The organism is Pseudoalteromonas rubra (assembly GCF_004212645.1).
GTDB classification, from domain to species: domain Bacteria; phylum Pseudomonadota; class Gammaproteobacteria; order Enterobacterales; family Alteromonadaceae; genus Pseudoalteromonas; species Pseudoalteromonas rubra_G.
In genome coordinates this window covers 1-57671 of sequence record NZ_PPUZ01000006.1, presented here as the reverse complement: position 1 = coordinate 57671, position 57671 = coordinate 1, and the positions used below count along the sequence as shown (strand labels likewise).

Below are 57671 nucleotides of genomic sequence, written 5' to 3'. Positions count from 1 at the left end.
TTATTATCGCAACCCAACTACACGTCCTCAGGTCTATGGCGGTGTGATCCGTAACGTCAATGGTGAACCAACCAGACGTCATCCAACTGATGAAGCACAGCAAGCAGCGTGGGATGCGGCAACGCCAACGGTACTGGTGGGCTCATTAGACGGCTACGACCAACAAATCAACTGTCCCGTTGTTGAGCTTCAGTCAAATGGTCTGCCAGATCAAGCTGCTCTGGACTCACTTGCAGCAGCAAACTGCTTTGCTTTCAACAATATTTTACCAGCCGGTTTCACGCCTTTCTTTGGTGGTAACATCACAGATACGTCACTCACCATAGGCACTAAAGGCGAGTTTACGGATGGCTTTATGAAAGGCGCGTATTATGATTTCAGTGGCTCAGTGGGCCGCAACGAATCACGCTACTTCATTACCAACACGGTTAATGCTTCTATGGGTCCTGATACTCCAATGGAGTTCAGCCCGGGTAAATACATCCAGCTTGAAAAGAACTTTAATGCCGACTTCTCGAAGGGCTATGACTTTGACCTGGCCTACGATGTCAACGTAGCGGGTGGTCTTGAGTGGAAAGAAGAAACATTCGAAGTTATTCCAGGCGACGAAGCGTCCTTTATCGCAGGCCCGCTTACACAGCAGGGCTTTGGTATCGGCTCAAACGGTTTCCCTGGTTTTAAACCATCACAAGGGGGCGAGTTCTCACGTCGCAGCTACGCAGCTTATATTGATATTGAAACGCCATTTACCGAAGAGTTCCTGATGGGTTGGGCGCTGCGTTACGAAGACTATGACACCTTCGGCTCAACAACCAACTACAAAGTAACCTGGCAATATCATGCGACAGAAGATCTGGCGCTACGTGGTTCACTCAGTACTGGTTTCCGCGCCCCGACGGTTGGTCAGGCAAATGTGAGTAACGTTCAGACTAACCTGAGCAGCGGTGTGCTGGTTGACTCGGCACTGTTACCGCCTACTAACCCAGTTTCACAGCTACTGGGTGGTAGCGAGCTGCAGCCGGAAGAATCACAAAGTTATACCTTGGGTGCGGTCTATCAGTCGGGTGACTTGTTCCTGACTATCGACTACTACAACATTGAGGTGGAAGACCGCCTGAGCCAGTCAAACAAAATTGATTTAACACTGGAACAAAAGGCGGCACTGAAAGCCGATGGCGTGCCAAATGTAGACAGCCTGGCGCAGGTATCTTTCTTCACCAACGACTTTGATACGACAACTCAGGGTGTCGACATCGTTGCTAACTACTCGATGGACCTGTTAGGCGGTTTTGCTACCTTTAGTGCAGCCTATAACTGGAATGAAACAGAGGTTGATAAGTTCTCTGCTATTACCGGTGACTTTAAAGTAGCGCGTCTGGAAAAAGACTTACCACAGCACCGCGCAACTTACACCTGGACGCAGCAGTGGGAAGACTTCTCAGGCTTCCTGCGTTACAACTACTACGGAGAATATCAGGGCGTGCACGTAGATTATGACGCAACAGCGATTATGGCCGATCCGTCATTCACGTTTGACGCTGAGCTGACTTACTTTGCCACTGAAAACATCAGCCTGACTGTTGGTGCGAATAACATCTTCGACCAGGATGCAGAGAAAGTTGTCGACTTCCTGGAAGACGGCGCCACAGAGCTTACTCCCTCAAATACCTGGGGTGGTATCTACTACGAGACGTCTCCATATGGGATCAACGGCGGCTTCTACTATGTAAAAGCAACCTATACATTCTAACGATTTACTGTAACCCAGAAACAAAGGGGGAAGTAGCTATAGCTATTTCCCCTTTTTATTTCTATCATGTATAAAAACTGCTTTAAAACCATATGCTACTGCTAGAAAGAGCCTCAGAATTACTCGAAGAAAATCGGCTACGTGAAGCCGAGTTTATGTTCAAGCAAGTCCTTAAACAGAACCCCAAAAACGGCAAAGCCCTGTTTGGCCTTGGCAGGATCTGTATGCGCCTTGAACAGTATGACAACGCTATTTATTATCTCAAACGCGCCTGTGAGCATCTTCCTAAAATGCTCGATCCCCTCTATGCGCTGGCGGATGCGTTTGTCGCCGTTGGCTCTCCTGTTGATGCCAAAACCGTACTTGAATACACGCTCAGTGTTGCCCGGCATAATGCTCAGGCCCACTATCATTTAGGTCAGTTTTACCTCGACTACGGCTTTATTGATAACGCGCGCAATGTGTTTGAAGCTGGCCTTGCCTGCCCACATTCGGGTATTACTGTGTTTATGATCCATGAATTGATCAAGCTTACCGAAGGCGACAAACTCAATGAGTATCTGGCGTTACTCGATACACTTGATGCCGACCTGGAAAATCCAAGGCTGCACATTGTTACTCATTATGCCAAAGCAAACGCCCACGAGAAGCTGGCAAATATAGACGCCGCTTTTAGTCATTATCAGCAGGCAAATACTGCTCAGCATGCGCTCTGTGATTTCCACACCTCAGCCATGCAACCCTTTTTCGACTATTTAAAAAGTAGCTTTAACGCAGCGTATTTTGCTAAGCCCGCAGACAAGGTCAAAGCCACCTTTACACCCGTGTTTATCGTTGGTTTGCCCCGCACAGGCTCTACCTTGCTGGAGCAAATGCTGATCCAACATTCTCAGGTGGGCTCTATGGGCGAAAGCACCGTGATCAGCGACGATATTGTGCCCTACCTGAGCATGCGCAACGAAGCACCATTCCCGGATTGTACCAAAACACTCAGTACCTCTATGCTGGATCATTGCCGTAACTTATACGTCGATGAAATAAAACGGCATCGCGTTGCTGAAGAAGCAGTGATCAACAAGCTGCCAGCTAATTTCCAAAATATTGGCCTTATCTACAAAATGTTCCCCGATGCGCGCTTTATCCATATGACCCGGGAATTTTTGCCTAACGCCTGGTCAGTATATAGCAACCATTTTGCCGAAGATGAGCCCTATTTTTGCTCTTTGCAGGAATACCAGCTCTACAGCGACATGACAGACGATGTAATGGCACACTTTAAAGCCATGTTGCCACGTAATATCCATACAATGAGCTACGAAAAGCTACTAGAAGAACCCGAGCGGGAGATCCGCAAGGCACTCAACTTTATGTACCAAAAATACGAGCCGGAGTGTATGGAATTTTATAAGAGCCATAAAGTGGTCTCTACCTTAAGCAAAGCACAGGTGCGTAAACCACTGAATACTGCCCCGCTGGTGAACTGGAAAAAATTTGAGGCGCAGATCACCAAAGAGCTGGCTTTGCCCAACTCACACTGACGGGGCTTGTCCGAACCGCTCGAACCAGGCCAGCAAGTCAGAAAACTGGTCTTGCCTTGCCGCACTGTGCGTTAACATATTGATGTGGTCATAATCATGCTGATGTCCATAGCGTCTGCCATAGACGACAATTTCCTGGATGCCGGTACCCGACTCAGCCATAAACTTTTTGATATCAATCGGCTGTGCCAGTGCTTTGTCTTTGACTCCGGCGATATGTAAGGTGGGTGGCAAGGCTCGGTCTTTCAGCGCCGCGGCGTAATCGAAGCCATCATCGCTGTCTACCCACGGCAGGCGCTTTGCCCATTGAACACTCTGCGCATGAGACTTACGCGTTTCATTGTCTGAGCCCCACTTTAGCCGCCGGGCAGGCAGGTAACCATGCTTTTTAACCTGCCAGAACGCAAGTGTATACCAGATGAGGTTGGCTTTTAGCAGCTTCTCAGGATGGCGATTATAAAGGCTGCGTTTTGTACCAAAGTATACACAGGCACTGACGTGCTCTATTTCTTGGGGAAACCTGGCAAAAACACTGTTTAACAACACGCCACCCCATGAATGCGCCACCCAAAACTGAGGCCGTTTACCCGTTTTAGCCGTTATGTACTGCAAAATAGCGGGAATATCTTCAACAATCGATTCCGTTTGGCCATGTGTATCTCCTTTACTGATAGCTGGTTTACTGTCCCCTCTGCCACGTAAATCGGCCACAAAGCATTGATACCCCTGACTGGCTAAAAAAGGCGCTAACCCTTTGTTGCTCTGGGTGTAAAAGATTTTGCCATTTTCAACCGCCCCATGTATGAACAGCACAGCCGGACCTGATTGTTGCTCATGGTAAATATGACGCAGGTGAAGCTGGTGGCCTTCACCAACCGGCACATAGAGAGAGTTTTGCTTGATCATGTCAAAGTATAGAGTCATTTTTTAAACTCATCGTACCAGCCAGTCATAGCCATCGCAAGTTTGCCCACCCCGTCAATAATGATAAAGGCACAGCGCAAAGCGAATAATTTAGATATAATGGCGTATCAATGAAGTAAGTAAATAGTCATCCGATGCATCCCAGAAACAAACACCTACAGGGCTATGACTTTGCCCAACTTTGTCAGGCAAACCCGGCCTTAAAGCAGCACTTACATAAAAACCCTCATGGTCATGACACCATAGACTTTAGCGACCGAAATGCGGTCGTGGCTCTGAATCAGGCACTTCTTGCCAGCGACTACGGCGTGCAGTTCTGGCAACTGCCGGAGCCATTTTTATGCCCGCCAGTACCCGGGCGCGCCGACTATATTCACGCCCTGGCGGACTTGCTTGCCGAGGACAATCAGGGCGAAATCCCCACCGGCAAGCAGATCCGCTGCCTCGACATAGGAACCGGTGCCAACCTGATCTACCCGCTGATAGGTCAGGCTGAATATGGCTGGCAGTTTACCGGCTCAGATATTAATCCCATGGCTGTGTCCGTGGCGCAAACGCTGGCTAAAGCCAATGGGCTGGGGATCAAAATCAGGCAACAAAAGGATCAGCACGCCATTTTCAGTGGCATCATAGGGGCAAAAGACAGTTATCACCTGACTATGTGTAACCCGCCGTTCCACGAAAGTGCAGAGGCTGCACAAGCCGGCACAGCACGAAAGTGGCGCAACCTGGGCAAGTCACAACGACCCGAGAAGTTGAATTTTGGTGGTCATGCCCCGGAGCTCTGGTGCCCGGGTGGTGAGCTAGCCTTCATCAAATCTATGATTGACGAAAGCCAGGACTTTGCTGAACAAGTTGGCTGGTTTACCTCACTGGTCTCTAAAAAAGATAACCTGCCCGCGTTGCAACAAGCCCTGCAAAAGGTCAAAGCGCGTGATATCAAAGTGATTGATATGCAACAGGGCCAAAAGACCAGCCGTTTTATCGCCTGGCGCTTTTAGCTAATTTAAAGGGTGCACACAGGCAGAGTTCAGAGTTTATTGAGCTCTGCTTTATAGTGTTTTCTGCATACCGAAACATAGCGGTCGTTACCCCCAATTTCGACCTGCGCACCGTCTGCAATCGCGCGCCCTGTTACATCCAGTCTTAATACATGGTTGGCCTTGCGACCACAGTGACAAACCGTTTTCAGCTCAATCAGCTTGTCTGCCCAGGCCAGCAGATACTGTGCGCCTTCGAACAGTTCGCCGCGAAAATCGGTTCTGAGCCCGTAACACAGTACCGGGATCCCCAACAAATCGACTACATCGGTTAACTGCGAAACCTGCTGCTTGCTTAGAAACTGACTCTCATCGACCAGAATACAATCCAGAGATTGCTTGTCATGACACTGATTAATCAGACTTAACAAGTCAGTTGTGCTCTCATACGTATGCGCATCGGCTTCAAGCCCGATCCGCGATGCTACTTTGCCAACCCCGGCACGATCATCCAGCGCAGCGGTGAGAATAAACGGGTTCATGCCCCGTTCGCGATAATTAAATGCAGATTGCAACAAAGTGGTAGATTTACCCGCGTTCATTGCTGAATAATAAAAATATAATTGCGCCATGTGCTGATCAGCCGCTAAAAAAATTCGCGATAGTCTACCCAAACTAAGTCGAATAAGCCAGCCTAGTCAAATACCTGCCAGGGTGCCTGCACGGGAAGCCTGCTACTGTCCTGAGCATCTCCCGGATAGCTTTGCCGGTTAATGTAAGCAATATAAATATGGTGCAGCTCAGTGGTACTTAAAGAAGACCACAAGGCCTGTGCGGTGGGGGCATGCAAAGCTCTGAACTGTTTAGAAAATGTCAGATAACCAAAACTGATATCCAGCGGCGGATATACCGCTTTGAGCTGCTTGCGATAGGGAAATGCAGCGACCGCTTTACCGTCTACCTGACATAACCCAAAGGTGCCATGGACTTTGCCCTTAAGGACCAGCTCAAAGGCATCGCTCTGAGAGTCGGTGTTCAGGATAGTGTATTTGTCGTGGCCTACCGAGTCGGCCACCGAATAGCCTCTTGGCACCGCCAGATTGATAGGGTAAACCTGCTCGGCAATGGCGTTTTGTAACTGCTCCATACCCACCAGGCACGTACCCAGTCGACTGATAGAGCTCAGCGTATCGGGTGAGCCATCCTCATTCAGCGGGTAAGCAAGAAAATCCTGGCGCGACGGTCGGTAGCTGGCTATCACGGCATCCACACGATTGCGTTTGATTTCATAAAGGCAACGCTGCCAGGGTTTACGTACAAACTGAAACTGCACGTCGTCGACCTGAGTTTCGAGCTGCCTTAAAATTTCGATGGTTGCCCCGGGATTTTCCTGTGGCACATCCAGTCCGTTACCCAGGAAAAAAGGGGGAATATGCTTGTCTTCGTAACACAGTCTGACAGACACTTTTGCGGCCGCCTGGCAGCAGACCAGCAAAAACATCAAAGAGATAAGAGTAAATCGCATTAAAACAGACTTTTAGTCGGGCTTTACCTTATTATATAACCCACCCGCAGGCTTGGCTATGACGAGCCGACATTAGTGGGTAATTTTTATCCCTTCATGGGCTAACAGCCAGGACTTTCTTGCCAACCCACCTGCGTAGCCTGTCAGCTTGCCGTTTGCACCAATTATGCGATGACAAGGGACGATAATGCTGATTGGATTTCGACCATTGGCAGAGCCAACCGCCCGCACAGCCTTCGGGTTATTGAGCATATTTGCCATCCAGCCGTAGGTGTTCGTCTCACCAAACGGAATTTGACACAATAACTGCCACACCGCTTGCTGAAAAGGTGTCCCCTGCGTGTCCAGTGCCAGATCAAAACTCGTCCGTTGTCCGTCAAAGTACTCCGTCAATTGCGCGCAGGCACTTTGCAGATGTGCATTGCTCCCCTCTGGATGCTGAGATTTCGGCGCAACACCCACATAACTTAGCCCTTTATCGCTTGCCTGTATGGTTATATCGCCAACAGGGCTTGCCAAAACAGTTTGAATTTTCATAATTTACTCCTTTGCGTGGGTGCTTGTCTATGTCAATTGTTGCCATAAGTGAAAGGTCAGATAGCTTCTGAATGGGGCGCAGCCTGCTTCATCTATCTGCCCCACCTTATCAACCGCCTTTTGTACGCCCAAATCACCACCCAGATAAATATCCGGTGCACTCAGGCCGCGCATTTTTGCGTAATCGACAGTCCAGGGGCCTATGCCTTTGATTGCCAGCCAGGATTCTGGGGCGCAATCCGGCGCATCCACATAATGTTGTGCCAGTGCGATGATAGCCTGTTTGCGACGCTCCGGCATTTTAAAAAACGCCAGCTCGGATGCCGCTATCGCTGCGGGACCGGGCAACTGATAGGTGCCATCTTGCAGTGGCTCACCCAGTGCTTCAACCAGCTGGATCATCAGGTTCTTAGCCGCCACCACACTGATTTGCTGCCCCAGTATGGCACGTATGCCGGCCTCAAACGGCGTCCAGATCCCAGGCAATCTGAGCCCCTCTTGCAGCACTATCCCATCGCAATGCTGCTGTAAATGCGCGTTGATAAACACAGCGTCGGCATCCAGGTCTAAAATGCGGCGAATATTGCTCACCACCAGAGGCAGACCTTTTAGATCATTCATTTCAATCAATACTCTGAAGCGGTTCTGCTCGCCCTCAAAGTACGCGCTAAAGCGCCCATGATACGCGCCCAGCGTAAAATTACGACCGTAACTGCTGTCGTCTAACCATTCCAGTCCCCTGACCAGGCGGTGTGCTAGAAATTCCCTAAGCAATTGCCAGTTGTAGGGCGGGCGAAACGCCATCATCAACTCAATCTGGCGATTGGCCTCAGCCCCGCGCCGTAAACTGGATGGCGTTATCTGATATAGTCGGCTGAATGCGTCGTTAAAACGGCGCTGGGAGTTAAATCCACAGGCATAGGCAACCTCAGTTACCGGCAAGGCCGTTTGCTGCAACAATTGCTTGGCCAGATCGCACTGTTTAAACAAAGCATATTGTTTAGGCGCTATGCCATAATACTGCTGAAATAATTTTCCCAGATAACGAGCAGTGATCCCCAGTTTTTCGGCCAGCTGCTCAACACTTGCACCGCTTAGGAAGCCATTGTCTATCATGCGCTTTGCCCGAACCGCTGTGGTTTGCGTGCCCATCCAGGCATAGCTGCCCGGAGCGCTATCTGGCCGACAACGAATACAGGGCCTGAACCCAGCCTGAGCGGCCGAATGCCCGTGCTGATAATAAACTACGTTGTGTTCTTTTGCCGCCGGTGCAGGGCAAATTGGACGACAGTAAATACCGGTGCTTTTCACCGCCACATAAAATAACCCATCAAACCGCGCATCTCTGCTTTTTCGTGCCTTTTCGCAAACTTCTGAGGAAAACATACTTTACTCTTGTGTGTGACCCGAACCCAGTATAAACCAAACAGGCCCGGATACTGGCCATATTCGGAACCCAATACACAGAGTTCAGCTGATGTCACAGCCATTATGCGTGTATTAGCGCTCAATTTATAGTGATGACCCGGTTCAATATAATATCTTGGTCTCACTTGCCCGTAAGATCAGAACCGCAACTCCCCTATTGCATCTGATTGCTATTTAAAGTCCAAAAACTGAACTGAAATGAGAATAATAATCACTTGTTAATGTATTGATTTATATAGATTTTTTATTGACACATAAAATTAAATACGTACACTGGCGTCAATTTAGAAAGAATTGAGGTGACACTTATGCAAGGCAAGCAACAGGTAATTGATGCATTTAACGCACTACTGGCCAATGAGCTGGCAGCGATTGATCAGTACTTTATTCACTCCCGCATGTATGACGATTGGGGACTGAACAAACTTTATGAGCGTCTTAACCACGAGATGGAAGAAGAAACCACACACGCAGACTGGCTCATCAAGCGTATCTTGTTCCTTGAAGGTGTCCCTAACATGACTAAACGCCGCGACCTGCTTATCGGCAGCGATGTTAAGTCGATGATGGAAAACGACCTTAAGCTAGAGCTGGAAGTGGTTGAAAGCGTTAAGCACGCAATCAAAATCTGCGAACAAGAACAAGACTACCAGTCACGCGCGGTACTCGAAAAACTACTGTTTGATACCGAAGAAGATCATGTTTACTGGTTGGAACAGCAAATCGGCTTGATCGATAAAATCGGCATCCAAAACTATCTGCAATCTCAGTTGGCATAAGGGATCATTATGAAAGGCGATAAAGCTGTTATAAGTGCACTGAACACCGTTCTGGCAAACGAGTTGGTGGGTATTAACCAATACTTTCTGCACGCCCGTATGTTTAAGGATTTTGGTTTTACAATGCTTGACAAAGCAGACTATAAAACGTCTATCCAGAAAATGAAAAATGCTGACCGCCTGATTGAGCGCATTTTGTTTCTGGAAGGCCTGCCTAACTTGCAGGATCTGGGCAGACTCAAAATTGGTGAAAACTGCGAGGAAATGATTGCTGCCAATATGGCATTCGAACAGGCATCTTTAGGAGACCTGGTTGACGCCATCGCTTTGTGCGAAGAAAAGCAGGACTATATCAGTCGCGAAGCGCTGGACAATATCCTCAACGAGCAGGAAGAACAAATTGACTGGCTGGAAACCCAGCAACACCTTATCAAGGTGACTGGCATCGAAAACTATTTGCAGACTCAGATGTGATACTAAAAAAGGGCTGAAAAGCCCTTTTTTTTGAGAATGTGTATTTAATGAAGTAAGGGCTTAAGCAACCTGCTCTGTGACATCAACAATGTCGATAAGCTTTTCATTCAGTATTTTCTTCGCACAGTTACAGCACTTGCCGCACTGCGAACCTACACCCAGCTCTTTGCTCAAATCACGCATAGACCTTGCGCCATCATCAATAGACTCGGCGATTTTTTTATCCGTAACACCGTGGCAAATGCAGATATACATAACTGAAAACCATTCTCAATAACCTTAACTGCAGATAAGTTTAATCTAAACAAAAATGGTTATCAACAACAAAAACAGAAATAATGAGAATAATTCGTAGTTGCATTGCTTGGGCTTTTCTAACACCTTCCAGTTCAATGGCTTAGGTTTTTGCCCCGGTTAGCTATTTTTTACCTAAAAATTAGTCATTGGGTACATTTTTTCCAAATCTAGTTCAGAGCGGCTTATAAATTGATATAATTAGCGTAATCTGAGCAATGCATGCCTCAGCAGCTATGACTGCACAAAGCGTCAAAGGACTGTTCTCTGTTGTGCACCCGGGAACGTGAGAATGAACTACTGGCTACAAGCAGCGTTATTGTCTTTATTATTAATGTGCCATCACCTGGTGGTTGCAGATCCCTATTATGCAAATCAGATCAGTCGTCTCTCAACGCAGGAAGGACTTTCTCAGTCAAGCGTGACAGGCCTGGTGCAGGATAACCAAGGGTATATCTGGATTGCCACTCATCAGGGACTCAACCGGTATGACGGCAATCAGTTCAGCCCCTTTGTGGGCCAGACGCAGTTTTTAGGCAGCGACATCGTGCTGATCAAGCTACTGGAGGACAACCAACTCTTTATCTCAACCGCGCAGTCAGGTGCCTTTTTACTCAACACCTACACTTTTGTACTCGAGAAATTGTTTGATCAGGGGAGGCGCCAGGGCATAGCCCCCGACGCCGCAGTCAATGCTGTCGCCCAGTTCAAGCATAATTACGTGATTGCGATTGAGAACGTGTTATACACCGTCAACGCACAGACGCTCGCCTCAAAACGCCTTGCCACCCTCCCCCAAACGGCTTATATCCGCACCTTACTGGTGTGGCATAATACTTTGCTCATAGGTACTGAGTCAGGGCTGTTCCAACTTGAAAACGATCAGCTGTTGCCCATTGACCATTTAGGGGCAACCAGTCGTTCTGCGCTCAATAACAATGTAAAAATGCTAAAGCAAGACTCAGCGCTTGGGCTACTTGTCGGGACAGTTGAAGGGTTGTTTGTTATCCCAAGTGACGGCAGTCAGCTACAAAGCGAGCAGGCTTATCAACTTGTTCCACAGCTCAACATATGGGCACATGAACATGGCACTTATGGAGAATACCTGGCCACAGATACGGGTTTATACCTGCTTGAGCGCCGTAATCACAGCACCACTCAACTAATCTCGTTCACCGAAAGCCGTTACTTAACGCCGCAAAATACCATTCCCGTGATGTTGTTAGACAAACACGAGAACCTGTGGCTCGGGTCCAATAATAATGGCGTATTTGTCTGGCCAACATCTGCGTATCGGTTCAAGCTACTCGCTTCTCACGATGATAACTTCAACAATAATATCTGGGCAGTGCATCAAAGCAATGATGGCACACTCTGGCTTGGCAGCGATGACGGACTACACCGCTTTTCTGCAGACCAACAACCAACACTGCAACAGAGTTATTTTCGCGACCCAAACCACAAACCGGCTTACGGCAGTCACGCAGTTTATCGCATCTATAGCTCGCCTTATCTGGCCGACAATATCCTCCTGCTCGACACCAGAGCCGGGTTGCAGCAGTTTGATACATCGACAGGGCAAGCCTCACCAATCATGATATCCAACACAAGCGTTGCGATGACGGACGACGACCATCTGGTCGGGTCGTTAATGCTAGACCAGCGCACTTTGTTGTTTCACACCCATCATAATATTTTCCTGTATGACCTGGCTTTGCAAACCGTAACCACACTGAGCGAGCTGGAAGCGCAGCTAGATGACCTGCAAAGCCTGTTGTTTTTACCTCCCAGACCAGAAAAGCCAGAAGAGCTGCTACTGAGCACAACCACAGCCTTGCTCAGCTACGATCGGCGCAGTCACCAGCTAACACCCGTGTGGCAAGCCGAACAAGCGCCCGACAGTGTCTACCCACTCGTTAATGACTGGATGCAGGACTCACAGGGAAGGCTCTGGCTGGCAACCAACACCATGGGATTGATAGCGCTTGAAACGAGTAACCTGCAAAGCAGTATACACATCAGCGAAAATCAGGGGCTGGCGACTAACACTTTGTACCAACTTGAACGCGATCTGCACAATAAGCTTTGGATCAGCAGCCAAAATGGGCTCTATGCACTGGATTTGGACACATTACACCTCGACCATTTTGACCATCGCAACGGACTGGTCACTAATGAGTTTAACCTGGGGGCAAGCCAGGTCTTGCATTCGGGCGATATACTGTTTGGCACGCCCAATGGCGCGGTGAAGTTTAACCCCAGTGCCTTTACGCTGCCACCTGAGCGCAACCCCCTCGCGTTTTCTAATCTACAACTGATGTCACGACCTATGCTGGCGTCCCCAGCGCAATTGCAGTATGGGACTCTGCAGTTTGAATATGACGATATGGGATTTCGCTTTGAGTTCAGTCAGTTCAATATTTTCAATGAACGGCGTAACTTTGTGCATGCACACCTGTCCGGACCGAGTTCCGTTGAAATCGAGCATGTCCGCAACAACTATCTGTTTTTCAATACATTAAAACCCGGGAACTATACCCTGACATTGTCAGAGCTCATACCCGGCAGTCATGAAAAACGCGCCCAGAGCCAGCTGCATTTTGAAGTCAAACATGCCTGGTGGAATACGCAACTTGCCATGGTCAGCTATGTGTTGTTCGCCAGTGGGTTACTACTGTTTATCTACCGCAAACACCAGAGTAAACAACTCGCGCTACGCCGGACCTACGAGCAGTTGGCACATGCCAAAGCCCAGACCGACTTGGCACTGAAAAAAACACAAAGTGGGTTGTGGAGTATGGAGATCCCAACTCAGCAAATCACCCTGCTAGGCAATGCCCAGGATGCCAGTCATAGTAAACAACTCAGTCTTGCCGCCTTTTTTGATAAAGTGCATCCACAGGATCAGGAGATGGTACGGCGTCAGTGGGCGCGCTTTTTAGCCGCCCCCGACAGCCAGCTTTCTATTACTTATCGTATTCATTCGAAACAACGCGGCTGGCTCTGGTATCACGATATTGCCAAAGTCAGCGAGTGGGACGCTCAAGGTAGACCACTCAAAGCATCCGGTATCTACAGCAATGTAACTGAGCAAAAAGCCAATCAGCTGAATGCCGCTATGTTCGCTCAGGCCTTATCTCAAATTCAGGACTGGTTACTGATTTTAGACAAAAACCTGCAACTATTGTCGGTCAATCAGAGTCTGGCTGGGGCTTTAGGGCTGAGCAGTAAAGCCCCTCAACAGCAGCTGACTCTGACTAAACTGAAAAAGCTCTTAGGACGACAACAGCTGACTCAGTTGCTTAGTGCGCTAAGACAGATCCAGCCCAAAGAGAATATTAAACAGGAAATTGATATCACATTTGATGCACAGCGACAGAGCACGGTTCAGCTGAGCATCAATGCCGTTGCGGATGATGGGGGTGACATCGAGTTTCTGGTAATTGTTGGCTCAGATCTGTCGCAACAAAAGCAGGCCCAAAGTGAGTTGCGTTACCTCGCCAACTTCGACGCACTGACCGACTTACCCAACCGCAACCTGATGCTTCAGCATATTGAGTTCGCAATTTATAACGCTTCGAAGCATAACGCAGGGTGCGCGTTGTTATTCATCGATCTCGATAAATTTAAGCCAATCAATGATGCTTATGGTCACTATGCGGGCGACCAGCTCCTGATAGCAGTAACGCAACGGATCAGCAGTGTACTCAGTGAACACTGCATATTGGGCCGACAGAGTGGCGATGAATTTATTGTGCTGGTAAAAACCTTTGCAGACATCGCACAGATCACCGAGCTGGCTCAGCACCTGATCAACTCCTTGTGCGCGAAATACGAGGTGTATGGTATCTCTATGAGTATTTCAGCGAGTGTCGGGGTGGCTATTTACCCTTTTGACGCACAAACAGCCGAAGCCTTATTACGTAACGCCGATATCGCCATGCTAAGCGCCAAGCAAAGCGGCAGAAACAGCTTCAAGTTCTTCACCAGTGAGATGAACGCACACCTAAGCAGAAAACTCAGTCTCGAAGCGGCACTCAAAGAAGCCGTTGCAGATAATCAGCTCTACAACCACTATCAACCGATTGTAAACACCACCAATCATACGCTCACTGGCGTGGAACTGCTCATGCGCTGGCAACTGGAATCAACCCCGGTTTCACCTGCCGAGTTTATTCCTATTGCAGAAGAAGTGGGCTTAATTGAGCAAATGACAACTCAAGCATTGCGTCGTGCACTCAAAGAGCTGGCGCCATTTTTCCGCCAGCAGGCGTCGTTCTATTTATCGTTGAACCTGTCTCCGCAACATATTATGCGTGACAACCTTGCCACTTCACTGAACGATATTGTCGCGGAGTTTGGGCTCTGTAATCACCAGCTAAAGCTGGAAATCACCGAAAACAGCTTTCTGGCAGACAGGCACAAAGCCGGGAAAACACTGGCCGAGCTCAAAAAGTGTGGTTTTACCCTGCTATTAGATGATTTTGGCACCGGATACTCATCACTCACTTACCTGAGCCAGTTTCCCATCGACATTATCAAAATCGATCAGAGCTTTATTCGCACTTTGGAAACCCATCCGCATAACCGCTCAATTGTAAAGACCATCTATATGCTGGCACAGAATCTTCATATGGCGTGTATCGCCGAAGGGGTAGAAACCGCGCAGCAGGTGAGCTTCCTTCGGGATTTGGGCTGCGAATATATGCAGGGATATTATTTTTCTAAGCCTTTAAGCGCAAGCGGGCTGCTTGAACAATACCCGCCGGATGTCGCCGAAGTCGGCTAACGATCTTGCCACCGGTTCAGGCACTGGTAGAGCGCATCCGGCTCAATGGGTTTGGAAACAAAGTCATCCATCCCCACTTGCAGACACTTCACTTTGTCCTCGTTAAAGGCGTTCGCCGTAATGGCAACAATATAGGGTGAGCCATATAAATTGGGGTTTTGCCTGATCCGGCGCGTACAGTCAAAGCCATCCATATTTGGCATCTGACAATCCATCAGGATAAGCGGAAATCCGGCGCCTTCCAAAATCGCCAGAGCATCCAGGCCGTCATTGGCTTTGGTCAGGCTACATCCGGTATGCTCCATTAATTTGGCTGCAACAATTTGGTTAATTGGGTTGTCTTCAACCAGCAGTACGTTCACACCACTCAAGTCCGGTGCACTGATATGCTGTTTCTCCTCAACCTGAGCCTCACCCACCGGCGCTGGAATGACCACAGTGAAGGTGCTGCCTTTGCCCCAGGCACTGTCAAGATGAATAGAGCCGCCCATGGCTTCTGCCAGGCGCTTACAGATAGTCAAACCAAGCCCGGTGCCACCGTATTTACGGGTTGTCGATACATCTGCCTGAATAAACTCACCAAACAACAGCTTTTGCTTCTCCTGCGCAATACCCACGCCTGTGTCTGCTATGGCAATATGCAATGCTTCATCAACATAACTGGCAGTCAGCTTAATGCTGCCCTGCTCGGTAAACTTGCCGGCGTTGCTCAGCAGGTTGTTGATGATTTGCGTCACTCTCAGCTCATCCAGTTTAAGATAGTTCGGCACCGCGTCACTCACCTCATAACTGAATGCCACCCCCGCTTTGACACCGGTTTTACAAAACGAGGTAGTCAACAAACGCAACATTTTACGGCACTCAACATCGTGCCGGTCAAGCTCCAGTGCACCCGCTTCAATTTTCGAGTAATCGAGAATGTCATTGAGGATCAACAACAAATTATGCGCCGACTGGTAGATGATCTGCAACGACTCAGCTACTGACGAGTCATGGGTTTGACGCTGCATATCTGCGGTCATGCCAATAATGCCATTCAGCGGGGTGCGAATTTCATGACTCATATTGGCCAAAAACAAGCTCTTTGCCGAGCTGGCTTTATTGGCCCTGTCCAGCGCGTCGATCAGCTCTTCCGTTTTCTCCTGCACTTGCGTTTCCAACTGAGCATTAAAATTCTTAAGCTGGGCGTTAAGGGACTGATTTTCCTGATTCGCCTTTTGCAACTTTTTAAAGCTCATGGACAGCTTAAATGCCAGCTGAGTGAACTGCTGTTGCAGCGTGATCACTTCAAGAAATGTGGCTTCCTCGCGGGGTGACAAGTCGTCATTACGGCTGGCGGGGTCAAAGCCATTCAAACGGCTGCTCAAATCATGCATGGGATTGATCAGCATGCGGGTCAGCTTGCTAACCAGCACACTGCTCAGGGCGATTATGAACAAGGCGAGGAAAAAAGACTGCCCCCAGGCAGACGCAACCGCCAAATTGACGTACTTTCGCTCAATCAGGCTGATAACCTGCCAGCTAAACTCCTCTGAGCGCACGCTACGGCGGTAAAACACCTCTTCTGTTTTGCCGATATACAAATTCTGGTTGTCGTTTGTCAGCGCATTCAATGTTACATCATCCAATGCATCCAGGGTATTAAAGTCAGACTTCAGTGAGCTAAAGACCACTTTATTGTCGCTATCGAGGATCATCAGGTGCCCCATATGCGATAAAACACGGGGAATAAACTGCTCAAATGTATTAAAAAATACCGAACCTTCGACAATGCCGGCAAAGTCCCCTGCGTTGTAAATCGGTGCTGAAATGGCCACAATCGAGTCATCACCAAACCCTCTGCCTCTGAAAATACCCGACACAAAGCCATTGGGATAATAAGGCGCCTGGATAAAATACTGACGATCGGATACAGCCGGCACTTCGCCCGCTAAACTGGTCCTGAGTGTATCGGGATAAAAGTGGCTAACCAGACCGCTTGCATCGGCAGTAATCGCGGTACGAATATTCGGGTATGACTCAACCAGGCGGGTGATCGTCTGCTCTGGGTCCAGCCCGGCTTCGATATTGTGCGCTGCATCCGCCAGCGCCCGGCGATGATTACCTAAAAAGCCATCTATGCGCTGTGCGGTGGTGTTGGCCACATCACTCAGTTGTGCCCGCACCTCAAATTCAATTCGTTCGTAGTGGCTGTTGGTCAGCATAATGGTTGTGACCAGCACCACAAGAATAATAAGGTGACTGATCATGTAATTGAGGATGCGATAGAGCGGTTTGGCCTGCCACAGCTGTTTAAACAAGAACAACGACAGCAGGTCAACAATGACCAGACAAATGGCGGCATTGATGAAGTATTTGGCCAGTGCCGTCACTATTACCAACAGATTGAGATCAAGCGCAAACTTACCAAACAGGAAGAGCAGCGGGATCCCGAACAGTATCCAAAACGCCAGCCCCCGCATAAACAAGGGCTTATTGGGCCTGACACAAAATATCTGCAGCCAGGCTATTTCTAACAAAAACACCATCGAGGGCCAGCAATGGCCCCAGCGGTAAAATATGAAGGCTGCGCCTATCGCAACGCACAGCAAGGCATAGCGCCACCCCAGCGACATCAGCGCCAGAATAACAAACAGCTGCCCCAGCAGAAACTCGGAACTGTCCAGGAACCATAATGGCAGCAGGTTAGCAAAACCACCTAATAACCCCAGCAAAACCGCAATTGCTACTTTAGGTAATGCTATTATTTTCCCAAACAATACTCAGGCTCCTCTTGTTTCCAACACCCACCGAAACCGAACGCAGCAGGCATACGATGACGTTCCAGTGCGCCAGCCAGCGATGCGGGCGTTTACCCGCACCACACAAACCTATGCTGCCTGAGTCTCGCTGGCTGGTGATTTTTATTTTATTAATACTGTTAAAAAGTAAAGGAAAAACTGAGTTTTGCCAAGTTTAGTGATCAGGACAATCGTGGCTTTCTATTTGTAATACACATTGCTTGACGGCATAGGTCTTCATCAAGGCGCGCTCAACTTCCAAACGACATGCCTCATCATGCATTTCAATTGTGCAATGGTGTTTAAGTACAATGTGCGCCCCCACCGTTAACTGATTGTCCAGATTAGTCACCGTGACATTATGCACACTCTCAACATGCTCCGTCGAGAGGATCAACTGCTCCAGCTTATCGACCGCTGGCAACAACTGCGACTTTTCTGTCAGGCCCTTAATACAGGTATAAATAACCTTAATACCCGTGAACAAAACAAACACGGAAATCAGCATGCTCGAAATAATATCGATAACTTCCCAGTTGGTAAGGTGGATCAGTACGCCTGCCACAAAGGTAGAAATGGTAGAAAGTAAGTCAAAAAAGGAATGCAGAAAAACAGCGTACACATTAATGCTGTCTTTACGCCCTTTATACAACACCCAGGCCGACGCACCGTGAAACAAAAACCCAACGGCCGCGATGCTGGACATGGCAAAGGCGTTTACATTAAGGTCATGACCATCGCCGTGATGCCCAAGCCGCTCGCCACCTTCAAGCAAAATGATAGCGGCGATAGATAAATACAGTAACCCGTTGAACAGCCCGCCGGTATACTCGGCTTTCTTGTATCCGTCGTTGTAGGTTTTCGCTAACTTGATTGCAACAGCCGAAGCGATCAACGCAATGAGCAAAGAGCTGTTGTGTACAAATAAATGTCCGGCATCGGCCAGAACCGCCAGCGAGTTCGCGTAATACGCACCAACTACCTGAATAATCATAAAGGTACAGGTGAGTGCAAGTGCGATTAGAAGTCGATTTCGAGACGCTTGGTGTGTTGTCAGATCGGTCATTCGAGCAGTTTAATGCCTTATAAAATACAGCAAGGGAAATGATATACAGTCGCAATTGTACCCTGATTTCAACGACTGCGCATCAAAAATGTCAGCTGTAAACAATAAATCAGGCGCTTAGTCGCTTATTGTGCTCCCCATAACTTAAAACCGCCTGCTCAAATATCCGCACCTGCTCATGGCTAAACTGACACCGGGTATACCTGAGAATATCCAAAGACACTTCGCTGACTTTACAGCAATCCGGTGGCCGGGTTGGGCTAAACTCTGCATCATCGGGGAACACCACAATCCAGCGCACGCCAAACGGCGTATTTAACACACCAGCCAGTGTAGAAGCGCGTTGCGCCGCGGCTGTCAGAGGGTTTGCCAGATAGTGGGTTTTATTTTTATGCCGACTGGGCCAGACCTGGCTATCCATTTCAACAGCTATCAAGCCGCTTTGTTCAGCTACCACGACAACAAACACCCCGAACGGCGACAACACCACACAATCCACTGACAGCGCGTCGAGCTGGTTGGGGTATAAATGCCGGCTAATAATGGTGTAGTTTTTAGCATCCAGCGATGTAGCCAGGCTTTGATAGACCTGCCACTTTAGCCTGTCTGCTTGGGCTTTATCGGCGTCGCGTTTGCGTAATAACAGATAACGGCCAAGTGCCCACATCAGGTAAGCCACAAAGCACAGGGCAACCAGGTTGAGCGCACCAAACCCTGGATCGATATGCGTTACAACCTCATCCTCGGCCAACTCACTTGTTTGTTGCTCGGGCGCTGCACTGAGCAAATGCCTCTGCGAGTCTTTACCGGCTGCGTTGTCTGGGGTCGCCGCCGCGCCAGCCATGCCACTGCCGACAATCAATAAGCAAACCAAAATCCATCTAATCATGCCCTCACCTTCTTTAGCGTTGAGCCAGTGCGTTAAGTGTCCACGCCTCCAAAATACCATCACTACTTAATGTCACAAGCGTATGTCTGTCTGCTGCATACATGTCCACTATGGTTGCACCATCGTGAACAAAACTGATTTGCCAGGTGCCCAACTCTTCACCACTTTGCGTATTCCAGATACTTAAATGTGACTTAGATGAAGACGTTGCAAGCAGCTCGCTGCCTTTTATAAACAAAGCTTTGCGAAACACTTTAAAGCGCGACATATATTGTAACTCGCTGATACTTTGTCCGTCGGTCAGTGATGCTACCACCTGCTCGTTCAACGCATCCGAGGCAAATAAGGCTGAAAAATCGTCGCGCACAGCCACACTGGTTACCCGATGATCAAACTCTTTCATAAAAATAGGCTCAGCTGAGCCAAATTTCCACAATGCCAGTTTTCCGTCTTGTGCGCCGGTGACAAATAGCTCGCCTTTGTCATCCCAAAATACATGCTGAACAGGCCGCGAATGCGGGGCAAAACGGTTATTTATCTGAGTATGTAAATCGGCCATGTTAATTGTGCCGTCCGCCATGGCGACAATGGCTTTGTCATTTTTCGGGGAAATAGCCATGGCCGTGATCACCGCACCCGGTGTCACGCCGCCAAATGCCACTTTAGTCACCAGCTTACCTTTACTCAGTGACCAAAACGCCAGCTCTGTCTCGCTGGCAATCACCAGCATCTGCAAATCTTCAGACAGCGCGATATCTCGCACAAACTCGGGGGTCTTGTCCTGGGGCACAGTGAATTCTACTTGCTGATCAGCAACATTCCAGACCTGAATTTGTTTTTGATTATCAAAGGTGACAAGCTTAGTACCATCTTTTGAAAAGTGGCCAATCGCAATACCACTGTCATTCAGCCTGCCAATGTTGCCCTTACTAAGCTGGATCTCTTCATTACATGCACTCAACACCAGTACACACAGCAGGATCAGCCATCCCCTTAACCGCATAATTCTACTCACGACACCACTCAAACCGCCATTATACGTGTATTCTCTGAGAGTAAAAAGTACGCCTGTGCTTTCACCCTCTACGAGGTCAGACAGCCTACCCAAACCTGGCGTAAGCTTCTATTACATCTCAATAACACGTAACCTGACTAGTCGCAGCAAAAACTACACCAGCCTCAATCAGTGCTTAAGTAAGGTGCTGATCTGCCAGAACTCTATAAACCCGTCACTGCTGAGAGTCAGTAGCTGGCCTTGCGGATCGGTATGCATATCCACAATGGTGGCATCGCGACTGAGGGCCTTGATATAGTATGCGCCAATTTCCTGACCACTTTGTGCATCCCATAATGTCCACCAGGCTTTGGAAGAGCCCGTAGCCAGATAGCGTTGATCAGCACTAAAGGCTGCGGCTCTGAACCACCTGAAACGCTCCGGGTAACGTAGGGTCACATCATAGTCAGCGTCTGAATATATAGAGAAAATACGCTGCTCATTCAGAGCATCGGATGCAAACATGCTGGCTTCATCGGGACTTTGAACCACGCTGGTAATGCGCCTGTCAAATGTAAACCGTCGCTTGGTTGCCAGGGTGTGCGCATCGTACAACACGATTTGACCGTCGTGCCCGGCACTGATCACATTCTGACCTTGGGCGCTCATCGCGATATGCATGACTTTGCTGTCGTGCGCTTTCGCTCTTTTAACCAACTGATTATCCACGTCCAGCAAGTTAATCGTGCCATCGTTTAAGCCAACCAATAATAAATATGGCCGCTTGTATAAACGCAATGCCGATATTTTGGCAAGCTCTGAGGTGGGATGTACGGACACAGCCCCCAATTGCTTACCCAGCTCGATATCCCACAATTCAACCGATGAGCGATAGCCTATCGCCAATTGCTTGTTGTCTTCGCTGAGACTGAACGCCAGGATTTTGCCTTTTGCATTACGCGGTTGTGTGATTGGGTCGGCCTTGGTAAATACGCGGGCCGCAGTGGCAACATCGAAAACGGCGAGCTTATCGCCGGGGTTGTGCAGCACAACATAGCGGCCATCAGCCGAAAACTGCCCCGTTACTGCGCTATGCCCGAGGTTAATCAGTTGAGTGTCATGGTCCTCATACGCAGCATCACAGCCACTCAAACTAAGCACGGTCAGCACACCCAGGCTCACAAACAGATGTGTTGCAAATTGCGCCATCTGACACACCTCCCGTCTCTCTTGTAATCGGCTGTAATGTACAAATATCGCCCAATTGTATACCTTTTGACCTGCCTGCCGTGAACTGGTTCATCTGGCAGCGTCTCTTATTTCCCCTGGCAGCGCAGTCAGCTGCCAGTCTTTTGATCAGGCGCTATACTTGGTTTAAGGTGTCTGTTTAGGAGGTTCCTATGCCCAGCCCACCAAAACGTGCAGCCAAAGGTCATGTATCTGATCATGGCTCAGCATTAAATAAGGCGCTCAGCCCGGACAAGCGCAGGCAATTTGCCCAAAAAGCCAATCAGGCCTATGAAAAAAAACCCCCTGAAGGAACCAATATAAAGAAGGAGATAGCCAAAAACAAGGCAGAGCGGGAAGCCAAATCGGTTGTTTATAAACTCGAACTGGTGCTGTTTTTTATCGTACTGGGCGCCATTATCTTTCGGGTTGTATTTATGGATTGATAAGTCGGTCATGCCACCTGCGTGACATGACCGCCACCCTTAACTTTCCAGCAGCTGATAGAAGCGACTGGTTACCCCGTTGGTCCAGCCAAAGCCTTGCTGCACCAGGTACTCACCGCCGCCAGCGCGCACACCGGGCGCAACCACATTGTACTTTTCAAGCAAACAACCGTGCTGTGCAAAATCGCGCTCCAGCATCGCCAACCAGCGCCTGGCAACAGTGGTTGCCAGCTTCTGATAACCGTAATTAAGCAGGCCATTGACCGCAAACCATTGCAGCGGTGCCCAGCCATTTGGACTGTCCCACTGCTGATCCGTCTCGGTCAGCGTGGTAACAAGCCCGCCCGCTTTTAGAAAGTCTTGCTCCAGTCGCTGCACCATGGCGTCAGCTTGCAGTTGACTGGCCAGACCCAAAAACATAGGCACAACCCCGGCCAATGACATCACCTGGCTACGCGTTTGCAAAGCGGTATGATAGTCCATAAACCAGCCCTGCTCTTTATCCCACAAATAAGCCTGGATAAGACGCTTTCGCTGCTGAGCCAGTTGCAGAAAATGGGCGCTTTGCTGCGCCTGACCGAGCGCGGCATAACATTCACTGAGCTGCCACTCCAGTTGATGCAACAACGCATTGAGGTCGATTGGGATACGTTGCACCGTATTGATACTGCACAGTTGCTCAGGGTCATCCAGCCAGCGGCTGCTGAAATCCCAGCCCGACTCACAGGCCGCGCGAATATTCCGATAAAACGCAGCACGGTGCTCCCGCTCCAGCAAAGCCGCAGCTTCAATGTCCTCTTTATAAGATTCAGGTCTTGGCTGCGCGCTGTCGTCCCAAAAGCGGTTCATCACACCGCCGCAGGGCATACGCACTACCCGCCGACTTTCGCTCAGCGTGTCGTTGAGTTTGTCACTGTCTGCCATCCAAAACGCATGCTCGGTTTGCAACGCCTCGGTCACTTTTTGCAGCCAGGCCAGGTCCTGATGGTGCGTTTGCCACAGCAAAGATACCATTAACGCTGTCACCGGCGGCTGCGAGCGACTGGTATAATAACTGCGATTGCCGTTAGGTACATGACCAATGCGCGCTATCAGGCTGACAAAATTATCGAGCATATTCGACACTTGCTCGGTACGACCGGCATCCAACAGTCCCAGTGCGGTAAAATAACTGTCCCAGTAGTAAATCTCATTAAAGCGACCGCCGGGGACGGTATAGCTCGCTGGTAAATCCAGCAGTGACGAGGCATTGCCCGCCTGTGGCGCGCGCTCAAGACGCGTCCATAACTGGCTGATATAATCTTTCACTGACGTCGCATTCAGCGCCGCCAGTTCAGGTTGCGGCGCAAACTCAAAATGCTGTGCAACAAAAGCCGCCAGATCTTCGGGCATCTCGCGTTCGTACTGCGCACAGGCCAGCTCCCAGCTGACTTTTGGAATAGCATCAGCAAAGTGTTTGCTGTCGGAAAAAATGCCCTGCATTTGCACCGCTTTAAACAAGTTTGACTGTTCAAACTGCATCGAAAACTCCTAAAGTGCGCAAGCGCTGGCCTGTGCCTGAGCGCGTCGCTTAAACAAAAATAACGTAATGGCAATGCCGAACATGGGGATCAGAGACAGATAAAACGCCTGCTGTCCGCCAATGTATTCGAATACAAACCCGGTGATCAGCGAGCCTGTAGTACCGCCCAGGGCTGAAAAAACAACAATCAGGCCGGTCATTGGGGCGTGTAGACGCTCAGCCAGGCTGCTGAGCATCACTGAGTTAATCACCGGGTAAATGGGTGCCATCAGCAGGCCAATCAAAGGCATCACGTAGGCCGCAAGCGGCGCATCAAACAGGCTATTCACCGCACGTGGTTCAAGGTTTTCGGTCATGGGTAAGGTCAGCAGTACCAGGGCCGCCATACCAACCAGACACACATTCAGTAGGCTATACCAGTGAACACGCTTCAGTAACTGACCAGCCAGCAGTCGACCCACCGCCAGACTGGCAGCAAAAATACTGGTTAGCTGAACCGCAATATCCACTGGCAAATTTAAAACCTGGTTGTTAAATGTGGGCAGCCAGGTCCCGACACCCTGTTCAATCAGTACATACAAAAAGGCCGACAAGATAAACACCAGTACCAGCGGCTGATAAACCAGCTTCAGCATACCGAAAAACTCGTCTTTCAGCGGCAGCTCGTTACTGTGTTGTGGCTTTTTCATCGGTGCACTGATCACCAATAGGGCCGTCACCAGCGTCAGCGCCCCAAGCAGGTAGTAAACATTCAGCCAGGACAAAGAGTCGGCCTGCTCACCGATAAACGCTGCAAAGATCCAGTAGCCGCTGAGCACCCCAACCATAAACAAGCCTTCAATGGTGTTGAGTAAACTGGAATGCCCCTTTGCATCTTCTGTGACCTGACCTATCAACGCATATACTGTCACCTTGACGATAGCGAAGGCACAGCCCACACTGGCAAATAAGGCCTTCAATGCCCAGAAGGCGCCCAGCACAGGTGTGAGCAAACACATGAGTGCAACCACAAACAGCGCGCCAAGCAGCGCTAGCCGATAACCGATACGCGGAATAAACGAGGCAACAAGGAAAGACACAATGGCAATCGGTATGTCTTTAAAGCCTTCCAGGCTGGCAGCCTGAGCTTTTGACACGTCAAAGGAGTTGATCGCCTGCAATATCACAGTGCCGACACTGTTGAGCAAAATCGCAAACAAAAAGTAGCAGGCCGCCATGGCCAGCACGACTCTGGTGTGCTTCATAAGGGTACTCTGTAACCATTCAATAACAGTCAGTCTAGCCGCGACAATTTACTTTTGCAATCGTTTGCAATTCTAAAATTAAAAATTTGTACGGATTGTTTACAGACTCAGACGCAACAAAAAGAAGGCGCATATTATCTTTGTGGTGTTGATCACTCTGTGCAGCTTAGCTCGACTGGCGCTTGATCAGTTCCACATCCAGCTGCGTAGGCTGTGGCTTATCGCCATGCAACTGCGCCAATAGCTTGTCGACCAGTACTTGCCCGGCCAGGCGGGTATTCTGTTTGATGGTAGTCAGCGACGGCGAACTGATATCCGCCATTGCAATATCATCAAAACCGACGATGCGCACATCATTGGGAATGCTGACATAGCGCTCTTTGAGTGCTTTCATTGCACCCAGAGCAACCATATCACTACAGGCAAAAATACCGTCAAAACTCAGGCCTTCACTCAGCAACGTCTGATTAATAACCTCGTATGCGGCCTGGCTGGTTATGTCGATTTTCAGTAGCGAGGCTGTTGCATCGGGCGTTTTATCTACCTGTTCGCAAAAACCACGATAACGCTCCGCCAGCTCCGCGTGAGCCGGGTCGCCCATAAACAACACTCTGCGTGCCCCCTGATCCAGTAAATGCTGGGTGGCCATACAGCCAGCCCGGTAGTTATCGCTGCCAACAATGGGATAATCCCCTTCGGTTTTAGGGTCGCCCCACACCACCAAAGGCGTGCCTGCACTGGCCGAGCGCTCGATACGGGCCTGCTGTTTACCCTGACCGACCACAATCACCCCATCGGCACGGCGGCCATCGATAAAGTATCCGTGCCAGTCATCCCCGGCCATATAAGAGTTTGACAGCAGCAGCTCATAGCCCTGACGATTCACCGCCAGGTTAATGTCGCTCACCACTTTAAGTAAAAAAGGATCATCAATTGATTGCTCCGTCTCGGCGTCGAAGTTGATCAGCACCGCAATAACATTGGTTTTTTGTAACCTGAGACGGCTGGCCGCAGCATTAAGACTGAAGTTGTGTTTCTTCGCTAATGCCTGCAACTTATTGCGGGTTTCTTCTTTGATCAGCGGATTGTTATTCAGTGCCCTTGATGCAGTAGACGTCGACACGCCAGCCAATTTTGCCAAGTCCGCGAGTTTCATTTTTTTTGACTGCATCTTTACCGCACCACCAAAGAATTATTGTAACAAGTTGAATATATTAATTTTAAAGACAGTATTAATGCCTGTACACAGCATTATAGCGCAGCGTTTACTCACCTGTCTTACCTTTTCTGAACGCATTTAAGCACTCATCGGTCCAGTGTCTAGTTTGCCAAAGCATGTCAAAAAAGTTGCAAACACCCTATTGCAAACGTTTGCATAACGTTCTATTTTAAAATGACGCCGCGTGCAACCTTTGCTCTTTTGTGTTTTAAACACACCCAACTGAGCCTAACCGGCGGCGCATAACAATAGCAATGAGCACAGCCAAAGCTGTGTAGACACTGACAACACATATGACAACCAAGGGGGCAGTTCCTGTGAACCTAGGCAACAAATACTCTTTAATCGCATCCGCGGTGGCCGCAGCCATAACCGTATCGGGCGCTGCACAGGCGGAGCAACAAGCCGCAAAGCAAGACAAAAAAGTCGAAACCATCATTGTATCGGGTACTCCCGGTGGTGCCGGTATTCGTAAGCTGGACGCCAGTTTCGCAGTCACGAATGTCGATGCCGTACAAATTGAGCGCCTGGCGCCAAAAAGCACGGCGGATCTGCTTAAATCAGTTCCTGGGATCTGGGTTGAGAGCTCAGGTGGTGAGTCTGGCGCCAACGTATTTGTGCGCGGCTTTCCCGGCGGTGGCGATGCCCCATTTTTGACTGTCAGCCTGCAAGGTTCACCTATCTACCCGGCCCCGACTTTGTCGTTCCTGGAAAACTCGTCTATCTTCCGACTTGATGAAACGATAGCCCGCATGGAAGGTCTGCGTGGCGGACCAAACCCGGTTGTTTCAAACGGCCAGCCAGGTCTGACAACCAACTTCCACCTCAAACGTGGCTCAGAAGCCACCGAAGGCACAGTAAAATACACCACCTCTGATTACGGTTTACAGCGTATTGATGGTGTGCTCAGCGGTGAACTCAGCGACGATCTCTACTACATGATAGGTGGCTATGCAAAACGCTCTTCGGGGATCCGTGATGCAGGCTTTACCTCTGAAAAAGGCCATCAGTTCACCATTAACCTGACCAAAGAATTCGATAACGGCGAGTTCAATGTCTACACCCGTCAAACCGACGACACCGGCGCCTGGTACTTACCAACTCCGCTCAATGTTGAGGGCGTCGATGCTGGCTTTACCCAACTGGGCACCCTGAACCGTCAGGCCGTGATTCATGTTGCTGGTCAGGACAAAGAGATTGATCTCGGCGAAGGCCGCGGCTGGAAGGGTCATGTTTCCGGTGGTAGTCTGAAACTTGAGCTGGCCAATGGCTGGCAACTGATTGATCGTTTTAGCCTGACAAACGGCGACGCAAACACCTACGGTCTGGTGCCTGACGGTGCAGCAACAAAGTTAGCCAGCGTGGCTGATGACGGTAGCAGCGCAACAGGTGCAGTGACTGGCACTGTGTACGACGGCGATACCTGGGTACAAAACTATGGCCGTTGGGTTGTCCTCAAAGAAATTGAGGCATTCACCAATGACTTAGCCATCAGTAAAGAGTTCTCATCAGTGAACAGCGCCTTTGGTATTTACACGGCAACCACTTCAGCGAAAGACTGGTGGAGCCTTGGTAACTCTGCTTATCACGTACTTACCGCAGGCGGCGAAGCGCTCACTGGCATTGAATGTAACAGCAGCGCAGACGGTTGTGGTTTTAATTACGACATCAACAGTACTGGCGACGCAACCACTGTGGCGTTTTACATCACCCACAGCTACCGTGCCACCGACGCCCTCACGCTGGACTTAGGCCTGCGCAGCGAAAAGCACGAAGTAGACTACTCGGTTGATGAGGGACTGGACGGCACCATAGATAAGTTTGTTACCTATGATGAGCGCAAAACCTCCTGGACTCTGGGTGCCGACTTCAAACTGGATGACCAAAGCGGTGTGTTCGCGCGTATGAACAAAGGCTACAAAATGCCTTACTTCGACGATTTTCGCGACAACTACGGTGCCTATCAGGGTGGCGAGCGTCTGATCAAAGAAGTCACTCAAGCTGAGATTGGCTATAAATACATGGGCGAGAGCAGCGATGTATTCGCGACATTATTCGCCAATGAAGTTCAGGGCGACACTTTTGTGCGCAAACCAGGTGATCCCGCTGAGATCCTGACCAACGAAGCCATGGGTATTGAGGTCGACTATAACTTCAACCACAGCTCTGGTTTTAGTGTCAATATGAATGCCACCTGGCAGACAACCGAAATCACTGAAAGTCCGAACAATGCTGGCAACGAAGCCCAGCGTCAGCCAGGCTGGCAGGTACGCGTAACACCAAGCTACGAATTTGAACTGGGTGATATGTTTGCCACCGTTTACGGGACCATTTCAGCCGTTGATGACCGCTTTGGTAACAACGAAAACACTGTGGTACTGGATGGCTACGAGAAGTTCGATCTGGGCTTTACGCTGGAACCAACGGAGCAGGTAAAACTCATGGTATCGGTGGATAACCTGACCGATGAACAGGGGATCACCGAGGGCGACCCGCGTAATGCCGACGCACCAAACGGCCGTTACATTATGCCGCGCAGTGTTAAACTCAGCGTAAGCTACAGTTTTTAAAAATCACGCAGCCCAGGCACTATGCTTGGGCTTTTTCGTTTTTATCACTAAACTCATTAATACAATAATATGATGACTCTTTGCACTGTTTTACTGACAAATGGGGGAACTATCATGAATATTGAAGACGTCCGTCACGGCGAATGGGTTGAGTATCATAAACATCCGGTCGAGGTGCTCAGTATAGATAAACAACACAACATGGTGACGATTTACGATGCGCGTTCGCAAAGTAAGGTCGATGTGCACATTGACGAGCTAAAAGATGATCCTCAGTGTCACTGCGACTCATATTTGTATTTTTGAGGTATTTGGCCAGTGTTGTTAAAGCGCGTTCAGTAAAAGGCCGTCTGACAGCCGCCTTTTACTGGATCTTGTTAGCGCAGCGCGGCTTTTTAACTTAAAATTGTTTATTCTCAAAATGCATAAACAGCAAGTGCGATACACTCGACAGCATAATCAGTGCAATACCGACAAGCCCTAAAACGGACTGAGTCTGATTAAGAAAGAGATACCCTAAAATACTGGAAAACAGGATCTGTGCGTATTCAAGTGGCATTAACTTTGATAAGTCGCTTTTGTTAAACGCAAAAAACCTGGCTGCCAGTTTGATGATCAACAATGCACCATAAACCATAATCAATAACCAGCTACGCGTATCTAGTGGAATCCAGACAAAATACATAACGGGAAGTAAGAGCAATGCTGAGTACAAGGGTCCAAATACCATTTGAGGTATCACTTTTTCCGCATTGCCGATTCGTTTCAAATTCACATTGTAAATCACTAAAACGGTCACTGCGCACAAAGAGAATGCTAACCCGATTAAAGGGCTTTCACTATTACCAACCTCATTGAGCAGCTTAGGTGAAAGCATCAAAAGCACCCCAGCCAGATTCAAAACAATCGCCCCATAAACATAGTGTTTGGGCTTTTCTTTGAAAATATAGACAGATAACACCGATGTGATCAGGGGAACAAAAAAATTGATTGCCGTTACTTCGGCCAGGCTCAGATACTGCAAGGCATAAAAAAGGCACACGGTTGAACTGACCCCAAGCACGCCTCGATACACATGCAAAGACATGTTAGTCGGCCTGATATTCTCCCAACGCCCTTTTGAAAACAAGGTAATCGCAGCAACGGCCGCCATGGCATTGACCAAAAAGACGACCTGAAATGGACTCACTGACTTCCCCAGGATCCCACCAAGCAGCAACATAAGGCTAAGAATAAATGAGTCAGACAAAATCCAACAGACTGCCGATTTTTGATTTTTATCCATAAAACTGCTCTTGGTAAATCCCTTCAATTGAGTCCATAAAATGATCGCCTATGTACTCTGATTACAATCAAAAATACTGAGGGATTACTGTCTAGCCCCCTTTTATTTGTAATAGTTAAGCACGATAAAAAAGGCAGTTTCAAGTTAAATAAAAAAAGCAAAAGCCATCAGTACCAATAATTAGAACAAACTAAATTGCAAAGCAACCCCCTGTTAAGAAGATTTATATAAAAACCTTTATAAACAGAACCTTACAAGACTTTGAATTAGTCAAAAACCCTCTCGTGTATTGGAAAAAAATCAATAAGGTCATTTAAGAAATTGTGGCCCTCTGCCGCAACAATTTAAATTTTGCTGTACACAGGTTTGACGACAGAAATGGAACACCGACTTTGTCTCGACAGCAATAGTAACAGAGCGTTTCAGAGGAAAAGTGGCGCACCTGAGCACCATTTACAGCATAGTAAATAAAGCGTCTTTTTATACGCCTCATCGTGTGCTAACTTTTGGGAAGATATAGAGAAAACAGGGACCGTGTGCCCAAATATCGGGCACACCAGGCTGAGAAAACGCCAATACACTATCGGTATTCAATCATCCATTTTGCGTTATCGTTACTTGCCTTGCCATGGCGGTTTAGGTGCAGCTGCTGTGTGCTGGTATCCAGCCACACATACTGATCCCAATGAGTATTTTTGAGATTCCAAACGCCACCTTGGTCTATCAAATCAAACCCAGACTCTTTTGCAGAATCCCAGAGTTTGACGTAACCACTCGATGACGCGCTGTAGCTCAGAAACAATTCAGCATTGTAACGACTGCGAAAATACACTTGCTGATCTTTGCCCGTTACTCCCAAAAACTCCACCGGCTGTCCGCCGCTGGCTTTTAGTCTTGCGTTGTTTGCAAGCCCGGACTCGCTCGATACGGCAAGGCCTGTTTCAGCACTTTTCAGGATCATGGCCTGAGACGCATCGGCGGGCAACTCGGGTGCCGTCCAGCCATCAGGTGCGGTTTTCCAAAATGGCGATTTCCATTTCCAGTTATATGGCATGTCCATCAGCGGGTCGTTGACGTCTTCATAGCCCTCCACGGCCTCTACATTATAAAGGCACTGACGACGCTCTTCGTCTAACTGCGCAACGCGCTCAAGTTGACTCACTGTGCCCACATTCAGCTCAGCCATACACTGTTCAAGGGATTTACCTTTGCCCGATTCACCCGGTGCCAGCACATAGGTGTGATCGCGACGACTTTCATCGTCATACCACTGACGCATCGCCGTTTCGTCGAATGATAGCCAGGCGTCGACCAGCATCTGAGCTTGCACACGTGCATAGCTTTCTCGCTGCTCAACTGGCATTGCCATCGTGCGGATAAACGCCGCCCAAAGGTCTTTACTGGCTTCCAGCGCCACCAGTGCCACGGGTTTCATATTGCTTGGACGATAGCCATCCCAGCTGCCATCCGTACGTGTACCTGGGTGCCAGATCACATCACCACTTTCATAACTGATTGCATCGCCGGTTGCATGCGTGTGCTGCTCTGCACCTTCAGAGCATAAGTAGGCTTTTACCTGCCACACTTTTTCGTAGTTGTCTTCGGGCAGGCGCACGGTATGCTCCGGGCTGAATGAATCCTGGAACAGGTGTACAGCACGGCCAAACAGGAAGTAGTTATGGTCGACCTCTACGGCACTGGCATAACCGCCACCATCCCAGACCTTGATCTGTTTGCTTTGTGCCATAGCGGCATTAACAAAGTGGTCAATAAAACGCGCCTGTCCGCGCTTGGCCGCGTCGACGCCACCAGCGCCGCCCACGTCGTCATAGCGGCGCATAAAGTGGTCTTGTTGCAGCTCGGCTGGCTCCTGAGCCACTGCGTTAAAACAATTCGGACCAGTCGGGTCGATACTGGCATTGGTGACGTTAAACCCGGCAATATCGACCCAACGCTCACCCACTATGGCGGCAAAAATCGCATCGTATTCTGAGTAATAGGTGTTGTCATTACGACGATTGGCAAGAATTTTTGCGACTTCCGTTTGTGCGATGTTCAGCTCTGTTGACTTCGCAAGGCCCTGCTCCCAGCTCATACGAGGATCATTCGCGTCTTCCACCTTAGTGTCCTGGGCCAGCAACTCAAGTGCAGAGGTTCTGGTGAGCCATTCATGGCCTATGGGCATAACGCCGCCGCCACCGAGCTGGGTAAATGCGCCGACTTGAGCACTTGCTGCAACCGCAACAATACAGGCGAGATGTTTTAACTTCATAATTACTCCTTAACTAATTTTGCCCACACATTGTCACACACTTGAAATATGAAATCTTTAATAAAACATAAAAAATTCATAAAAATCACATTAATTAGAATGCTAAGTGAGCAAAAAAGCAGTTTAAGTATATAAATTCATCAACAACGCATTTTTAAGATAGGTTAGGTGGAGGGCTCAGATCCTGGCGACCTGATAATGTAAATGCGGTTTTTCTAAGGGAATTGTTAACAAATGTCGTGGATTGAAAAGGGTCAGTCCGCCCTTTCAACCCATACTGTTTACCCGGCTGACACAATACCCACTCAGCGTAAGTCAGCTGGTGTTGGGTAATCCGGGTGATCAACGTCCCTGTGAGACCAGACGGCCGGGATTGCTGGCTCCCACTTTTCTTCGATGAGGTTCACCAAAGTAGCCAGCTCGTATTGCGGCTCGCCATAAAACGCCAGCCAATCTGCAGGCACGTCTTTAGGATCGGCCCTTTTTATTACATGCGCCATCCATTGCTTTCTCAGCTCGGCCCATTGCGCGCTTTGTTTACCACTTTCGGCTATCCCTTCAATAGGACGCAGTTCAATATAAATCGTTCGCCGCACACCTTCGCTTCTTTTTGGCTCTGAGCTGTGCAGTATCATCATATCCTGCACCAAAATATCACCCGCTTTGGCTGGCTGCTGAACAACACCGGGAATATGCCAGCCATGCTCACTGGATAGCGTATAGATATCTAAAATTTCGTGCTGTGAGTCGGGAATATACCTTAAGCAGCCATCATCTAGGTCGGCATCATCCAGATACACGCCCACATTCAGGTACGGGTAGTTCCTTGGGTGTGGCGCGCCGTGATGCCAGGCAATGTGCGGATGAGGGTGCGGATATTTGTACACCAGATCAAGCTGCATAGGCACACAACCAAGGCCGACCATACTTTCGCATATTGCCAGCATAGTGGGACTGGCCAGCAGATCTAACACCAATTCGGGGTCATCAAAAAAGAGGTCATTGTAACGAAACAGCCTGGGCTCTCCCGATTCATTCGACAAATGGTACTGATTTCGCACCGCTCCATCTGCCAGCTCTTGTTTTGCCGAAGCTTCTAACCTGACCGACAATGCTCTGAGGCGCTGTAACAAATCTTGCGACAACGCCTGTTCAAAGCGCACAAAACCATTTTGCTCATAAAAGCTCAATTTTTGTTTATCAATAGATGCCATAACCAAACCCTTTGTCCTTATATATCCAATCACTTAGCTTTGCTCATTCTCTTTAAAATAGCAATTACGCGCGGTTACGCCAAAGCCTTGTTTGTCCTATGCGAGTGATGCATTGAGTGCGCTTTGCACATGAATAGCGGTGGTGTCATAAAGGGGAATATCAACATCGGCATCACCAATAAGCAAGGCGATTTCAGTACAACCCAGAATAACCGCCTCCGCCCCCGACTCCTGCAGCGCTTTGATGATACGTATATAATCCTGCCGCGCGCTGTCAGTCACCTTGCCAAGGCAAAGCTCCTGATAGATCACATCATGGACACGTTGCTGGCAAGACTCCGCTGGTACACACACTTCCAAGCCGAACTGGTCCGCCAGACGAGTGCGATAGAAAGCCTCTTGCATGGTGAAGCGCGTGCCCAGTAGCCCCACTTTCCTTATCCCATCTCGCAGCAGGGCCTGCCCGGTTGCATCCGCAATGTGCAAAAGTGGGATCCCTATCGCCTGGCGTACTTCCTCTGCAACCTTGTGCATCGTGTTGGTACAGATCAGAACAAAGTCTGCCCCAGCCGCTTCAACAGACTGAGCGGCGCGTGCCAAAAGCGTGGCGGCCCCTTGCCAGTCTCCCAGGCGTTGTTGCGCTTCAACCTCGGCAAAGTCAACGCTAACTAATACGATTTTTGCCGAGTGCAGCCCGCCCAGTGCGGCTTTAACCCCTTCATTCAGCAAGCTATAGTAGCTTAAGGTTGACTCCCAGCTCATGCCGCCAATCAATCCGATGGTCTTCATTGTGTTCACCTTGTTGTATTCGTGCTTGTCTCACCAGACTCTCACAGCTGGTGGTTAAAGTGCAGCTTTTTGTTGCCCAAAATAGTCTATCCATCGATAAGCCGGCAAGTATCTCCCTGTCATCATTTCGTTATTGTACCCGTTTAGATTGATCTCCATTGCTTTCATACTCAAGCAGAAGTATCTGGATGCCGGAAAAACACAAGTGGACGGGAATCGTTTGTATTTCGTTGAGAACCTTTCGCTGGAAAAATAAGACGGAGCTCAGGACACTTTTACAACAAAGCCAGATTTTATCTGGCTTTGTTAATTGGCTTCTTTAATCGCTTATATTGTTTTTCCGGCTGCTGAAGTTATGCCGGGATCCGACAATACTGATCTCCATAGGCAGTGTAACACCCACCATTGGTCGGGCATCCCGTTTGTATATTGGTATTACATGCGGGCTCAATTGTCGGGAAGCATAAAAGAGGATGATTGGTAAAGTTCCCACCTGCCACCTTGGGAGTCATTGCGCCGGGTATAGCCTTGCTATCAACGGTCAGGCCCTTGAGTTTTTTCTTGTTTAATTTCAATTTCATTGGTTATCCTCCTTATACTTGCAACTTGAGTTAGAAGCTCGTCCGTGTTCAGGCTTGTTGTCGATTAGAAGTCGTAAGTTGGACAACCTTTGCGCTCATCAGTGAGCTCAGGTAAGCATAGAATTGGATGGTTTGTGTATCTACCTCCGGCAACCTCAGGTGTCATGGCTCCGGGTAAAGCCTTGCTGTCTGCCGTCAGACCTAGCAGTTTTTTTTTGTTGAGTCTCAGTTTCATTATAATGTTCCTTATATGGATAAAACCCAATTATGAACACAAAAAAAACAGCAACTCAACAAAAAAACAACAACATTACAAATTTATGAACTGATTTAACGCTTACAGTGCTTTAAGCGCCTGGATCAGCCTGTCGATATCTGCACGACTCACACCCAGATGCGTTACCAGACGCATTCCCTGGTAGCCCGGCGTGATCTGGATCCCCTGCTCAACCAGATCTTTAGCAACCTTATGAATATCAATTTGATTTGCAACATCCACATAAACCAGGTTGGTCTGCACTGGATAAGCCGACGTATCGAATCCTGGCAGTTCATTCAATTGCTCGGCCAGATAACGCGCATTATCGTGGTCTTCTCGTAAGCGCTCAACGTTATTTTCCAGCGCATACATGCCTGCCGCAGCCAATATGCCAGCCTGGCGCATACCACCACCTAACATTTTTCTTAATCTCCGGGCCTTGCTGATAAGCGCCTTGCTACCCAGCAACAAAGATCCAATCGGTGCGCCCAGCCCTTTAGACAAGCAAATGGTCATAGAGTCGAAATGCTGTGCAATGGCCCGGATGTCGACCTCCTGTGCCACTGCTGCGTTATATACTCGGGCGCCGTCAAGATGCAACAGCAGGCTGTGTTGGCAGCAAAACGCACGCGCCTGAGCCAGATAATCCAGACTCAACACTTTCCCGCCAATGGTGTTTTCCAGGCTGAGTAGTTTAGTGCGGGCAAAGTGGAAGTCATTGGGTTTGATATAGGTTGCCAGTTTTTGCAAGTCCAGGCTGCCATCGGGCTCGTTTTCTACTGGCTGCGGTTGAACCGAACCCAGTACTGCCGCACCACCGGCTTCATAGCGATAGTTATGGGCGTTTTGTCCACATAAATACTCATCGCCACGCTCACAGTGGGCTAGTATCGCCAATAAATTAGCTTGTGTGCCTGAGCTGACAAACACCGCCGCTTCAAACCCATGGCGCTGCGCCGTAAACTGTTCTAACTGATTGACCGTTGGGTCATCACCATAGACATCATCGCCAACCTCAGCCTCAACCATAGCTTTAAGCATGGGTTTGCACGGTTTAGTTACGGTATCGGATCTGAAATCTATCATGGTTGTTTTTCCTGTTACGGCAATAAATTAAAGCGTCAGTAGAAAACATTTTTAACTTTTATACAAGTCTCATACAGTGGCCGGATTTACTCTCCGGCATAGCGCTTTTCAACTCGCCAAGGTGGATTAAGGCGATTTTCACCCGCCCAGTATAGCTTGATCTTATTCCCGGATGGGTCGGCCACTATGGCTTCACGCCACAAATAAGGCTCGTCGGTTGGGGCCTGTAACAAAGTGATGCCACGAGACTCTATCATTGCAATCCACTGCTCCAGCGCTTCATGTTCAAAATAAATGGTGGTGTTATGCAGGATCTCATCCTCACACAATGACAGCGAGAAGGTTGCATCGCCATGCGGGCACACAAAGCGCGCATAATGGGGCGTTTCTACGATTTGCGTAAAGCCCAGCTTAAGATAAAACTCAACCGCCTCGTCCATATCATTCACGCTCAAAGTTACCTGGTTTAAGTTCATATTCCTCTCCTTTGTGGTTGTCGCAGCACTATGTTGCGCTGAAAGAAAGGCAAAGATAAAACCTCAATATAACTTTAGGTCAATATTTTTTAGAAATTATATTTATGAAGATATTCCCCGTCTGGCACTTTGCAGCCAGTGAGCCTCTTGTCACCTCTGCCTCTTGTCATCCCAAGCTCCGAGCCCCTTGTCATCCCGGCCTCCGAGCCCCCTGTCATCCCGGCCTCCGAGCCCCTCGTCATCCCGGCCTCCGAGCCCCTTGTCATCCCGGCCTCCGAGCCGGTAAGCAGATCCCGTGTCGAGCACGGGATGACGGAAGTGGGGCCTGGCACGTCAGTGTCTGGAACACACTGCTTACTAAAAAAGATAGACGACAGAGCCCCCAAAACCATTGGTTTGGGGGCGCTCAAGCGGACTAGGCTTTGACCTGTGATTCACTCAGGTGGTGTTGTGCTGCGAGGCCTCTGTCTTCGAGGATCACATACAGGCAGGGCAGGATAAACAGCACCAGGAAAGAGGACGCAGCAATGCCAAACAACAGGCTTACCACCAGGGGTTGTAAGATCTGTGCCTGCAAGCTGGTTTCCAATAGCAGTGGTAACATGCCCGCCACTGTGGTCGCGGTGGTGATGAAGACTGCCCTGAAGCGCTCCCGCGCCGCCTGCACTGCCGCCTGATGCGCATCCAGTCCTTGTTTTTGATGCTCCTTGATATAAGTCACCAGTAAAATGGAGTCATTCACAACGATCCCGGCTAAGGAGACAAACCCCATCATGCTGGGAATGGTAAAGTCGTAGCCGAGCAACACATGGCCCCACAGCGCCCCGATCAGCGCCAGCGGGATGGCCAGCATGACCATCACAGGCTCCATATAGCTTCTGAACTGAAAGCTCAAAATAATGAAGACACCCACCAGTCCCATCAGGAACTTTTTGCCAATCGACGAGCCGGTGCTGCCGCCTTCTTTTACTTCCCCTTCATAGCTCACAGACAGCGACGGATATTTAGCCAGTAGCGGCGCCACTACGGTTTTTTCAACCGCAGCGATGATCTCACCGGTATTGGCAATGGCCGCGTCAACGTCGCCAATTATGGTTACCGAGCGCTGACCATCAACCCGGTTAATCCGCGCATAGCCCCGTGCGGGGATCAGCTCTGCCACTGCAGACAGCGGGATCTGCCTGCCGTCGGCCAGCGTGATCGGGTAATTCTGTAATTGCCACCAGGAGGACTTATCTGCTTTTCTCAGCCGGACGTCCAGCTCAATGGTTTCATCACCACGCTGAAACTCATCGGCCTTTTGACCAAAGAAAGCGGTTCTCAGCTGATTGGCGATAGTTGCGCCATCCACGCCCAGCGACATTGCCCCGGGCAGCAGACGCACCAGCCATTCTTCTTTACCCGGACGCAGATCGTCCATCAGGTTTTGCACCCCATCATATTCAGCCAGCGCCTGCTGAATTTCGAATGATGCACTCGACAACATGGCCAGATCGTCGCCATACAGGCGGATCTCAATTGCGCGCCCGGCAGGCCCCACTGCCGGCTGCTTAAACGCCAGTGCCAGAGCACCGGGAATTTCACCAACCGCTTCGCGCCAGCGGTCCTGTAACAACAGCAAACTGGTATTGCGTGTTTCAGCCGTCAGCAAATCGGCACGCACCGTCGCCACATGGGTGCCCTCCTCACCGGCATCCTGATTGCTGTTGTATTCCACAATCACGTTTTGCACCAGCGCCTGTTGTTCTGGCTGCTCCGGCGTAAACGCCTCATCCAATTTGTTTAGTTCATTCACGGCACGCTTAACAAGCAGCTCTGTTTCATACAAAGGCGTGCCCTGTGGCATCAGCAGACGCATTTCAAGAATGTCGCCCTCCAGCTCAGGAAAGGCTTTAAACTTTAAAAAGCCCCCTGCCATCAGAGAAATACTCAGGAAGAACAGCGCAAGTACCCCGCCCACGGCCGCATAACGGTATGTCACTGCGCGTTCCACCCAGTCGACCAACACCTCAGTGCGAAAACGTTCAAAGCGCTGATTAAACCGGGCCTTAAAGCCAGATGCCGGCGCATCCTGTTTTTTATGCAGTGAATGCAACAAATGATTAGGCAGAATAAGGAAGGCCTCAACCAGGCTCACAACCAGCACGGCCAGCAACATTTGCGGAAATACTTTCATGATCTGGCCGATATCGCCCGCGATAAATGCCAGCCCGACAAACACAGAGGCGGTGGTCAAAAACGACGACAACACACCGGGTGCAACCTGCTTAACGCCTTTGATCACCCCTTCTTCGATGCCTTCGCCACGTTCAACATGACTGGCAATGCTTTCGGCAATCACAATGGCATCGTCCATCAAAATGCCGATAGCCATTAACATGCCCACCATAGAGATCATATTGATGCTGACGCCCAGCACCGTCATCAGCCAGAATGCGCCAAGAAACGAAATAGGCAAACCCATAGATACCCAGAACGAGTAACGCCAGGTAAAAAACAGCCACATGACGGCAAATACCAGTAAAAAGCCCTGCCAGGAGTTAGTCGTGAGCATAGCCAAACGGTCGGAGACAATTTTGGCCTGATCGGAGGTCAGTGCCATCTCAATCCCTGCGGGGATCAGCTTGCGTTCCAGTTCAACAAATTCATATACCTGCTCAACCAGGTCAAGTGCATCCTGCGCTTTGGTTTTCTTGATTTTCAGCAAAGCGGCCGGTTTGCCATTAAACTCAACTTTTGCCTCGTCCAGTTCAAACCGCTCGGTGACCTGACCTAGGTCTTTAAGCTTAAGCTGCCCGCCCGCCTGAGTGCTGGCTATTACCAGCTCGCCCAGCTCCTTGGCCGTTACGCCCTGCTGGTCGAAACGAATTTGCAGCGTTTTACCCTTGGTTTCTAAATTACCGGCCGGCAGCTTGATATTTTGTCGCTCAATGTGACTGACCACATCGTTAATCGACAAACCGTACTGGCGCAGCAAAGCCAGAGACAACTCAACTCTGAGCTGACGGTCAGAAAAGCCATGGATCTCTACCAAAGAGATATCCGGCAGCCGCTGCAATTTGCGCTTAACCGACTCGGCATAGTCTTTTAGCTCAGCCGCAGGTAAATCGGCACTGATCGCCAGCGTGATCAGCGACTCAGTGCGACCAAGCTCTTTAATGACCGGGCTTTCGGCCTTGTCCGGAAAGGTGTCGATGGCGTCGACCTCAGTTTTTACATCCGACATCAGCCGGGTAATATCGCCACCTTCTTGTATTTCAACAATCATTTTGGCCATGCTTTCGCGCGCTTCGCAGGTGATCTGCTCAATATCACTGAGTCCGTCCATGGCTTCTTCGAGCGGTACACATAACGCAAGCTCAGATTCTTCCGGGTTGGCACCTGGGTATGGCACACTCACCTGAATTTGACTTGGTGCGATTTCAGGAAAAGTTTCTCGTTTCAGCTGAGGGAGTGCACTCAGCCCAAGCACAATAATGGCCAGCATCAGCAGGTTGGCCGCCGTTGGATGACGAGCAAAATAAGCAATCATAACACCGGCTCCCCGGCAGCAGTCGTGCGCAGCGCTCGACCCGGTACAGCCGGGATCACATCACTGAGCACCACCACGTCACCTTCGCTAACGCCCTGTCTGATCACGGTGCGACCCTTGGATTCAAATGCCACTTCTACAGTACGAATAGCCAGCTTGCCGTCTTCCAGCAGGTACAGCCTGTCGCCATGCAGCGCTTGCGATGGCACCGACAATAAAGGCCGGGGCGCACCTTTTACCTTTACTTCAACGTACATATCGCTGATCAGTGGTGGCCGCTTACCCGGCTCAAATGCTTTGTAATCAAAGGCCACATCCACAATCAAAGTGACGGTATTGCCTTCGGGGTCAATGCTTTCACCCACGCTGGTCAGTTTGCCCTGCCAGCTAAACTGCTTGTTACCAATATACAAACTGGCCTCGGCATCCAGATCCCAGGTTTGGACATCCGGGAATTCGCCTTCGATAAGTTGCGGCGACAAGTACTGACCAAAGTGGCGCATGTCGCTCAAAGCCACCTGAACGGGGATCTCCATCAGATCGGTACGGTGCGCCGTCACCAGGCTTTCACGCTCGGCCACCACTTGCTGCATTTCAACGCTTACATCAGCAATGCGGGCGTCAAATGGCAAGGTCAGGGTGGTTTTAGCCAGTTTACGCTCGGCCTCACTGAGACGGGCCTGGGCCAGTTTTACTTTGGCCTCGGCCACTGCCATGTTGTCGGGATGCTGGTTTACGGCATTACGCACATCCAGCACTTTTTGCTCCTGTGCCCAGACATTGGCTTGCTCGGCATCCACCATAGAAGCCGATACAGAGCCCGACTTAAGCAGCCCCTGCTTTCGTTTTAACTCTTTTTGCAACACGCTCAGGCGCTGCTCTTCCAGGCGCAAAGACAAAGACAGTTTTTCGTCGTTGAGTCTGGTGCGCGACAATTCGGCCTCAGCAGAGTTAAGATCGGAGCGTGCCTGAGCCAGTTTAAGCTCATAATCTATCGGGTCGATTTTCAGTAGCACGGTGCCCGCTTTCAGTGCTTTGCCTTTTTCCAGATTGGGATGCCGATAGATAACCCGGCCGCTAACCTCAGACAGCGCCTGCCAGCGCTCCTTGGGACGCACCCGACCAAACCCGGTCACATAGGGCGCTATCCGAGTGGTTTTGACTTGTGCTGTTTCCACCAGCAAGGCCTCTACGCCATTATTGTGTTTTTGTGGCGGCTTTTTGCCCGACGCCAGAGCGATTAAAATCACAATGCCCAGCACAGGTAATACCAACAGCCAGCGTCTTTGTTGCCAGTTAATCTTCATGTTTTTCTCGCTCTTTAAAACAACCATACTTGAACATGTTGGCGTTATGGGTTGCCATTTTTGCCAGCTGTTCATCGTTAAATTCGATTCCCATGGCTTTGGCCATGCCTTCGCGCATATACCAGGGGAAAATCAGCAAGCCCATCAGGTTTAAAATCAGTAATCGGTCATCCAGCTCTTCTTTGATAAGCCCCTGCTGTTTGAACTTGGCCAGCATTCCAAAGAAAAAAGGTTTGCGGGTGTTTTGTAGCTTGTCTATCAGATAATCCCGGCAGATCCCCTGCTCCAGCACGATTTCTTTAAACATCAGAATAGGAAATGACGGCGACTGTTTGATCACGTCATAGAAAATATGAAAGATATCTTCCAAATCAAACGCCCTGTCCTCACTCAGGGCTTTTTCAATACCGGCCACCACCTCTCCGGTGACCTCCATAAACATGGCTTTGTACAGGCCTTCTTTATTTTCAAAGTAATAGCGGATCAGTGCCGCATCGACACCAGCCTCTTGCGCCAGCATACGCGTAGTCACCTGAGAATAAGGGGCGGTGGTAAAACAGCGCCTGGCAGCCAGCACCAACCGTGCTCTGCCATCTTCATCGTTTTTATCGGGACGACCTCGGGTTTTCATAATGCTCCTGTTTACGCCTGCGCTGACCCGATGGTTTGCGCACCGAGCCAAGCGCAGGCGATTAATTCAACACCTGGTGAATAAGCTCATTCTAGGGCACTGATAATTTTTGACCACAGAAACAATTCTCCAATTCGCGGTGGTTTGATGAATAGCAAAGTTTGGGGTAACAAAGTAAAGCTGCCAGAGAGTTTGTTGGCGAGCAAGACCCGTGTTGTATGCAGAAACTACCCAATACTTAACCAGGCGGTCACTCAGCAAACCGGATTACCCGTTCAAAAAAGAAACATTTTGATAACTTAAACCACGCTCATACCGTTCAATTTAGGCTGGGTAGTAAGTTTCCCGTTAAAAAAGTTACAAATGATGAACACATTAATATTCAGCTAGGCTATTATTTAACACCATAACAACAGTTGCACACACTTACTTCAATGACAGTGAGATGAAAGTGAGAGTAGAGTAAGTCGCAACCTAAACAGCTAACTTATTGAATAACAAGACTTGAAGGAGCCAAGACATGTTTGAACAGTTTAAATCATGGGCAACGTCAGCACATAAGACGGGCACAGACATGTTTACGTCAAACCTGGTGCCATTGAGCGATGTACAGATCAAAACTGTGTTTAACCAGGGCGTGCACGACATTGCTAAGTACTCGCGCAATGGCCGCTCAGTGTATATAAAACATGTGTATCTTAATCGTCTTAACGAGACGGTAAAACCCAATATCAGCGCCAGCGACATCGACTTCTTCCGTTCATTAGACCAGATTTTTCAATATTGCTATGTGCTGGTTTATGTCAAATGCAGTCGTTCTAATAAATACGATACCGCATTCTTTCTTGATGATTACGAAGCAATACAGGGGATCAGCAAAGGCGAAGCCATGCAGCGCCAGACCGATCTCACCTCCATCGCCAGGATCATAAGAAGCGAACTACTCTGACGCCCTGCCGCCTGGCGTCGGGGTTACAGCCTGAGGCAGGTCAGACCATCAACAAGCTTGAGAGCGCAATGTAGTGGGTTGTAAATAAGTAGCTATGCCAGACAACACGCAGACGCCCCTTCCTGAAGAATTCATTTCGCTAGATTGCGCATAGCCTTGCCCCACAAGCAGATTATTGAAGCTCACTAGATACCAAAGCCAGTAAACAAATCACTAAACGAGCCTATAAACAATGAAATTAAACATGAGCCCGCTACGCGGTACAGTGTTGCGATGAAAATTTTCATCAAATGATGGAAACATGATAGTAAACATTGCAGATAGGTTACATAGATGTAAAATACAGCTATTGAACCTCTTACAGGAAAAAATATGAAAAACAGTCCAGGGAAGAGAAAACGTCAAATAGAAAAGTTCAAAGTGCAAATGCAACGCTGTATTCGCCAAATGCGCATTGAAATGGGCTTGAGCCAACGGGAATTGGCAGCCAAAATGTCCTCAAAAGTCGACCAATCTACCGTGAGCAACTGGGAGAGTGGAAAAACAGAAATGACCAGTGCTCAACTGCTGGACATATTTCTGATCTTTGGTAAAGATATGGTGACAATGTACTTAGGCTTTTTAATGAACGAAGAAGAAGAGTCTGGCACCAAAGAAGAACAAGAAGAAAAGGAGTCTTAGGATGGATTTTTATTCCATAATCTCATACGCAACATTGCCGACAATTTTGATTGCACTGCTCCTGACATGGAGATTTGAATGCTCTAGGTACTTTCTTTCAATCTTAATGATCATTGAATTGATAGATGAGGCCTTCTATGAAATGAGCTTTAGCTGGACAACCCATGTATATCTTTTTAGTATGTTTATGAATGTGCTATTTGTTCTTCCTATCGTCTTGCGTAAGCAAATTGCAGATGTAATCTACAAAAATACGAAACTTGAGTACTTTTCTAGAGTGAGTGAAAACCATCATTTCGCACTACAAGAAATTGGTATAATAACATTATGTTTAGCTAGCTTTGCTATCAACTTATTAGTCTACATTGAAGTTTGGTTATACAAGTTCTATGTGATAGATGTGCTGTTCATTAAAAATAACGTAAGAAACCCGGTTTTAGTCGTCTTACATGCATTGATGCTACTTTCTTTGCTGACTTATGTCTTTAAAACTCCAAATAGGGAAAAATTTTATGAAGAAAATATCTAAAAGATTGTCCGCTATCGTTTGTGGTGGCGTAGGTGGAAATCCAGGTGATTACGAAAACCCACACCGCCCCCACATTGCGCCCCCGCCACCACCGATTGACACGACAAATAAGGCCTAAGCTTTTTAGTCTATACGATGATTAATATTTTCATCACGAACTGTGAATAAATTTTCTAATACTTACACAGGCAACACACCAAAACGAGAAGGTTTTTACAATGTTCAAAATCAAGAAAAGTGATTTAATAAAAGTATATGGAGGCGTTGCTGGGGGAGGAAACACCCCAGAAAACCCTCAGTGAGTTCAATCTACAGAACTTCCTGATTTTAAGTATAAAAAATCAGCAGGCTAAGTAAATAGCTCTTATGCATGCTAGAGACGTGGGTGTTTTTTACTCAACTCATCTTGTAAAGTTCTGGGGAAGGAAATTTATGAAGGAAAAAATCCCAACTAAATTATTAGGAAAAATTCATGCTGGTACAGGTGGCGGTGGTGGTGGAGGTGCTCCAGGCCTTCCAAAACGCGAAGCTGTTTACATACCACCTAATCTAAATAAGAAATCAGGTTAAGTTTTTTTGATAAAACTGATTAATATATTCATCAAATATTGTGAATATGTATTGCCAAATCAGACAATAGGCATACTAAAATGAGAAGGATTCTATAATGCAGAAACTAAAAACAGAGCTTTTAAAAAGCGTTAAGGGCAGCGGTGGTGGCGGCGGCTGCAACAACCCTAAAGATCCAGAAGTCGCCTATTTGACTTTCGCTACGGCTCCGCTGAAGAAAACAGTTGAAGATAAAAAGCGTTCAATGCCTTTTGTGGCCACTCATTAATATATTCATAGCCGGACGCACTGTTCGGCTAGTTAAAACGCAGAGAATTGTCCAACAGATATTTTTCTTCACACGCACAACAAGCAGCCAGTAACAGGTTTGATTTCCAGTCTCTCATGCTCCGCCTCCTTGGCGACTGAAGTATCTTAGGTGATGCCTGATATCATACCAGCAGTTTGTACAAAATCCGTATTACTCCTTTTGCTGTGCGCTTTGCCAGTATTCTCTTATTTGCTGGTAACGGCCCGTCTGGATCAGTTTGGTCAGGCTGGTGTTAAACGCGTCCCTGAGTTGCGCATCTTTGAATGCAACATAAAACCACAGCGGGTTATTTTCGAATGGCAGTAGTACCTTGCCCCATTGATTATTGATGTACACAGAAGATGAGCGGTTGAGTTCAGACAGGTGCCAGCGCAGCAGCGTGTCGTCAATCAGGATCACATCACACTTACCATTGAGCCATTCAATTACCTGGTTTCGTTGCTGGGGAAATTCCAGGTAATCTTCTTTACCCGCCACGATCTCGCTAAGCTCCAGGTGTTCAGACGCGTTCTGCCACGCGCAGATACTGTGCCTAGCAAGCTCCTGCATAGATTTCAGTACAAATCCGGGGTTACGCCTGTGGACGGCATAATTGCTGTAAGAAATAAAAGGAATGGAATAATGTAAACCGGGCTGTGCGCGCGACATTTCAACCGCAACATCTATCTCGCCCCGTTCGAGTAACCGCTCCATGCGCTTGATGGAGACAAAGAGTGTTTTATATTGCCAGCCCAGCTCACCGGCGGCTTGCTTAAATAGTTCAACACTGATCCCGGAGCCACTGCGCTCATCCACATAAGGCGGGCGGCTCAGGCCAAACGCGACCACTAACTCTTTTGCCCATACCGCATGACTAACCAGCACCATATATGATGTGATAACCACAGTAATCAATGGCTTAAAACGTTTACTCATGCAACAGCCATACCTTGTTACAGCCCGACCCAAATTTGAGTCTAGCATATAATTTACTGGCGCTCGGTTATCCGGCAGCCGCACGGGATCTGCTTACCGGCAACTCAGTGGCTAAGATAAAGCACAACCTCCAAAAGCCACACCGTCATCCCGTGCACCGACACGGGATCTGCTTACCGACAGCTCTGTGGCTATATAAAGGTTTTAAAAAAGAAAACTAAGGCGGGTTATTAGGGTCTTCGCGCCAGTCGTAGTTGCGGGCATCATACAAGCCCTCATAAGGGTCTTTGCGCACATGCCCCATGGTCAATGACCCTTCCTCAAGCATTTTGAGTATAGGGTTCCCTTGTTCAAGTGGACCTTTTACACAAGGGCACCACAGCATTTTTTTATCCTCAACATACTCAAAAGGCTGGTCGGCCCAGCGCTTTGGCTTCGACCTTCTGGTAAAAAATCTAACAAGCCGAGCTATCATGCTTGATGGGGCCGTTACTTCTGGCGTAACCAGAACAAGCTGCCTTCAACACTCAGCCAGGCTTTTTTGCCACCCGCTTCAAGGTAAAAGTCTACCTCCTCTTCGCTGCCTGGTGAGTACGAATCATGACAAGGCTTAGTTCGTTTCTGGCCGGTCGCGACTTTCAGAAAATGGCTGTTGTACTCTTTAAGGGCTCTTTTGGCTTCGCGACTGTGGGCTGTGTCACCTTCGGTAGCATACGCCATAAGTGCATGTGCAGCCTGCGTAAAGGTAGAGCATTCGCTGAGCTGCCCCAAACAATCTCTGAGCTGTGCCCAATCCTGCATCACAATAAAGCAGTTCAGCAATAAATACCGGTTACCCTGATTGTCGTTGGGGTTTAACCGCAACAAATCCTGAAGCTCTTCAACGGCTTTTTCTGGCTTGCCGTAACACAGGTTAAGTTGCGCCCGCTTGGCGCGAAGCATCATGTATGGCCGAGTCTCGTGCATTTTCCAGAAAACCCCCATGTTCTCTGTTACATAATCGGGGGTGATCATATTTTCTTCAAACCGCATAACCAGGCGGTCGTAATCTGCAATCGCCTCTTCATCATCACGGTCTAAGACTTCTTCGAGCATCTCATTGAACGCTTCGTGCGCCAGCTCCAGCATTTCCGGATCGGTGATACCATACTCGCCCAGCACTTCAACCATGTCATCGGCAAAACGCATTGCGTAGGCGGTATTGGCCACATAAGTTGGGATCATACGACGCTGCTTAAGCAGCACTTTACCAAAGTCCTCGTCCTCATCGGCAAACTCCCGCCTGGCCTGCTCACAGCTGGTAAAACCACGTAAAATCTCTTTAAGCCACTGTAGCTGCTGGCGCTGCTCCGCATTGATATGCTCTGTATTGATCCAGGTAAGCGCGCGCAACATGCCCATGCAATACAAAGACAATGGCTTATCGGCGCCCAGGCTTTCTTCAGGGGCAGTTTTAGATAGCGCGCATTGCTTAGGTAAGGCATTTTCGTCGCGGATCATTTTGCGAAAGCAGATGGTATGAAAATCCATCACGGCTTCTAATTGCTTAGCGTGTTCAAGCTTATAGTGACCAAATAAGTGCTCAAGCCATTCGCTTGGCAAAGGGGGCTGCAACGCAACACCCAGCCCCATTAAATATCCTTCAATGTAAAGAATATCTGGCTGGAGCTCACTATTTGCCGACAAGGCTTTTACAGCTTTTTTAATCAACTGAATAGACATAGAAATTTGTTTTTGCATGAGTTTAGAGTGTTATACCGTCCAGCAGCGCGAAGGTAAAGGCATTAACCATTAAATAACAGCTGTTATACAAAAAAAACGGTTGTTCGCTCACTAAATACGCACTTATGCAGCGTTACAGATGGCTAGCCTTGTATAATCACAAAAAAGTAAAACATAAAAAAACAATGCCAGACAGGAAGCCTGACATTGCTAAAAGGGCCATCTGACTATCCAGATGGTTCACATGAGACAGGAATTAACAGACACCTGTTTTCAGCATGGTGTACATTGAGCTGGCAAGGCCACCCGCGACAAGCTTAGTCGCAGTATCGCCCAGCTCAGAGTCATCCAGTTTTTTGATCACTTTTTTATTCAATTTAATCTTCATCAGGTCCCATCCTAACTTTTATTCTTCCAATAACGCTACCCATAAATTACAGCAGCCTGTTCAGCCAAACTGGTTGCTTCGAAACACAACTCTGGTGCCTGGCATAATCTTAACCGGTCACTTTACAGACAACCAAAAACAACGCTGTCATTTATGGCTATGCACGTGCAGTCATAACCTATTGTATTAGCAGTAGCGCTGCGATGTAGCCGGTGTATAACAAGGTCCATTATAGCTGTTAGAGCCACCACCTGTGCCACCAGCCACTTGATTGGTCAGCAACTTATTTAATGCGGCGTTATCCAGATTTTTAATGATTTTTTTATTCAGACTCAGTGTCATTTTTTTAGTTTGCATTGTTTTTCCTTACCAATGTAATGAATATGTTCATGCGCAAAATACATGCGCTTGCTCATTGTTTGTAACCTACCAGCTACGGCCTGTTTAAAACACCAGGCTTTCACAACCCAGTGCCAAAGCAATTACAAACGGTTACAATATAACCACATAAAGGGGACGCAACAAAGCCTGACGATATTAGATTATAGTCTTATAGCCTTCGCATTAAGGCTCGTAATACGCGATGGGCAAGATGCGCCAGAGTAGGCAATACACGTGAATAGGGAGTTTAGGCATGGGCAACCCAAAACAGGCAGAAACGGCGCCCGGTAAAAAACAAAAAAGGCCGCGAATGCGGCCAATGCTCACTTAAAATGCGTCTATTAAAATTAGATGGTAAAAACCCCCATCTAAAACGCAGATATTAGTAGTTTACGCAAGTCACTGATTCAAGCAGTGCATAACACTGATTTTTTGAGCCGCTGTCTTTTTGCACCCACTTAGTGCCACCGGCGTAACGGGCAAACGTGGACTCGTCTTCACCACATTTAGTGGTAAAACGCACCGCATCGTCAAAACCATTTACGTGGCAGTAGCCATAGGCATTGTAGGCACTTGCCCATACATCCAGCTTTACTGTGCTGTTTGCATACACGCTTACATTGTGCAGCACCACTTCGCCAGCCACAGAAGAAAACGCACATGTACTCAATGCCGCAGCAATAATCAGCTTTTTCATTTCTTAATCCTTTTACTTATTTTTAGCGTTTAGTTAGCGGGTAATTTGCTACCCACATTGATGGTAAAACGAACTGATTTAAATTTTGCTGCATAAATATGAATAAAGAGTTACTGGAATTGCGTTCAAAACAAGCCCAAGCTCTTTATCGAATTACATAAAGCCTTTAAACTAACTGGGTTTCAAGCACATAAAAACAATAAGGATAACCCGTGCAGCAGTTTGGCATTTACGAACAATTGATCACTCAGGTGGTAGAGCAGCAACTTGACCGAGAACGCTTTTATGTCGGCGAACGTCAGTTAGAAAGCGGCGAAGCGGCCATCTGGTTATCACGTTTCATGTCAAAGCTGATGCAGCTTGCTATCGACAGCATCCCCACAGGGGACAAAAACCGCCTGGAGCAACAGATCCAACTTGCTAATAAGTTTGTTTTTTGGCTTAAAGATCAACTAAGTGAAGCGCACTGTATTGAGGAGAGCCTAGTTGATACAAAGGGGAAAATACTCACGGCACTGTTCGATAAACGCAACCCCTTAGCGGCAGACTTGGAGCAATATAGCGATGCCATCTTTCCTCAAACAGGACTGACACAAAGTGAGCTATTCTCTGGTGCTAATGCGGGTTTATCTTTAGAAAGCGAGCTAAAGCGAGAAATACAATCAGCAGACACAATATACTGGCTGGTCTCTTTTATACGCTGGACAGGGATCCGCATATTCAAAGATGTGTTACATGACTTCACCCGTAGCGGAAAGCAGTTAAAGATCATTACCACCTCATATATGGGCGCAACAGATCAGCGCGCAATCGACTTTTTGGCAGCTTTACCAAACACCGAAGTTAAAATCAGCTATAACACGCGCCAGGAAAGGCTTCACGCAAAGTCCTATTTATTTTTGCGTAACAACGGTTTTCATACTGGGTATATTGGTTCTTCCAACCTCTCATACTCTGCGCTGTCAAACGGGCTTGAGTGGAACCTGAAGATCACCAATCAGGAAATTCCGCATATAATTAAAAAGTCACTCAGCACGTTTGAAACCTACTGGGAATCAGACGAATTTGAGTTGTATACAGGTCAGGAAACCTGCAAGCAAAAGCTCAAAACCGCCCTGTCAGGCAACAAGGATCAGATCAGTGATACCAGCGGTCACTATTATTTTGACTTGGCACCTAAGCCTCACCAGCGCACCATACTTGATAAACTCGGTGCAGAGCGTACGCTGCACAAGCGTACTCAAAACCTGGTGGTGGCAGCAACCGGCACAGGTAAAACACTCATTTCCGCGTTCGACTTCCAGCGATTTATTAAAGACAAACCGAATGCAAACATACTCTTTGTGGCGCATCGCGAAGAAATATTAAAACAAGCCCGAGGCGCCTTCAGAGCCGTTTTAAAAGACAACCAGTTTGGCGAGCTTTGGGTGGGCAATCACAAGCCAGGTAGCTATCGACAGCTGTTTGCGTCGGTACAAACACTCAACAACCAGCTAGATTCCCTAAACCTGACGGTCGATTACTTTGACTACATCGTTATCGACGAAGTGCATCATATTACAGCACGTAGCTACCGCGATATTTTAGCGCACTTTAAACCACATATATTGCTCGGACTCACAGCCACACCAGAGCGACAAGATGGTGGCAATATACTTAATGATTTTGGTGGGGTAATTGCAGCAGAACTACGATTGCCAGAGGCCATAAACCAACGACATTTATGCCCTTTTCATTACTTTGCGGTGGATGATGACACTGACTTGCGCACCATTCCCTGGAAACAAGGCCGTTATGAAATAGCCGCACTGACACAGCTTTATACGTATAACGACCAAAGAGCGCGTAAGATTATCGCAAATATGCAGGATATTCTCGTCGATGTACACAAAATCAAGGCGCTGGCGTTTTGTGTGAGTAAAGTTCACGCTGATTTTATGGCAAAGCAATTCAATTTAAACAGCATAAGCGCAGGCATTTTAACCAGTGATAACACCCAAGAAAGACACAAAATGCAAACCGCTTTAAGAAACGGCGACATCAATATTTTGTGTGTGGTCGATATTTTTAATGAGGGTGTCGATATTCCAGAAGTTGATACCTTGTTGTTCCTGCGTCCAACAGAAAGTCTCACGCTGTTTTTACAACAACTGGGACGGGGTTTACGCCTTAGTAATAACGAAAAAGAATGCTGCACCGTGCTCGATTTTGTCGGCAATGCCAGGCCAGAATACGATTTTGCAGCCAAATTTAGAGCCCTGGTTGGCAAAACAAACACGGCTATTGGGCATGAGATTAAAGACGGATTTCCGCATTTACCGCTCGGTTGTCGCATAGAGCTACAAAAACAAAGCAAAGAAGTTATCCTCGATAATATTCGTAAGGCAACGAATGACTTAAACAGGCTCAGAGCCTTAGTTAATCGCTTTGCACAAGACACCAATCTGCCATTGACCCTGGCCAATTTCCTAAAAGTGAACCCTAGCGTCACGCTTGAAGATCTCTATAAGCCTACACAATCTGGAGTCAGCCGGTGGCATAGCCTTACTCAACCTGAACTGGTCGAGCGTGAGTTACCACTCATTAAGGCTTATAACCGGGCAATCAATACACAACTGCTGGCATGTAACTCACTTACCTACCTGAGCTTTTTGCTTGCTTTGTGCGACAATCACTTTGATATGTCGCAAATCACTCAGTTTGATAGCAAAACAAAAGATGCGATGGCTTTGATGGCATTTTACAACTTTTGGGAAACGCCACAGAATCAGACAAACTCAAAGTCTGTGGCCGAAAGTCTCAAAGCATTGGCTCATCCCGTTCTAACAACTGAGTTAAGAGACGTATTGACCATCTTGCTCAATCGTGTTGAACATATAGAACAGCCGCTGGCGTCTTTACCAAACAAGGCATTGCAGCTGCACAGCCGGTATACCCGCGAGCAGATCTTTGCGGCCATGGGCGAACACACGTTTAAAAAACGTTCATCAGCAAGGGAAGGTGTGAAAGAGTTCAAGTCTCTAAATATTGAAATTTTGTTTGTCACTTTAAATAAGTGCGAGAAAGTTTACTCACCAACGACTCTGTATAACGATTACGCCATCAGCCCTACCCTTTTCCACTGGCAAAGCCAGAACACAGCCCGACCGGAACGCGGTAAGGGGCTGAGTTATATCCAGCATAAAGATACAGGAAAACGGATACTTTTGTTTGTCCGCGAGCAGAACACCGACGAAAACGGCAGGACCATGGGGTTTGTCAATTTCGGCGAGGTTAGCTATGTTCAGCACCAAGGTAGCCAACCTATGGATATCACCTGGAAATTACACCACCCCATGCCGAATGATATCTGGCATGAGGCGGGGAAATTGGCGATGGGGTGAATTCAGAGCTCATCTTTTATACCCATAATATGTTCCATATCAAAGAGCTTTGCTTAATTTTTGACATATGACACGAAATTGGAGTACAAAAAGCACACAGAATATGAATTTTCTAATAAGGATATAATTATGGGATCTCAAATGTCACTTTTTGCAGAGGCCTCGCCTACAGTTAAAGACTCTGCTACTCCCCAAGAGTCTAACCGACGATTTTGCAAAGAGCTGGAGACGGCATTAATTGACTCTGGTTTTTCAATTAGCCTAGATGAAAACCTTGAACCTAACTCATTTTGTACAAGACAAACTTACAAAGACATGTATGGTAATGACCGCCAAAGCTCATTTTTAATAAACTCAGCTCAATACGGGCTAATTCGAGTAGAGGCACATAGGCAAGAAAGCTCAGGCTCGGTAGATCAAAAGTTTCCTTTTTTCTTTGAGTCAATGCTTGGAACGTCAGAAAAGTATCTCGCAATCGTTTTTGACGGAGACGGTTATAAAAAAGAAGCATACACATGGCTTATAAACAAAGCAGAATCGGTCGAAGACAAGGTCTTCAAAGTTTTTAGAAGTTTAGATAACTTTCTAGAATGGATAACAGGTGCCGAATGAGATTAGATTGCTGAAGCAGGCCCTCAACGCAAAATCGTTAGGCGGCTGGACTACTTCAACCGCGCAAACGTCACTAAACTCTCGTCCGCGATAATGGTTTCGTAATCCGGGTTGCGGGCGACCAGCAGGTATCTGGCTTCGCCCTGTTCGTTATATTCTTTTTGCACATCGCGCAGTAAAAACTGGGCGTCGCCCGATCCGTCAAATCGTTCAATGGCGATGGTGGTGCCTGTGATTGAACCGGCGTTGTCGCTGCTGATGCGTTCCAGTAGCAGTAAATCACCATCCAGAATGGGGTTTTTGCCGCCGTTCATTGAGTTGCCGCTGGCGCGGGCCAGAAAGTGCTTGTCCGGGTCTACCCTGCCAGCACGGTCAGGTGCCGGGCGCCATGTCATGTCGCTGTCGTCACCGGTTTTAAAGTGGCCGCAGGCAATTTTCAGATTGGGGAAATACGGCAGCTGAACCACATTGGTGCTGTCGGGCTCGCATTGCTGCTCTGATATATCGGGCTCTTTTTTATCAGAGGCTTTTTCCGGCTCTGGGGTTGCTGCTTGCACCTCTGAAATACGCTTGTTTTCAATGCGCTGGGTATATTCAGCTAACCTGAGTTCAATAAGCTCTGCAACACAGTCGGCCAGCATGTCGATATCCTGTTTCGGCAGCTGGTCAGTATGTACGTTCGCAACCAGCCGGGCTGTTTGCAGATCTTCGCCGTTTTTTTCGACCTTGAACCAGGTTGTGCCTTGTTTGGTTTTTTTGAGCCCGGTAAAGGCTTCTATGGGATTGCCCAGCCAGTAGCTGAACCAGGCCTGGCTATCTGGTTCCAGCGTTCTTTTGGATTCTGGCAGGTCATGTGCTTTAAGGTGCGGGTAGCGCGCTAAAATTGCTGCGCTGACTTTGGCCAGTTCGCTCAGGGTTGGGGCAGTCCTGAAGCCGTCGAGTTGTATAAACGCTTGAAGCAAAATGGCCTTAAAACATTTGGTCATACTGGTTTGCTGTACAGCATTAACCAGAAAGTCTGCGTATGGCGCTAACCAGTCTGAGTTAATTTCGTCACCGATATCGGCCAGCATCGCAAACCAGCTGCCATGTTGTTTATTGACTTTTTTCAGGTCGCCGTAGTGGCGATAGAACTCGCTTGCACTTGGGTTATGCCCAAGCAGCTGCGCCAGATGCTCATAGTCTTCCAGTGCTGTGGTGCGCTGTATTTTGGCCAGTTGCTGCCAAAAATCGGTGATCTCTAGGTCAAAGTTGATGAAGCACCCTTCGGGCAGTTTGGGAGCTTTCAGCGCTTGTGTCACGCCCTTTGCGCCTTGCGCGTTAAGCAGCGCCGCCGGCTTATTTAAAAAGCTATGATGGTTGCCGATAAAATCCAGCACGGTAAGGTGGGTTTTGCCTTCACAAGTGCGTAATCCCCGGCCAAGCTGCTGTAAAAATAGAATCTTGGAATCGCTGGGCCGCAGCATCAGTACGGTATCAATGCTGGGTAGGTCGGTGCCTTCGTTAAATAAGTCCACTGAGAATAAAATCTCAACCTGCCCTTGCTCGAGCTGTTCGAGCGCATCATTACGGCGTATCTGGGAGTCGCTGTGTACGGCCAGCGCCTTAACACCGGCTTGATTAAAGTAACCCGCCATGTGCTCGGCATGGCGTTTAGAAATACAAAAGGCCAGCGTGCGTTGTTGCTTGCGCGCTTGCCACTCTTTTAATGCATGTGCTGCCCGCTTGCTGGTCGCAAACTGGTTTTCCAGCGCGTCCGGGTCGAACCGGCCGTTGCGCCAGGGAATTGCGCTGTAGTCAACGTCCTGATCCCAAATGCCATAATACTGAAATGGCACCAGCGTGCCGTTATCTATTCCCTGAGTGAGGTTGCGTTCAAACACCAGGTTGTTGTCGCACAGCCCGAGTATATCGGCCTGATCGGTACGCTCCGGCGTGGCGGTTAAACCCAACAAGAACTGAGGGGTAAAGTAGTTGAGTAATGCGCGGTAAACCCGGGCACTGGCGTGGTGAAATTCATCCACCACAATATAGTCAAAATGATCCGGCGCAAAGCGCTGCAAATGACGGGCTTGCCCTAACGTCTGGACTGAAGCAAAAAGACACTCAGCGTCCGTGTCTTTCTTTTTGCCCGTGTATAGTCCGGTTTTGCATTGCAATAATCGCGCAAAGGTACGCTGGGCCTGCGTCAGGATCTCTTCGCGGTGGGCTACAAACAAAATACGCTTTGCATGCATTTGTTGCGCATCAAATACCGAAAGCCAGGTTTTACCCATACCCGTTGCGAGCACCACCAGGCCCCGTTTAAAGCCCTGGCGGCGCGTTTCTGCCAGCGCGTCCAGCGCCAGCTGTTGGTCGGCGCGCGGTGTTACGGGCTCTGCATCGCTGGCATCTTCCGCTTCACCGGCGACAATAAACTGCGGCGCTTTTCGTCTTTGTATATAGGTATCAATCCAGCTATGGCTGAGTGTTTTAACCTTGTTATGAGCAAACAGCTCGGCAAATACCCGGCGAATATAATTGAATTCGCAGGCTCCCTTGCTGCCCGGCGGATGGGTGTAGTCATGGCGAAAACACCACTCCAGCCCTGTGGTCAGTGCACTTTTACTAATATTGTTTGAACCGATAAAGGCGCAGCCTGCTGCAATTTCAGTGCTATTTTGCTGCGTTTTAACAAAAATGTACGACTTCATATGAAAGCTTTGATGTGTGTCACTTTCATAAATGCGAATATCAGCGCCTCGCTCAACCAGAGTCATTAATTCGCGTAATGCCACCGGGCTGGTGATGTCGAGATAATCAGAAGTAAGCAGTTTGAGCTGCGCGCCACTGCGCAGAGCCTCCAATAACGGGTCAAACAACAGCGCCAGCCCGCTAGGCTGGATAAAAGAGACTGTGATTTCAATTTCGTCGGCATGGTTAATGGCATGCACAAGTTTTGGTAATAAGGGATCGGTGCCGCCCGCCGTCAGTTGACGTGCGCTATTTTGTAATACGGTGTTCTGACTAAAACTATTCACCACTCACCCTTTCTAACAACGCATTGAGCCAGCGTTCGTGTTCGCGGCCGGGGCGTTGGTCGCCGGTTTGCCAGGTATTGCTGGCTTTAAGGCCGGTGTTTTGGGCCAGTAAGGTGTTCAGGCTTTGCTCTGTGAGGTCGGTGAATGCGCGGCCGTCTGCAGTGCGTTCGCCCTCGCCGTATTTGAATGAGATATAAATGATGCCATTTGGTTTGAGTGCATTTTGCAGGCGCTGGAATACGCCTGGCAGCTGTGCCTTTGGCACATGCAGCAGGCTGGCGCAGCACCAGATGGCGTCAAAGGTGTTGGTTGCTCTGAGTTCATCAAAGCTGAAGCAGCCGACGGGTTGTTCCAGATGGAAGCTGGCGATATTGGCAAGCTCTGCGCAGGCGTCGAAGGCATCGACCCGGTAGCCGAGGTTTTTAAACGCCAGTGCATCGCGGCCTGAGCCGCAGCCGGCATCGAGGATTTTGCCGCCTTCGGGTATGGCGGGTAAAAACTCGTCATACAGTGGCTGCATGTTCACTGCAAAAGTTGCCTCGGCAAAGCTGACGGCATTGCGACTGTAGTATTCTAATGTGGAGTCTGACATCACTCACCCGTTTACTCTGTGGTGCAGCTGGTAAGGAGGTGATGCATGGGACAGGTTTGGTGCCAAGGTATTCTCTGGCTCCTTTTCTGCTGATCGGCGGTTACAACTTCCTTTGCGCGACACTTTAAAACTGTTCTTGTTGTGTGCCTGCCTTTTTTTGGCGGTTATCACTTAGACCGTAATCAAGTGAACCATCATTTGGTGCAGACGTATGAATAATCTACAACACTTTTTTCTGGTTGAGTAGCTTTTTATCCGCAGTGATTAGCGATTTTAAAACAATTGCTCAACTTTTGATTACAAATTGGATTGTGGGCCCGAGATGCTTGGAGATTGGGAGATTGAGCGGGTTTTTGGTTAACTTTTTATCGTAACTCAGTGCGATTTTTGTGGCTATTACAGCGGGTTACACTGGCAAGAAGACGATGCAGGGTTTTGAGTAGTGCGGGTAACTCAGGCTTTGGGTGTTGTAGTTAGGTGGTTCCCGGCTCGGAGGCCTGTCTCTTGATCACATT

At 48.5% G+C, this 57671-nt stretch carries 49 protein-coding genes (1 of these 49 running past the window's edge); 16 read left to right on the top strand and 33 right to left on the bottom strand.

The window, feature by feature from the left end; genetic code table 11:
- Together C3B51_RS03320 and C3B51_RS03315 are read left to right on the top strand one after the other, a co-directional pair.
- Window positions 1–1750, top strand: the 3' portion of a protein-coding gene (locus C3B51_RS03320) for a TonB-dependent receptor plug domain-containing protein (RefSeq protein ID WP_125781487.1). It extends 911 nt beyond the left edge of the window; 1750 of the gene's 2661 nt are visible here — the last part of the coding sequence; its start codon lies off the left edge, out of view; its stop codon occupies window positions 1748–1750.
- Window positions 1751–1842: 92 nt separating this feature from the next.
- A complete protein-coding gene (locus C3B51_RS03315) occupies window positions 1843–3288 on the top strand; it encodes a tetratricopeptide repeat-containing sulfotransferase family protein (RefSeq protein ID WP_130244166.1) in 1446 nt (481 codons plus the stop codon).
- On the opposite strand, the gene C3B51_RS03310 is transcribed toward C3B51_RS03315, so the two are convergent.
- Window positions 3280–4194: an alpha/beta fold hydrolase gene (locus C3B51_RS03310; RefSeq protein WP_130244179.1), complete on the bottom strand. Its 915-nt coding sequence runs from the start codon at window positions 4192–4194 to the stop codon at window positions 3280–3282. The genes C3B51_RS03315 and C3B51_RS03310 overlap by 9 nt on opposite strands.
- 152 nt (window positions 4195–4346) lie before the next feature.
- Here C3B51_RS03310 and rlmF point away from each other — a divergent pair, with 152 nt between their 5' ends.
- Window positions 4347–5213 (top strand): 23S rRNA (adenine(1618)-N(6))-methyltransferase RlmF, encoded by an 867-nt coding sequence (gene rlmF, locus C3B51_RS03305; RefSeq protein WP_130244165.1) that lies wholly within the window; start codon window positions 4347–4349, stop codon window positions 5211–5213.
- 29 nt (window positions 5214–5242) lie between these two features.
- On the opposite strand, the gene C3B51_RS03300 is transcribed toward rlmF, so the two are convergent.
- The 4 genes from C3B51_RS03300 to C3B51_RS03285 form a co-directional block, all read right to left on the bottom strand.
- Window positions 5243–5824 carry a thymidine kinase gene (locus tag C3B51_RS03300; RefSeq protein WP_125718342.1) on the bottom strand — a complete coding sequence of 194 codons (582 nt, stop codon included), beginning with the start codon at window positions 5822–5824 and terminating at the stop codon, window positions 5243–5245.
- Between the two features lie 62 nt (window positions 5825–5886).
- Window positions 5887–6717 (bottom strand): amino acid ABC transporter substrate-binding protein, encoded by an 831-nt coding sequence (locus tag C3B51_RS03295; protein ID WP_130244164.1) that lies wholly within the window; start codon window positions 6715–6717, stop codon window positions 5887–5889.
- A gap of 72 nt (window positions 6718–6789) precedes the next feature.
- Window positions 6790–7254, bottom strand: coding sequence for a methylated-DNA--[protein]-cysteine S-methyltransferase (locus C3B51_RS03290; RefSeq protein ID WP_130244163.1), 465 nt, complete (start codon window positions 7252–7254; stop codon window positions 6790–6792).
- A gap of 27 nt (window positions 7255–7281) precedes the next feature.
- On the bottom strand, window positions 7282–8640 hold the full coding sequence (locus tag C3B51_RS03285; RefSeq protein WP_130244162.1) for a DNA-3-methyladenine glycosylase 2 family protein: 1359 nt from the start codon (window positions 8638–8640) through the stop codon (window positions 7282–7284).
- Window positions 8641–8990: 350 nt separating this feature from the next.
- On the opposite strand from C3B51_RS03285, the gene bfr (C3B51_RS03280) reads away from it, so the two are divergent.
- Both bfr (C3B51_RS03280) and bfr (C3B51_RS03275) read left to right on the top strand, forming a co-directional pair.
- A complete protein-coding gene (bfr, locus tag C3B51_RS03280; RefSeq protein ID WP_046003410.1) occupies window positions 8991–9461 on the top strand; it encodes a bacterioferritin in 471 nt (156 codons plus the stop codon).
- A gap of 9 nt (window positions 9462–9470) precedes the next feature.
- Window positions 9471–9935 carry a bacterioferritin gene (bfr, locus tag C3B51_RS03275; protein WP_125718350.1) on the top strand — a complete coding sequence of 155 codons (465 nt, stop codon included), beginning with the start codon at window positions 9471–9473 and terminating at the stop codon, window positions 9933–9935.
- A 60-nt stretch (window positions 9936–9995) separates the two neighbouring features.
- Here the strand turns inward: bfr (C3B51_RS03275) and C3B51_RS03270 are convergent, their stop codons facing one another.
- Complete coding sequence (locus C3B51_RS03270; protein ID WP_010380974.1) at window positions 9996–10190, bottom strand: (2Fe-2S)-binding protein; 195 nt, start codon at window positions 10188–10190, stop codon at window positions 9996–9998.
- A 331-nt stretch (window positions 10191–10521) separates the two neighbouring features.
- Between C3B51_RS03270 and C3B51_RS03265 the strand changes: the two genes are divergently transcribed.
- On the top strand, window positions 10522–15018 hold the full coding sequence (locus C3B51_RS03265; RefSeq protein WP_130244161.1) for an EAL domain-containing protein: 4497 nt from the start codon (window positions 10522–10524) through the stop codon (window positions 15016–15018).
- Here the strand turns inward: C3B51_RS03265 and C3B51_RS03260 are convergent.
- From C3B51_RS03260 to C3B51_RS03240, 5 genes are all read right to left on the bottom strand, one after another.
- Entirely contained in the window at window positions 15015–17777 is a 2763-nt protein-coding gene (locus C3B51_RS03260; protein ID WP_130244160.1) for a hybrid sensor histidine kinase/response regulator, read from the bottom strand. The genes C3B51_RS03265 and C3B51_RS03260 overlap by 4 nt on opposite strands.
- A 196-nt stretch (window positions 17778–17973) precedes the next feature.
- On the bottom strand, window positions 17974–18864 hold the full coding sequence (locus C3B51_RS03255) for a cation diffusion facilitator family transporter (RefSeq protein WP_130244159.1): 891 nt from the start codon (window positions 18862–18864) through the stop codon (window positions 17974–17976).
- 109 nt (window positions 18865–18973) lie between these two features.
- Complete coding sequence (locus tag C3B51_RS03250) at window positions 18974–19753, bottom strand: nuclease-related domain-containing protein (RefSeq protein WP_165389108.1); 780 nt, start codon at window positions 19751–19753, stop codon at window positions 18974–18976.
- Between the two features lie 13 nt (window positions 19754–19766).
- The gene (locus tag C3B51_RS03245) at window positions 19767–20756 is read right to left on the bottom strand and encodes a WD40 repeat domain-containing protein (RefSeq protein ID WP_130244157.1); all 990 of its coding nucleotides are present in this window, start codon (window positions 20754–20756) and stop codon (window positions 19767–19769) included.
- A gap of 180 nt (window positions 20757–20936) precedes the next feature.
- A complete protein-coding gene (locus C3B51_RS03240; protein WP_130244156.1) occupies window positions 20937–21956 on the bottom strand; it encodes a WD40 repeat domain-containing protein in 1020 nt (339 codons plus the stop codon).
- Between the two features lie 191 nt (window positions 21957–22147).
- Here C3B51_RS03240 and C3B51_RS03235 point away from each other — a divergent pair, with 191 nt between their 5' ends.
- Window positions 22148–22420: a hypothetical protein gene (locus C3B51_RS03235; protein WP_130244155.1), complete on the top strand. Its 273-nt coding sequence runs from the start codon at window positions 22148–22150 to the stop codon at window positions 22418–22420.
- A 39-nt stretch (window positions 22421–22459) separates the two neighbouring features.
- On the opposite strand, the gene C3B51_RS03230 is transcribed toward C3B51_RS03235, so the two are convergent.
- From C3B51_RS03230 to C3B51_RS03220, 3 genes are all read right to left on the bottom strand, one after another.
- Window positions 22460–23941 carry a trehalase family glycosidase gene (locus C3B51_RS03230; protein ID WP_130244154.1) on the bottom strand — a complete coding sequence of 494 codons (1482 nt, stop codon included), beginning with the start codon at window positions 23939–23941 and terminating at the stop codon, window positions 22460–22462.
- A 9-nt stretch (window positions 23942–23950) separates the two neighbouring features.
- Entirely contained in the window at window positions 23951–25186 is a 1236-nt protein-coding gene (locus C3B51_RS03225) for an MFS transporter (RefSeq protein ID WP_130244153.1), read from the bottom strand.
- 166 nt (window positions 25187–25352) lie between these two features.
- Window positions 25353–26357 (bottom strand): LacI family DNA-binding transcriptional regulator, encoded by a 1005-nt coding sequence (locus C3B51_RS03220; protein ID WP_130244152.1) that lies wholly within the window; start codon window positions 26355–26357, stop codon window positions 25353–25355.
- A 365-nt stretch (window positions 26358–26722) separates the two neighbouring features.
- Between C3B51_RS03220 and C3B51_RS03215 the strand changes: the two genes are divergently transcribed.
- Both C3B51_RS03215 and C3B51_RS03210 read left to right on the top strand, forming a co-directional pair.
- Window positions 26723–28975: a TonB-dependent receptor gene (locus C3B51_RS03215; protein WP_240701846.1), complete on the top strand. Its 2253-nt coding sequence runs from the start codon at window positions 26723–26725 to the stop codon at window positions 28973–28975.
- Window positions 28976–29089: 114 nt separating this feature from the next.
- On the top strand, window positions 29090–29281 hold the full coding sequence (locus C3B51_RS03210) for a hypothetical protein (RefSeq protein ID WP_046003398.1): 192 nt from the start codon (window positions 29090–29092) through the stop codon (window positions 29279–29281).
- A 94-nt stretch (window positions 29282–29375) separates the two neighbouring features.
- On the opposite strand, the gene C3B51_RS03205 is transcribed toward C3B51_RS03210, so the two are convergent.
- The 11 genes from C3B51_RS03205 to C3B51_RS03160 form a co-directional block, all read right to left on the bottom strand.
- Entirely contained in the window at window positions 29376–30260 is an 885-nt protein-coding gene (locus C3B51_RS03205; RefSeq protein ID WP_125718374.1) for a DMT family transporter, read from the bottom strand.
- 580 nt (window positions 30261–30840) lie between these two features.
- Window positions 30841–32532: a hemolysin D gene (locus tag C3B51_RS03200; RefSeq protein WP_130244150.1), complete on the bottom strand. Its 1692-nt coding sequence runs from the start codon at window positions 32530–32532 to the stop codon at window positions 30841–30843.
- A 305-nt stretch (window positions 32533–32837) separates the two neighbouring features.
- Window positions 32838–33746 (bottom strand): phytanoyl-CoA dioxygenase family protein, encoded by a 909-nt coding sequence (locus tag C3B51_RS03195; RefSeq protein ID WP_130244149.1) that lies wholly within the window; start codon window positions 33744–33746, stop codon window positions 32838–32840.
- A gap of 96 nt (window positions 33747–33842) precedes the next feature.
- Window positions 33843–34535 (bottom strand): aspartate/glutamate racemase family protein, encoded by a 693-nt coding sequence (locus C3B51_RS03190; protein ID WP_130244148.1) that lies wholly within the window; start codon window positions 34533–34535, stop codon window positions 33843–33845.
- A gap of 353 nt (window positions 34536–34888) precedes the next feature.
- On the bottom strand, window positions 34889–35116 hold the full coding sequence (locus tag C3B51_RS03185; RefSeq protein ID WP_130244147.1) for a hypothetical protein: 228 nt from the start codon (window positions 35114–35116) through the stop codon (window positions 34889–34891).
- Window positions 35117–35180: 64 nt separating this feature from the next.
- Window positions 35181–35351 (bottom strand): hypothetical protein, encoded by a 171-nt coding sequence (locus C3B51_RS23535; protein WP_165389107.1) that lies wholly within the window; start codon window positions 35349–35351, stop codon window positions 35181–35183.
- A gap of 102 nt (window positions 35352–35453) precedes the next feature.
- Window positions 35454–36461 carry a low-specificity L-threonine aldolase gene (gene ltaE / locus C3B51_RS03180; RefSeq protein WP_130244146.1) on the bottom strand — a complete coding sequence of 336 codons (1008 nt, stop codon included), beginning with the start codon at window positions 36459–36461 and terminating at the stop codon, window positions 35454–35456.
- A gap of 86 nt (window positions 36462–36547) precedes the next feature.
- Complete coding sequence (locus C3B51_RS03175) at window positions 36548–36937, bottom strand: VOC family protein (RefSeq protein WP_130244145.1); 390 nt, start codon at window positions 36935–36937, stop codon at window positions 36548–36550.
- Between the two features lie 415 nt (window positions 36938–37352).
- Window positions 37353–40469 carry an efflux RND transporter permease subunit gene (locus C3B51_RS03170; protein WP_130244144.1) on the bottom strand — a complete coding sequence of 1039 codons (3117 nt, stop codon included), beginning with the start codon at window positions 40467–40469 and terminating at the stop codon, window positions 37353–37355.
- A complete protein-coding gene (locus C3B51_RS03165; protein WP_130244143.1) occupies window positions 40466–41776 on the bottom strand; it encodes an efflux RND transporter periplasmic adaptor subunit in 1311 nt (436 codons plus the stop codon). Before C3B51_RS03165 ends, C3B51_RS03170 begins: the two co-directional genes overlap by 4 nt.
- Window positions 41766–42407 carry a TetR/AcrR family transcriptional regulator gene (locus C3B51_RS03160; protein WP_130244142.1) on the bottom strand — a complete coding sequence of 214 codons (642 nt, stop codon included), beginning with the start codon at window positions 42405–42407 and terminating at the stop codon, window positions 41766–41768. The genes C3B51_RS03165 and C3B51_RS03160 overlap by 11 nt, the downstream gene beginning before the upstream one ends.
- Window positions 42408–42927: 520 nt before the next feature.
- Between C3B51_RS03160 and C3B51_RS03155 the strand changes: the two genes are divergently transcribed.
- The 5 genes from C3B51_RS03155 to C3B51_RS23525 all read left to right on the top strand — a co-directional run bounded on the left by C3B51_RS03155 (window position 42928) and on the right by C3B51_RS23525 (window position 45404).
- Window positions 42928–43356, top strand: a complete 429-nt coding sequence (locus C3B51_RS03155; RefSeq protein WP_130244141.1) for a hypothetical protein — start codon at window positions 42928–42930, stop codon at window positions 43354–43356.
- Window positions 43357–43728: 372 nt separating this feature from the next.
- The gene (locus C3B51_RS03150) at window positions 43729–44037 is read left to right on the top strand and encodes a helix-turn-helix domain-containing protein (RefSeq protein ID WP_130244140.1); all 309 of its coding nucleotides are present in this window, start codon (window positions 43729–43731) and stop codon (window positions 44035–44037) included.
- Between the two features lies 1 nt (window position 44038).
- On the top strand, window positions 44039–44566 hold the full coding sequence (locus tag C3B51_RS03145) for a hypothetical protein (protein ID WP_130244139.1): 528 nt from the start codon (window positions 44039–44041) through the stop codon (window positions 44564–44566).
- Between the two features lie 432 nt (window positions 44567–44998).
- A complete protein-coding gene (locus C3B51_RS23530) occupies window positions 44999–45136 on the top strand; it encodes a hypothetical protein (RefSeq protein WP_165389106.1) in 138 nt (45 codons plus the stop codon).
- A gap of 97 nt (window positions 45137–45233) precedes the next feature.
- Window positions 45234–45404 carry a hypothetical protein gene (locus C3B51_RS23525; protein WP_165389105.1) on the top strand — a complete coding sequence of 57 codons (171 nt, stop codon included), beginning with the start codon at window positions 45234–45236 and terminating at the stop codon, window positions 45402–45404.
- A gap of 192 nt (window positions 45405–45596) precedes the next feature.
- Here C3B51_RS23525 and C3B51_RS03140 read toward each other — a convergent pair whose 3' ends face one another.
- From C3B51_RS03140 to C3B51_RS03130, 6 genes are all read right to left on the bottom strand, one after another.
- On the bottom strand, window positions 45597–46361 hold the full coding sequence (locus tag C3B51_RS03140; protein ID WP_165389104.1) for a substrate-binding periplasmic protein: 765 nt from the start codon (window positions 46359–46361) through the stop codon (window positions 45597–45599).
- Window positions 46362–46578: 217 nt separating this feature from the next.
- On the bottom strand, window positions 46579–46746 hold the full coding sequence (locus C3B51_RS23520; protein WP_165389103.1) for a hypothetical protein: 168 nt from the start codon (window positions 46744–46746) through the stop codon (window positions 46579–46581).
- Window positions 46747–46850: 104 nt separating this feature from the next.
- The gene (locus C3B51_RS03135; RefSeq protein ID WP_165389102.1) at window positions 46851–48083 is read right to left on the bottom strand and encodes a UPF0149 family protein; all 1233 of its coding nucleotides are present in this window, start codon (window positions 48081–48083) and stop codon (window positions 46851–46853) included.
- Between the two features lie 256 nt (window positions 48084–48339).
- A complete protein-coding gene (locus C3B51_RS24055; protein ID WP_276313907.1) occupies window positions 48340–48471 on the bottom strand; it encodes a hypothetical protein in 132 nt (43 codons plus the stop codon).
- Between the two features lie 186 nt (window positions 48472–48657).
- Window positions 48658–48828, bottom strand: a complete 171-nt coding sequence (locus tag C3B51_RS23515) for a hypothetical protein (RefSeq protein ID WP_164519329.1) — start codon at window positions 48826–48828, stop codon at window positions 48658–48660.
- A gap of 406 nt (window positions 48829–49234) precedes the next feature.
- Window positions 49235–49549, bottom strand: coding sequence for a hypothetical protein (locus C3B51_RS03130; protein WP_125722070.1), 315 nt, complete (start codon window positions 49547–49549; stop codon window positions 49235–49237).
- Between the two features lie 212 nt (window positions 49550–49761).
- Between C3B51_RS03130 and C3B51_RS03125 the strand changes: the two genes are divergently transcribed.
- Window positions 49762–52932, top strand: coding sequence for a DUF3427 domain-containing protein (locus tag C3B51_RS03125; protein ID WP_130244136.1), 3171 nt, complete (start codon window positions 49762–49764; stop codon window positions 52930–52932).
- A 129-nt stretch (window positions 52933–53061) separates the two neighbouring features.
- Window positions 53062–53544, top strand: coding sequence for a PD-(D/E)XK nuclease superfamily protein (locus C3B51_RS03120; RefSeq protein WP_130244135.1), 483 nt, complete (start codon window positions 53062–53064; stop codon window positions 53542–53544).
- Window positions 53545–53594: 50 nt separating this feature from the next.
- On the opposite strand, the gene C3B51_RS03115 is transcribed toward C3B51_RS03120, so the two are convergent.
- Complete coding sequence (locus C3B51_RS03115) at window positions 53595–56564, bottom strand: DEAD/DEAH box helicase family protein (RefSeq protein ID WP_130244134.1); 2970 nt, start codon at window positions 56562–56564, stop codon at window positions 53595–53597.
- Window positions 56557–57156: a class I SAM-dependent methyltransferase gene (locus tag C3B51_RS03110; protein ID WP_130244133.1), complete on the bottom strand. Its 600-nt coding sequence runs from the start codon at window positions 57154–57156 to the stop codon at window positions 56557–56559. Before C3B51_RS03110 ends, C3B51_RS03115 begins: the two co-directional genes overlap by 8 nt.
- Window positions 57157–57671 lie beyond the last annotated feature (515 nt).

Excerpts from the sequence above, each read along its gene's own strand:
- C3B51_RS03225 (WP_130244153.1), bottom strand. The coding sequence starts at position 25,186 with ATGAAGCACACCAGAGTCGTGCTGGCCATGGCGGCCTGCTACTTTTTG.
- C3B51_RS03190 (WP_130244148.1), bottom strand. The coding sequence starts at position 34,535 with ATGAAGACCATCGGATTGATTGGCGGCATGAGCTGGGAGTCAACCTTA.
- C3B51_RS03245 (WP_130244157.1), bottom strand. The coding sequence starts at position 20,756 with ATGCGGTTAAGGGGATGGCTGATCCTGCTGTGTGTACTGGTGTTGAGT.
- C3B51_RS03265 (WP_130244161.1), top strand. The coding sequence starts at position 10,522 with ATGAACTACTGGCTACAAGCAGCGTTATTGTCTTTATTATTAATGTGC.
- C3B51_RS24055 (WP_276313907.1), bottom strand. The coding sequence starts at position 48,471 with ATGAAGATTAAATTGAATAAAAAAGTGATCAAAAAACTGGATGACTCT.
- bfr (WP_046003410.1), top strand. The coding sequence starts at position 8,991 with ATGCAAGGCAAGCAACAGGTAATTGATGCATTTAACGCACTACTGGCC.
- C3B51_RS03135 (WP_165389102.1), bottom strand. The coding sequence starts at position 48,083 with ATGTCTATTCAGTTGATTAAAAAAGCTGTAAAAGCCTTGTCGGCAAAT.
- C3B51_RS23525 (WP_165389105.1), top strand. The coding sequence starts at position 45,234 with ATGCAGAAACTAAAAACAGAGCTTTTAAAAAGCGTTAAGGGCAGCGGT.
- C3B51_RS23520 (WP_165389103.1), bottom strand. The coding sequence starts at position 46,746 with ATGCTGTGGTGCCCTTGTGTAAAAGGTCCACTTGAACAAGGGAACCCT.
- C3B51_RS03155 (WP_130244141.1), top strand. The coding sequence starts at position 42,928 with ATGTTTGAACAGTTTAAATCATGGGCAACGTCAGCACATAAGACGGGC.
- C3B51_RS03195 (WP_130244149.1), bottom strand. The coding sequence starts at position 33,746 with ATGGCATCTATTGATAAACAAAAATTGAGCTTTTATGAGCAAAATGGT.
- C3B51_RS03150 (WP_130244140.1), top strand. The coding sequence starts at position 43,729 with ATGAAAAACAGTCCAGGGAAGAGAAAACGTCAAATAGAAAAGTTCAAA.
- C3B51_RS03235 (WP_130244155.1), top strand. The coding sequence starts at position 22,148 with ATGCCCAGCCCACCAAAACGTGCAGCCAAAGGTCATGTATCTGATCAT.
- C3B51_RS03290 (WP_130244163.1), bottom strand. The coding sequence starts at position 7,254 with ATGAAAATTCAAACTGTTTTGGCAAGCCCTGTTGGCGATATAACCATA.
- C3B51_RS03220 (WP_130244152.1), bottom strand. The coding sequence starts at position 26,357 with ATGCAGTCAAAAAAAATGAAACTCGCGGACTTGGCAAAATTGGCTGGC.
- C3B51_RS03300 (WP_125718342.1), bottom strand. The coding sequence starts at position 5,824 with ATGGCGCAATTATATTTTTATTATTCAGCAATGAACGCGGGTAAATCT.
- C3B51_RS03170 (WP_130244144.1), bottom strand. The coding sequence starts at position 40,469 with ATGATTGCTTATTTTGCTCGTCATCCAACGGCGGCCAACCTGCTGATG.
- C3B51_RS03160 (WP_130244142.1), bottom strand. The coding sequence starts at position 42,407 with ATGAAAACCCGAGGTCGTCCCGATAAAAACGATGAAGATGGCAGAGCA.
- C3B51_RS03285 (WP_130244162.1), bottom strand. The coding sequence starts at position 8,640 with ATGTTTTCCTCAGAAGTTTGCGAAAAGGCACGAAAAAGCAGAGATGCG.
- C3B51_RS03310 (WP_130244179.1), bottom strand. The coding sequence starts at position 4,194 with ATGATCAAGCAAAACTCTCTCTATGTGCCGGTTGGTGAAGGCCACCAG.
- rlmF (WP_130244165.1), top strand. The coding sequence starts at position 4,347 with ATGCATCCCAGAAACAAACACCTACAGGGCTATGACTTTGCCCAACTT.
- C3B51_RS03315 (WP_130244166.1), top strand. The coding sequence starts at position 1,843 with ATGCTACTGCTAGAAAGAGCCTCAGAATTACTCGAAGAAAATCGGCTA.
- C3B51_RS03110 (WP_130244133.1), bottom strand. The coding sequence starts at position 57,156 with ATGTCAGACTCCACATTAGAATACTACAGTCGCAATGCCGTCAGCTTT.
- C3B51_RS03210 (WP_046003398.1), top strand. The coding sequence starts at position 29,090 with ATGAATATTGAAGACGTCCGTCACGGCGAATGGGTTGAGTATCATAAA.
- C3B51_RS03185 (WP_130244147.1), bottom strand. The coding sequence starts at position 35,116 with ATGAAATTGAAATTAAACAAGAAAAAACTCAAGGGCCTGACCGTTGAT.
- C3B51_RS03255 (WP_130244159.1), bottom strand. The coding sequence starts at position 18,864 with ATGACCGATCTGACAACACACCAAGCGTCTCGAAATCGACTTCTAATC.
- C3B51_RS03230 (WP_130244154.1), bottom strand. The coding sequence starts at position 23,941 with ATGCAGTTTGAACAGTCAAACTTGTTTAAAGCGGTGCAAATGCAGGGC.
- C3B51_RS03250 (WP_165389108.1), bottom strand. The coding sequence starts at position 19,753 with ATGATTAGATGGATTTTGGTTTGCTTATTGATTGTCGGCAGTGGCATG.
- ltaE (WP_130244146.1), bottom strand. The coding sequence starts at position 36,461 with ATGATAGATTTCAGATCCGATACCGTAACTAAACCGTGCAAACCCATG.
- C3B51_RS03140 (WP_165389104.1), bottom strand. The coding sequence starts at position 46,361 with ATGAGTAAACGTTTTAAGCCATTGATTACTGTGGTTATCACATCATAT.
- C3B51_RS03200 (WP_130244150.1), bottom strand. The coding sequence starts at position 32,532 with ATGAAGTTAAAACATCTCGCCTGTATTGTTGCGGTTGCAGCAAGTGCT.
- C3B51_RS03270 (WP_010380974.1), bottom strand. The coding sequence starts at position 10,190 with ATGTATATCTGCATTTGCCACGGTGTTACGGATAAAAAAATCGCCGAG.
- C3B51_RS03145 (WP_130244139.1), top strand. The coding sequence starts at position 44,039 with ATGGATTTTTATTCCATAATCTCATACGCAACATTGCCGACAATTTTG.
- C3B51_RS23515 (WP_164519329.1), bottom strand. The coding sequence starts at position 48,828 with ATGCAAACTAAAAAAATGACACTGAGTCTGAATAAAAAAATCATTAAA.
- C3B51_RS03175 (WP_130244145.1), bottom strand. The coding sequence starts at position 36,937 with ATGAACTTAAACCAGGTAACTTTGAGCGTGAATGATATGGACGAGGCG.
- bfr (WP_125718350.1), top strand. The coding sequence starts at position 9,471 with ATGAAAGGCGATAAAGCTGTTATAAGTGCACTGAACACCGTTCTGGCA.
- C3B51_RS23530 (WP_165389106.1), top strand. The coding sequence starts at position 44,999 with ATGAAGGAAAAAATCCCAACTAAATTATTAGGAAAAATTCATGCTGGT.
- C3B51_RS03295 (WP_130244164.1), bottom strand. The coding sequence starts at position 6,717 with ATGCGATTTACTCTTATCTCTTTGATGTTTTTGCTGGTCTGCTGCCAG.
- C3B51_RS03240 (WP_130244156.1), bottom strand. The coding sequence starts at position 21,956 with ATGGCGCAATTTGCAACACATCTGTTTGTGAGCCTGGGTGTGCTGACC.
- C3B51_RS03205 (WP_125718374.1), bottom strand. The coding sequence starts at position 30,260 with ATGGATAAAAATCAAAAATCGGCAGTCTGTTGGATTTTGTCTGACTCA.
- C3B51_RS03120 (WP_130244135.1), top strand. The coding sequence starts at position 53,062 with ATGGGATCTCAAATGTCACTTTTTGCAGAGGCCTCGCCTACAGTTAAA.
- C3B51_RS03130 (WP_125722070.1), bottom strand. The coding sequence starts at position 49,549 with ATGAAAAAGCTGATTATTGCTGCGGCATTGAGTACATGTGCGTTTTCT.
- C3B51_RS23535 (WP_165389107.1), bottom strand. The coding sequence starts at position 35,351 with ATGAAACTGAGACTCAACAAAAAAAAACTGCTAGGTCTGACGGCAGAC.
- C3B51_RS03165 (WP_130244143.1), bottom strand. The coding sequence starts at position 41,776 with ATGAAGATTAACTGGCAACAAAGACGCTGGCTGTTGGTATTACCTGTG.